We start from the raw sequence: 55,790 nt of genomic DNA, 5'->3' as shown, positions 1-55,790 counted from the left end.
AACTGCACGAACGAAAACCCGATCAAATCCCGTGCCTTCAGCCCCAGCACACCCAGCAACGGCAACATATAAAACGGGTTGATCAAGTTCGGCAGCGCCTCGGCGGCGTTGTAGATCTGCACCGCCCAGCCCAGGTGGTATTGCAGATCATTGGCCACTTGCATCACATACGGCGCTTCGATGATCCACTTGCCGCCACCTGAGGGGATGAAGAAGCCCAGCACTGCTGAGTAAACGCCCATCAGCAGGGCGTAGGTGTCGTGGGAGGCGATGGAGGTGAAGAACGTCGAGATATGGTGCGCCAGGGTCTGGCCGTCGCCGCCCTTGACCACCGTCATCAGTGCGGCGATCGAACCGTACAGCGGAAACTGGATCAGCACGCCGGTGGTGGTCGGCACCGCACGGGCCACGGCATCGAGGAAGCTGCGCGGGCGCCAGTGCAGCAGCGCGCCCACCATGATGAACAGGAAGTTATAGGTATTGAGCCCCGAGATGGCGCTGATCGCCGGCTTGGTCGAGAACTCATGGAACAGCCAGCCGGCCGCCAGCAACGCCAGCAGAATCGTCAGCAACGGGCTGTGTTCCAGCCATTCACCGGGGCGCGTCGGCGCCTGCGGCTTGGGCAGGTTGAAGGCCGGGTCAATGCCGCAGGCCTTGGCATCCCGGGCGCTGTTGGGGCCAGGCGCGGTGGCGTAGGCGATGATCAGCGACACTACGATCAGCGCCAGCAACAGCACGCCGGATTGCCACAAAAAAATAGTCTCGGTGAACGGGATCATCCCAGTGATCGACAGGATCGACGGCGGCAAGCTGGCCGGGTTGGCCTGCAACTGCGCGGCCGACGACGACAGCCCCAGCGCCCATACGGCCCCCAGGCCCAGGTACGCTGCAGCGCCAGCGGCACGGTAGTCCATGCGCAAATCCGTGCGCCGGGCCAATGCCCGCACCAGCAAACCGCCGAACACCAGGGACAGGCCCCAGTTAAGCAACGACGCCACCATGGAAATCAACGCCACCCAGGCCACAGCCGAACGGCCATTCTTGGGAATGCGCGCCAGGCGGTCGATCAACTTCACTGCCGGCGGTGAGCTGGCGACCACGTAACCGCCGATCACCACAAAGGCCATCTGCATGGTGAACGGGATCAGGCTCCAGAACCCATCGCCAAATGCCTTGGCCGCTTCGGCCGGCGCGGCGCCCATGCCCAGGGTCGCCACGGCGACGATGATCACGGCGAGGGCGGCAAACACCCAGGAGTCAGGAAACCAGCGCTCGGCGAAGTTGGAGCAACGCAGGGCAAATCGGGCATAGCGGCTGTCTTCGATAGCATCGGCCACGAGTCTTTCCTCTTGTAGTTATTATGGGGTTTGGCAGTTTTACGGCATGTTCCTCTACGGCCATTGATTTGGGAATGTTGTTATCTTCAACGATCAATGAGTAAAACAAATATATCTGTCACGATTGCCATCGATGGGCTCAGCTCATAACCTGCACGCCATTTTTTTGTTTGCCTGCCGAGCCTGCACATGACTGCCACCTTTTCCCCACGGGCGCAGCGTTTTTCCCGCTCCGACTACAAAACCCTGGGCCTGGCCGCCCTCGGCGGCGCCCTGGAAATCTACGACTTCATTATCTTCGTGTTCTTTGCGCTGACCCTCAGCCAACTGTTCTTCCCGCCGGAAATGCCCGAGTGGCTGCGCCTGTTGCAAAGCTTCGGCATTTTCGTGACCGGCTACCTCGCCCGTCCACTGGGCGGCATCCTGATGGCGCACTTTGCCGACCACCTGGGGCGCAAGCGCGTCTTCAGCCTGAGCATCCTGATGATGGCCTTGCCCTGCCTGTTGATCGGCGTCATGCCGACCTACGCGCAAATCGGCTATTTCGCCCCGCTGATCCTGCTGGCGTTGCGCGTGCTGCAAGGCGCAGCAGTGGGCGGCGAAGTGCCCAGCGCCTGGACTTTCGTCGCCGAGCACGCACCGCGTCACCATCGTGGCTATGCCTTGGGGTTTTTGCAGGCCGGCCTGACCTTCGGTTACCTGCTGGGGGCGCTGACCGCCACTTTGCTAGCGCAGGTCTTCACCCCCGCCGAAATCCTCGATTACGCCTGGCGCTTCCCCTTCCTGCTGGGCGGCGTATTCGGTGTGATCGGCGTATGGCTGCGCCGCTGGCTCAGTGAAACCCCGGTGTTCCTGGAGATGCAGGCGCGTCGCCAAGCCGCCGCCGAAATGCCCTTGCGCACCGTGCTGCGCGACCATCGCGCCGTGCTGCTGCCGGCGATGATCCTCACCTGCGTGCTGACATCTGCTGTGGTGGTGCTGGTGGTCATCACCCCGACCATGATGCAGAAAACCTTCGGCATGAGCCCCAGCCACACCTTCGCCCTCAGCGCCCTGGGCATCGTCTTCCTGAATATTGGCTGCGTGCTCGCCGGCCTGCTGGTGGACCGCATCGGCGCATGGCGCGCGGTATTGGTCTACAGCCTGTTGCTGCCGGTGGGCATTGCGCTGCTGTACGCCAGCCTGATCGCCGGCGGTGTGTGGCTCGGCGCGGCGTATGCCGTGGCGGGCCTGAGTTGCGGCGTGGTGGGCGCGGTGCCGTCGGTGATGGTCGGGCTGTTTCCGGCGCAGGTGCGGGTGTCGGGCATTTCCTTCACCTACAACATTGCCTATGCACTCTGGGCAAGTACTACACCGTTGTTGTTGATCGCGCTGATGCCGACCAGCCCGTGGATCTGCGTGGGGTATTGCGTGGTGATGGGGGCGGTGGGGGTGGCGAGTGTGGCGTTGTTTGGCAAACGCCACAGCCTGGCCGCCTGAGGATCAGGTCAGGAAGTGCCAGAGCAACAAAGTGCCCACCAACCCGACCACCGAAACAATCGTCTGCAACACCGACCACACCCAGATCGTCTGTTTCAACTGCAAGCCAAAGTACTCACGCACCATCCAGAACCCGGCGTCGTTGACGTGGCAGAAGAACACCGAGCCGGCGCCGATGGCCAGGGCGACCAATGAGCTTTGCGTCGCCGCCAACCCGGCCATCATCGGCGCGAGGATGCCGGCGGTCGTGGTGGTGGCGACGGTGGCCGAGCCGGTGGCCTGGCGCAGGGCCACGGCGATCAGCCAGGCCAGCAGCAGGTAGGGCATGTGCGCGCCTTCGGCGACTTTGCTGATGGTCTGGCTGACGCCGGCGTCCAGCAGGGTTTGCTTGAGGCCGCCGCCGGCGCCGATAGTCAGCAGTAGTACGGCGATGGGCGCCAGGGCTTTGCGCAGGGTGTTGCCGACGTCGGCGCGTGGCATGCCCGCCGCCCAACCCAGGCAGACGACCGCGGCGATTACGGCCAGGCCGAGGGCGACCAGCGGTTCACCGAGGAATTTCAAGGTCAGGGCGAGGGTGCTTTCCGGCGCCAACGCGACTTTAGCCAAGGTGCTGCCGAGCATCAGGATTACCGGCAACAGAATGATCAGCAGCGACACACCGAAGCTCGGCTGGCGCGGGGCCTTGGGCGGTGCGCTGAACAAGGCGCCGATATCGGCCGGCTCATCCACGTGCAGGCGCTTGGACAGCCAGTTGCCATACAGCGGCCCGGCCAGGATCACTGCCGGCACCGCCAGGCAAAAGCCCAGCAACATGGTCAGGCCCAGGTCGGCGTGCAATGCGCCTACGGCAATCAGCGGCCCAGGGTGAGGTGGCATCAAGGCATGCAAGGTGGTCATGCCCGCCAGTGCAGGGATGGCGATCTTCAGCAACGGCTGGTTCGAACGCTTGGCCATCACAAAGATGATCGGCACCATCATCACCAGGCCCACTTCGAAGAACAGCGGCAGGCCGATCACCATGGCGACCAACGCCATCACCCAGGGCAATGACTTGCCTTTGCCCAGCCCGAGCAACGTGGTGGCAATACGGTCGGCCGCGCCGGATTCGGCCATCAGCGCGCCGAGCATCGCACCCAGGGCAATGATGATCCCGGCTTCGCCGAGAATCGCCCCGGCGCCTTTACTGAACGCCTTTGCCACTTCTTCCGGCGGCAGGCCAGCGCCGACCCCGGCGATAAAGGTGCCGATCAAAATCGACAGGAAGGGCGGCAGTTTGGTCGCGCTGATTAGCACAATGATGCTGGCGATCGCCAACAGCACGCAGAGCATGAGGCGGGTGTCGTGAACCATCCACGCGGCAGTCGATAACTCCAAGACGGGACTCCTTATCGAGCAGGTTGGCTAATATGTTTCTTTTTGTTTCAGCCGGAAAAGCATACCTGATAGAGCTCCCCCAGCGCGTGCATGAACGATTTTGGTGCGCCCGAAGCTAACGACGCTCTGGCGCTCAGATGACAATTTTGCAAACCATGCCAGTGGAACTGGCCTATAGCTCTATGATCCGCCCCATCCCAACCCACGAGGACATTTCATGAGCGCAGGACACAGCCACGCCCAAGTACGCGCCGGCCACGAACGCAAGTTATGGATCGCCCTGGGGCTGACCGGCAGCTTCATGCTGGCCGAAGTCATCGGCGCTTTTATCACCGGCAGCCTGGCGCTGTTGTCGGACGCGGCGCACATGATGACCGACGCCCTGGCCCTGGCGATTTCCCTGGTGGCGATCCAGGTCGCCAAGCGCCCGGCAGACCGCAAGCGCACCTTTGGTTATGCGCGGTTCGAGATCCTGGCGGCCGCCTTCAATGCATTACTGCTGTTCGCCGTGGCGTTCTACATCTTGTACGAGGCTTACCAACGGCTGCAGGCGCCCGCCGAGATCCAGTCCACCGGCATGCTGGTGATTGCGCTGCTGGGGCTGGTGGTCAACCTGATCTCCATGCGCCTGCTCAGCGCTGCCAGTGGCGAGAGCCTTAACGTCAAGGGCGCCTACCTGGAAGTCTGGAGCGACATGCTGGGCTCCGTCGGCGTGATCATTGCCGCGCTGGTGATCATGTTCACTGGCTGGGGTTGGGTTGACTCCGTGGTCGCGGCCGCCATCGGCTTTTGGGTATTGCCGCGCACCTGGACGTTGCTTAAGGCGAGCATGAACATCCTGCTGCAAGGTGTGCCGGAGGGTGTGGACATCGAGCAGGTGGAGCAGGCCATCCGCAGCGTGCCGGGGGTCAGGGACGTGCACGACCTGCATATCTGGGCCCTCACCAGTGGCAAGAACGTGCTGAGTACGCATCTGGTCGCGGATGCGTCCCAAGGCAGCGAGCAACAGATCCTCAGCCAAGTGACGGAATTACTGCACGAACAATTCGATATTTCCCATGCCACGATCCAGGTCGAGGGCGAGGGTTTTCAACATGACGATCACGACGAAGTGCATGCCTGAGCCTGGCTAACGGATTTGTAATCTTTCGCCCACGGCCCTGATAAGTACCGAAAGCTACATTGCCCCCGCTGGGAAACCTCAGCGACTTCATGGGCGTGGAACTCTCGTTATGGCAATTTTCGTTAGAACACTGTTGGGGGCGGCGGCACTGGTAGTGTGGATATCCGCAAACGCCGCCCAGGCACAACCCCTCACCCTCGATGCAGCCTTGCAAACCGCCTTCGCCAACAACCCGGACCTGGCGGCCGCACAATGGGAAATCGACATCGCCCAAGGCGGCCGGCAACAGGCCGGCCTGATCCCCAACCCGGTGGCCTCCTGGGACGCCGAAGACACCCGCCGCAACAGCCGCACCACCAGCATCAAACTCAGCCAGACCCTTGAACTGGGCGGCAAGCGCGGTGCACGCATCGAGGTGGCCACCCGCGCCCAGGATGCCGCCGCGCTGACCCTGGAGCAGCGTCGCAACCAGTTGCGTGCCGAGATCATCGACAGCTACTACGGCGCCCTGCGCGCCCAGGAACGCCTTGACCTGGCGCAACGCTCCATGACGCTTGCCGAGCGCGGGCTAGTGGTCGCCAATGGGCGCGTCACCGCTGGCAAGTCGTCGCCGGTGGAAGCCACTCGCGCCCAGGTGCAGGTGTCGGAAATCCGTCTGGAATTGAACCGCGCACAGATTGGCCTCACTGACGCCTACCGTCGCCTCGCCACCAGTACCGGCAGCGCCGCCACCGACTTCCAGGCCGTCGCCACGCCAAGCACCTCGGTACCGGCGTTACCCGCCGCCGCGCCATTGCTGGCACGCCTTGAGCAAACTGCCGAATTGCGCCTGGCCGAACTCAGCATTGTGCAGAACGAAGCCAGCGTGGGCCTGGAAAAAGCCCAGCGCATTTCTGACCTGGACGTGTCGATCGGCAGCCAATACGACGCCAGTGTGCGCGAACGGGTGAACCTGGTGGGCGTGTCGATGCCGATCCCGCTGTTCAACCGCAACCAGGGCAACATCCTCGCGGCCACTCGACGCGCCGACCAGGCCCGCGACCTGCGCAACGCCGCCGAGCTGCGCCTGCGCACCGAAACCCGCCAGGCCCTGGACCTATGGCAAACGGCAAATACCGAAGTGCGCGCGTTCAACCAGCAGATCCTGCCCGCCGCACAAAGTGCGGTAGACAGCGCCACCCGTGGCTTCGAGATGGGCAAGTTCAACTTCCTCGACGTGCTCGACGCCCAGCGCACCTTGATCGCGGCCCGCACCCAATACCTTGCGGCCACCGCCCAGGCCACCGAGGCCTGGGTACGCATCGAACGCATTTACGGCGACCTCGCCCGCTTTTGATTTTTCCTGGAGTCTCCTGATGAACAAAAAACATGGCATGGCGCTCGCCGTCGCCCTGGGCCTGATGCTTTCCGGCTTCGCCCACGCCGAGGAAGAAGAAGGCAAGCTCGAACTCACCGAGCAGCAGATTCAAGCCGCCGGCATCCAGTTGGCCCAGGCGCAACCGCGTGCCATCAGCACCGTGCTGACGCTGCCGGGCGAAGTGCGTTTTGATGAAGACCGTACCTCCCATATCGTGCCCCGTGCGGCAGGCGTGGTGGAGGCGGTGAAGGTCAACCTGGGCCAGTCGGTGAAGAAGGGTGAGCTGTTGGCGGTGATCGCCAGCCAGCAGATTTCCGACCAGCGCAGCGAATTGGCCGCCAGCGAGCGCCGAGTCGAACTGGCGCGCACCACCTTCCAGCGCGAGCGTCAGTTGTGGCAGGACAAAATTTCTGCCGAACAGGATTACCTGCTGGCGCGGCAAACTCTGCAAGAAGCCGAAATCGCCCTGAACAATGCGCGGCAAAAAATGACTGCGCTCAGCGGCAGCGCGGTACTGGCCGGCGGCAATCGTTATGAACTGCGTGCGCCCTTCGCCGGTGTGGTGGTGGAAAAACACCTGGGGGTGGGCGAGGTGGTCAGTGAAACCAGCAATGCCTTTACCCTCTCGGATCTGTCCCAGGTGTGGGTCACCTTCGGCGTATTTCCCAAGGACTTGAACAAGGTTCGCGTGGGCAAACCGGTGAAAGTCAGCTCGACGGAAATGGGCACCGAAGTGCTGGGCACCGTGGCCTATGTGGGCAACTTGCTCGGTGAGCAGACGCGCACCGCCACCGTGCGCGTGACGGTCCCCAACCCCGATGACGCCTGGCGCCCGGGCTTGTTCGTGGCCGTGCAAGTGGCCACCGATACTTATCAGGCCAAGGTGGCCGTGCCGCAAACCGCTATCCAGACCGTCGAGGACAAACCCTCGGTGTTTGTGCGCACCGCGGACGGCTTTATCACCCGCCATCTTGAACTGGGCGTCAGTGAAAACGGCTACGTCGAAGTGCGCAAAGGCCTGGAGGCCGGCGCGCAGGTGGCGACGGCTGGCAGCTTCATCCTCAAGTCCGAACTGGGCAAAGGCTCGGCCGAACACGCCCATTGATCCTGCGAGTGATTCCCCATGTTTGAGCGCCTTATCCAATTCGCCATCGAGCAGCGCATCATCGTGTTGCTGGCGGTGCTGTTGATGGCCTGTGTCGGCATCGCCAGCTATCAGAAACTGCCCATCGACGCAGTGCCTGACATCACCAACGTACAGGTGCAGATCAACTCGGCGGCGGCCGGTTTTTCGCCGCTGGAAACCGAGCAGCGCGTCACCTTTCCCATCGAAACCGCCATGGCCGGCCTACCGGGCCTGCAGCAGACGCGATCGCTGTCGCGTTCCGGTTTGTCCCAGGTCACGGTGATTTTCAAGGACGGCACCGACCTGTTCTTCGCCCGCCAATTGGTCAACGAACGCCTGCAAGTGGCCCGTGAGCAATTGCCTGACGGCATCGAAACCGCGATGGGGCCGATTTCCACTGGCCTTGGGGAAATTTTCCTGTGGACCGTCGAAGCCGAGGACGGTGTGCGCAAAGAGGACGGTACGCCTTACACCCCCACCGACCTGCGGGTGATCCAGGACTGGATCATCAAACCGCAACTGCGCAACGTGCCAGGCGTGGCCGAGATCAATACCATCGGCGGCTTCGCCAAGGAATATCAGATTGCGCCAGACCCCAAGCGCCTGGCCGCTTACAACCTGACCCTCAACGATTTGGTCACGGCGCTGGAGCGCAACAACGCCAACGTCGGCGCCGGCTATATCGAGCGCAGCGGCGAACAGTTGTTGATCCGCGCGCCTGGCCAGGTGGCGTCTATCGACGACATCGCCAACATTGTCATCACCACCTCGGACGGCACACCGATCCGCGTGCGCAATGTGGCCCAGGTCGACATTGGTCGTGAGCTGCGTACCGGCGCCGCCACCGAAAATGGCCGTGAGGTGGTGCTGGGCACGGTGTTCATGTTGATCGGCGAGAACAGCCGCAGCGTGTCCCAGGCGGTGGCGAAAAAGCTTGAGGAGATCAACCGCTCGCTGCCCGAAGGCGTGGTGGCGGTCACTGTTTACGACCGCACCAACCTGGTGGAAAAAGCCATCGCCACGGTGAAGAAAAACCTTTTCGAAGGTGCGTTGCTGGTGGTGGCGGTGTTGTTTCTGTTTCTGGGCAACATCCGTGCGGCGCTGATCACGGCAATGGTGATTCCGCTGGCGATGCTGTTCACCTTCACCGGCATGTTCACCAACAAAGTCAGCGCCAACCTGATGAGCCTGGGCGCGCTGGACTTCGGCATTATCGTTGACGGTGCGGTGGTGATCGTCGAGAACGCCATCCGCCGTCTGGCCCACGCACAGCAGCGCCACGGCCGGTTGCTGACCCGCAGTGAACGCCTGCACGAAGTGTTCGCCGCGGCCAAGGAGGCACGACGCGCGCTGATCTTCGGGCAGTTGATCATCATGGTGGTGTACCTGCCGATCTTCGCTCTCACGGGCGTGGCCGGGAAGATGTTCCACCCCATGGCCTTCACCGTGGTGATTGCCTTGCTCGGCGCGATGATTCTGTCGGTGACCTTCGTACCGGCGGCGATTGCGTTGTTCGTCACCGGCAAGGTCAAGGAAGAAGAAAACTTCGTCATGCGCAGTGCGCGTCGGGTGTATGACCCGGTGCTCAACTGGGTGATGGTGCGTCGGCCCCTGGTGTTCGGCCTGGCCGCACTGACCATCGTCGTGTCGGGGTTGGTCGCCAGCCGCATGGGCAGTGAATTTATCCCCAGCCTCAGCGAAGGTGACTTTGCCCAACAGGCGCTGCGTGTGCCTGGCACCAGCCTGACCCAATCAGTGCAGATGCAGCAGCAACTGGAAAAAACCTTACTGGCCCAAGTGCCGGAAATCGAGCGGGTGTTTGCGCGCACCGGTACGGCGGAAATCGCCTCCGACCCGATGCCGCCGAATATTTCCGACAGCTACGTGATGCTCAAACCCAAGGACCAATGGCCGAACCCGAAGAAGTCCCGCGAGGCAATCATCGCCGATATCCAACGGGCCAGCGCGATTGTGCCGGGCAGCGTGTATGAGCTCTCGCAGCCGATCCAGTTGCGCTTCAACGAGCTGATTTCCGGAGTGCGCAGCGATGTGGCGGTGAAGGTGTTCGGCGATGATATGGCGGTGCTCAACCAGACTGCCGGGGAAATCGCCGAGACCTTGCAGAAGCTCAACGGCGCCTCGGAAGTGAAGGTGGAACAGACCTCCGGCCTGCCGGTGCTGACCATCAATATCGACCGCGACAAGGCCGCTCGCTTCGGCCTGAATGTGGGTGATGTGCAGGACACCATCGCCGTCGCTGTCGGTGGGCGCCAGGCCGGTACGCTGTACGAGGGTGATCGGCGTTTTGACATGGTGGTGCGCTTGTCCGACACGTTGCGCACCGATATCGACGGCTTGTCACGGCTGTTGATCCCGGTGCCGGCGCTGGCGAGTAGTACCTCGGGGCAGTTGGGCTTTATCGCCTTGTCCCAGGTTGCCAGCCTCGACCTGGTGCTGGGCCCCAACCAGATCAGCCGCGAGAACGGCAAGCGCCTGGTGATCGTCAGCGCCAACGTGCGCGGGCGCGATATCGGCTCGTTTGTCGAGGAGGCCGAAGCCGCCATCACTACCCAGGTGAAAGTCCCTGCCGGTTACTGGACCACCTGGGGCGGCCAGTTCGAACAGTTGAAGGAGGCTTCCGAACGCTTGCGCATCGTGGTGCCGGTAGCGTTGCTGTTGGTGTTCGGGTTGCTGTTCATGATGTTCAACAACCTCAAGGACGGCCTGCTGGTGTTTACCGGCATCCCCTTCGCGCTCACCGGCGGGATCATGGCCTTGTGGCTGCGTGATATTCCGCTGTCGATTTCGGCGGGTGTGGGCTTTATCGCCTTGTCGGGCGTGGCGGTGCTTAATGGCCTGGTGATGATCGCGTTCATCCGAAACCTGCGCGAGGAAGGCCGCTCGTTATCGGTGGCGATCCACGAAGGCGCGTTGACCCGCTTGCGCCCGGTACTGATGACCGCGCTGGTGGCGTCCCTCGGGTTTATCCCCATGGCACTCGCCACCGGCACCGGCGCCGAAGTGCAGCGTCCATTGGCGACGGTGGTGATTGGCGGGATTATTTCTTCGACTTTGCTGACCTTGCTGGTGCTGCCGGCGTTGTACCAATGGGCTCATCGCCGCGATGAAGAGACCGCCTGACAACCGTGAAAACGCCGCAATGTGCGGGCTTACCCTCTGTAGGAGCGAGCTTGCTCGCGAAAAACCCACAGGCGCCGCGTTTATTCAGGAAACACGCGTTATCGTTGACGTTTTTCGCGAGCAAGCTCGCTCCTACATTGGGCCTAGGCTGGCTTTGAAGGAAACACCAGGCTGAACCGCGTAAAACGCCCAAGCTGGCTGGTGACATGCGCATGGCCCTGATGCAAATGCATGATCGACTTCACAATGGCCAACCCCAACCCGGTGCCGCCCTCGGCGCGGGTACGACTGCTATCGGCGCGGTAGAAACGTTCGAACAGGTGCGGCAGGTGGTGCGCTTCAATGCCTCGCCCCGGGTTGCCCACCGACAGCGATACGCTCTGCTCGTAGGTCTCCACCAACAGCAACACGGTAGAGGCCTCGGGTGTGTGGCGAATGGCATTGGAGAGCAAGTTGGAAATCGCCCGCTGGATCATCAGTCGGTCGCCGGTCACCCAGGCATCGCCGCGCAGGCTCAGGGTGACGCCTTTATCTTCGGCGCTCAGGGCAAACAACTCCATCACGCGCTGGGCTTCCTGGGCCAGGGACACCTCGGTGAATGAGGCCCGCGCCGCCGGATGGCTGACCTGCGCCAGAAACAGCATGTCGCTGACAATTCGCGCCAGGCGTTCGAGTTCTTCGGTGTTGGATTCCAGCACCGCCTTGTATTCCTGCGGCGGGCGCTGGCGCGACAGGGTCAACTGGGCCTTGCCCATCAGGTTGGTCAAGGGCGCGCGCAGTTCGTGGGCCAGGTCATCGGAGAATTGCGAGAGTTGCTGCACACCGGCATCCAGGCGGTCGAGCATCACGTTGATGCCGTGGGCGAGTTCACCCAGTTCGTGGGGCAGGTTGTCCACAGACAAGCGATGGGTGAGGTCTTGGGTGGTGACTTTCGCCGCCACCTGGCTGAACTGCTTCAACGGCGCCAGGCCCCGTTGCACCAGCCACCAGGCGCCCATGCCAATCAGTATCAGCAGTAGCGGCAGCGCAATCAGCGTGGCGCGCAGGTAGGCACTGAGCAATGCCTGGTCGTCCATGCGGTCCAGGGACAGCAGCACCCGCACGCGTTCACCGTTGGCCAGGCGCATCAAGCTGGAGGCACTGAGTACCTGGTTGCCGTAGCTGTCGACCCAATTGAGGTAGCCCAGGGTTTCCCGTGGCTTGAAGTCGGTGAGCAGTGGTTCCTGGGGCTTGCTGCCGACGTTCAGCAGCACACTGTTATCGGGCGCGGTGCCGACGATGGTCAGGTGGAAATTGTCGTGGCCGATCACCAGGTCCATCAGCGAGTGCGGGCGGGCGCGGATGGCATGGGCGTCCAGGCCCAGGGCCAGGCTGTGCTGGATCTGTTCCATCTTGCTTTCCAGGTTTTTTCGCGCGAGTTTTTCCAGCTCATGGGTGAGGGCCAGGTAGGCCAGGGTCGCCAGCAGCAACACCAGGCCCGCGCCCATCAGGCTGACCGTCAGGCCCAGGCGCATCGACAGGCTGCCGGTCTTCATGGGCGCGCTTCCAGCACGTAGCCTACGCCGCGAATAGTGTGGATCAGCTTGACCTCGCTCTGGTCATCCACCTTGGCGCGCAGGCGGCTGATGGAGACTTCGACCACGTTGGTGTCGCAGTCGAAATTCATGTCCCAGACCAAGGAAATAATCTGTGTGCGGGTCAGCACTTCGCCGGCCTGGCGCATGAGCACTTGCAACAGCGCGAACTCCTTGGTGGTCAGGTCGATGCGCCGGGTGCCGCGATAAGCGCGGTGGCGGCGCGGGTCCAGTTCCAGGTCCGAGACGCGGAACACTTCCGGCTGTGGAATGTGCTCGCTGCGACGCATCAGGGTGCGCACGCGGGCCAGCAGTTCGGGAAACTCGAACGGCTTGACCAGATAATCGTCGGCGCCCATGTCCAGGCCCTTGATCTTGTCAGCCAGCCGGCCACGGGCGGTGAGCATCATCACGCGCTGGGTGCCGTTGCGGCGCAATTGTTCCAGTACTTGCCAGCCATCCTTGCCCGGCAGGTTCACGTCCAGAATCACCAGTTCATAGGCGTGTTGCCCGGCCAGGTGCAGGCCGTCGATACCATTGGCGGCGCAGTCGACCACGTAGCCACTTTCGTTCAGGCCCTGTTGCAGGTAGTCGGCGGTTTTCTGCTCGTCTTCAACCACAAGAATACGCATGGGGGTTACCTCTTGAATTAGGGGAGAGAAGGCGCCCATGTCCCTATGGCGGCGGGTTCGGAAGTGGGAAAAGTCTGAAGGCTAAAGTAGCTTTAGGGTCAACTGCGACCGTCGGTCGCATGTGTCGCAGGCAAAAAAAACGCCCCAAGCGGGGCGTTAAAAATTCATCTCTTTCCAAAGGAGCTACACAAAAGCTTCAGAGATGAATGTGCTCGGGTGAATAAGTTGAAGCGAGTATAGAAAGTTCCACTTAACGAGAAGCTGAGGCCAATATTACAATTTTGATAACTGGCTATTTGTGAACAGATGTTAGTTAATCGCGAGCGAATGTAAGGGCTACAGCACGATCAATGGGTATTCGGCAATCAGACGAACTTCTTCCAGGTCTGATTCAAACGCACTGGAGCGCACGGTGGCCTGGCGCAAGCGCAGGGAAAAATCCTTCAAACGCCCACTTTGCACCACGTATTTGGCCTCGATATCCCGTTCCCAGCGGCGTTGATCGGTCAAGGGGTTACCCGCTGCATCGCGGCGCATATACACGGCATTGGCGTTGCTATAGTCGGCGCCGGTGCCTTTGCCGTAGCGGGTCATGAACGACAAGCCGGGAATGCCGAACGCTTGCATGTCCAGGTCGTAGCGCACCATCCATGAGCGCTCCTTGGGCGCGTTGAAGTCGCTGTACTGGATCGAGTTATTGAGGAAGATCGAGTCTGATTGGCGCAGGTAGTCGAAGTCATCGTCGCCGTTGTTACGCTGGTGCGACACGGCCACGCTGTGGGCACCGACCTTGACCCCGAGCCTGGCGCTCCAGATGTTGTTGTCGAACTCGCCGAGCCGTTTCTGGCCTTCGTCCACGGCCTTGTAGTAGTTGAAGTCGCCGAACAATGACACGTCGTCGGTCAATGCGTAATTGGCATTGCTGCCGAAGTAGTACTGATCCCAGGCGTCCTTCAAGCGGCTGCTGTACAGGCTAAAGCCCAGATGGCTGTTGAGCTGGTAGTCACCGCCGAAGTAGGCGATCCAGGGCGAGTCGACCTTGCCTGCATAGAAGGTGGCAAAGCCTTTGTTCATGCCGCTTTCACTGGGCTGGCTCATGCCGCTCAGGCGCCCGCCTTGCAGGCTCAAGCCTTCCAGACTGGTGTTTTGCAGGGTGACGCCGCGAAAGCTCTCGGGCAACAGGCGAGAGTCGCCGTAGGCCACCACCGGGGTGAGTGGGAACACGTCGCCGGCCTTGATCACGGTGTCCAGCACGCGCAGTTTCGCCGCGCCGCCGATTTTGCTGTAGCTGTTTTCCGGTTGGTTGTCGCTGTTCACCGGCAGCACGCCGAACGAGCCTTTGCCGCCGCTGCGGCCGCTGCCCGAGTCAAGTGTGAGGCCGTACATGGCGAATGCGTCCAGGCCAAAACCCACGGTGCCCTGGGTAAAACCGGATTCGAATTTGCCGATGAAACCCTGGGCCCAGGCTTCGGAGTAACCATTGCCAGTGGGGCTGGACTGGCCTTTGCGGTCATCGCGGTTGAAGTAGAAGTTGCGTGCCAGCACGTTGATGCGGCTGCCCTCTATAAAACCCTCGGGCTTGTCCTCCACTGCCATGGCGGCCATGGGCAGTGCAGCCATCAGTGAAAAGGGAAGGGTGTAATGACGAATGCTCATGATGCGCTCCTCGGTGATGGCAGTTATCGGCTTCTTATAGAGGCGGGCGTTTTTATTGATCTGGCCCTGGCTGATAGTTGCAAATGGCGGATAACAACTGCATGGCTTGCACATTACAATTCTGGAAACTAACGACCATCTAACAAATAAGTAATGTTCTGGTGAACCTGCCGTCAGGGTGGGTTGGTTAATCTCGACACTGAACTTTTCAGTCGAGGAAACCGCGATGAACTTTTATAAAGCAGGTTTGGCTGTATTAACGGCTGTGTTGTCATTTGGCGCACTGGCCGAAGGGGGTGGGGACCGCACCTTTGCCCTGATGATGGAGCGCAATGAGAAAGCCATGGCCGCCTACGCCATCAAAAAAGGCAAGCCGGTGCCCGAAGTCCAGGCGTACCGCTATGGCATGGACCTGGACATTGCCAAGGTCGTCAACGTGACGCCGCCGATCCGCTCGTGCAACGCCGTGCCGTCGCGCATGACCTACGAAGACTCCAGCGGCAAGCTCAATACCCTGGAGTATCAGGTCATGGGCGTATGCCGTAACAATGGCGGTTGAAAATATAGTTCGGCCCAGGGCTCAAGTGCTCTTCAGAAAACCCCGGCAGCGCCGATGCAAGTGAGTACACCTACCTCACTTGCCTAACGGTGCCCCATGTTCAATACCCGCCTGAAGCAGGAGCTGACCGCTCTGCGCGAAGAATTGTCGAGCTTGCTCCAGGTGAAAGAGAGCCTGGAAAGCGAAATGCTCTGCCTGACACTGGACCCTGAAGGCCGTGTGGAGTGGGCCAATGCCAACTTCCTGCAGGAACTGGCTTATTCGCTGGGCGAGATTGTCGGGCGTGCTATCGAAGACCTGGTGCCGGCACATGTGCGCCAGGACGAGTTCCAACTGCGCTTCAAGCACGCGCTGGCCCGCGGCGAACACTTTGCCGGCGCCGTACGCCTGATGCGCGGCAATGGCAAGGAAGCCTGGTTGCGCTCAATCGTGCAGCCGGTGCGCAGTTCGGAGGGGCGCATCAAGCAGTTTTCGATTTTTTCCAGCGACCTTACCCGCACCATCGAGAGCTCGCGTGAACATGAAAACCTGATCACTGCACTGATGCGTTCCACCGCGTTGATCGAGTTCGACCTGGAGGGGCATGTACTCACTGCCAATGACCGCTTCCTCGGCGCCATGGGATACAGCCTGGCGCAGATCGAAGGCAAGCATCACCGTATGTTCTGTGAGCCACAGGAATACAACAGTGCCGAATACCAACAGTTCTGGAAGCGCCTGAACGCCGGTGAGTTCGTCGCCGCGCGCTTCAAACGTGTGGACAGCCACGGCCGCCTGGTGTGGTTGGAGGCCACCTACAACCCGGTGCTGGACGCCAATGAGCGGCTGTACAAAGTGGTCAAGTTCGCCACGGTCATTACCGACCAGGTCAACCGCGAGCAGGCAGTGGCCGAGGCCGCCAATATTGCCTACAGCACCTCTTTGCAAACCGACGACAGCGCCCAGCGCGGCACCACCGTGGTCACCCAGGCCGTGGACGTTATGCGCGACCTGGCCCAGCACATGCAACAGGCCGGTGAAGGCATCGAGGCGTTGAATGCCCAGTCCCAAGTGATCGGCAGCATCGTCAAGACCATCAGCGGCATTGCCGAGCAAACCAACCTGCTGGCGCTCAACGCCGCCATCGAAGCGGCGCGTGCCGGTGAGCAGGGGCGTGGCTTTGCGGTGGTGGCCGATGAAGTACGGCAATTGGCGTCACGTACCAGCAAAGCTACCGAGGAAATTGTCGGTGTGGTGCGCCAGAACCAGGACATGGCCCGCGACGCGGTGGCCTTGATGGCCGACGGTCGTGCGCAAGCCGAGCAGGGCCTGGCCCTGGCGGCGGAGGCGGGTACCGTGATCGTCGAAATTCAGGACGGTGCGCAAAAAGTAGTGAGTGCGGTCGGGCAGTTTGCCAATCAGCTGTCGAGCTGACCTGTCGGGCTTGTGCTTGAGGTATCGTAGGTCTTTTCTCGCTTGCAGAGCTGATCGACCATGAGCCCTACGTTCCGTCGCCCCGTCCCATTGTCCAAGGCTTACCGTTTGCTCAACCACGGGCCGACCGTGTTGGTGAGTGCAGCCCACAACGGCCAGCGCAATATCATGGCTGCTGCCTGGGCCATGCCGTTGGATTTCGAACCACCGAAAGTCGCGGTGGTGCTCGACAAGGCCACCTGGACCCGTCAGCTACTTGAAGGCGCCGGCACCTTCGTACTGCAAGTGCCTTGTGCCGCACAGGCTGATCTGGTGCAAACGGTGGGCAACACCCGCGGTGCTGAAACCGACAAATTCGCAGCCTACGGCCTGCACACTTTCAGCGGTGAGCACACCGAGGCGCCGATGCTGGAAGGCTGCGTGGCTTGGCTGGAATGCCGCCTGCTGCCCGAGCCGCATAATCAGCAGGCCTATGACCTGTTCCTGGGCGAAGTGGTCGCGGCCTATGCTGATGAGCGGGTATTCAGCGAGGGCCGCTGGCATTTTGAAGGGCATGATGAACTGCGCACGTTGCACCATGTGGCGGGCGGGAATTTCCTGGCCATTGGCCAACCGATTGTCGGGCGCCAGCTCTGACAGAGGCGCAAAGCCACGAAGATCAACTGTGGGAGCTGGCTTGCCTGCGATGGCATCACCTCGGTGTATCTGATGTACCGAGGTGTCTGCATCGCAGGCAAGCCAGCTCCCACAGTTTGAACGTATTCCAACCCAGTACTCAGCGTCCGAGCATTTTCACCCAACGCGATGGCGGCATGCCGTAGGTGCTGCGAAATTGGCGGGTCATGTGGCTTTGGTCGGTGAAGCCTGCGGTCATCGCCGCATCCACCAACGATTGGCCCTGGGCCAACAAGTGGCGCACCAGGTCCAGTCGGCGCATGGTCAGGTAGCGGTAGGGGCTGGTGCCGAATAACAAACGAAAATCCCGCGATAACGCCCACCGGTCGCGGCCGGCGTGGTCGGCAATTTCATCCAGGGTGATGCTGCGGCCCAGGGCGCTGTGGATGAATTCACGGGCGCGTTCGGCCGCGATGTAGTCGAAGGATTTACGGCGGATGATGGCCCCGGACGCAGCGCTCAGCGCGTGGGCCAGGTCGAACAGGGCGTCTTGCTCTTGCATCGGGTCAATCGGGCAATCCAGGCTTTGCAGCAACACTTCGCTGGCGCGGTGCAGCCGTGGGTCGGTGGACAAGCCGCCGGGGATAAACGGCAACGGCTGCCCACCGAGGATCTGCTGGATCAGCGCCGGCTCCACATAGATCATCCGGTACTTGAAGCCTTCATCGCTGCCGGCACGGCCGTCATGGGTTTCATCGGGGTGGATCACCATGGTGGTGCCGGGCAGGCTGTGGGTTGTGCCGCCGCGATAATGAAAACTCTGTACGCCGAACAACGTGCGCCCGATGGCGTACGTGTCATGGCGATGAGGGTCGAAGGCGAAGCCGGCAAAGTACGCCTCGATACGGTCCAGGCCACTGGCGTGGGGCGCGCGGTGCAGCCAGTCGAGGGAGTGGATGGGGTTGCCCATGGTGACTTGTCACAAAAGGAAGTGGAAACACGTTAACTGAGTCTGCACCGGTTGTCTGCCGGGGTCTTGTACGATTGTGCAGGTGTGGGGCAATGCACATCGGGTAGCGAATCGCTAACCACCCATGGTAAGAAGCCTTACTTTCAACAGTGAGGCCGGGTCATGAGCAAGGTGCGGGTAGGGATTATTTTTGGTGGCCGTTCGGCTGAGCACGAGGTCTCGCTGCAATCGGCGCGCAACATTGTCGATGCCCTTGAACGCTCACGCTTCGAGCCGGTTTTGATCGGTATCGACAAGGCCGGTCACTGGCACCTTAATGACACCTCGAACTTCCTGCTCAACCAGGAAAACCCGGCGCTCATCGCCCTCAACCAGTCCAACCGTGAATTGGCCGTGGTGCCCGGCAAGGCCAGCCAGCAAGTGGTGGAAACCTCCGGGCAGGGCATGCTGGAACACATCGACGTGATCTTCCCGATTGTCCACGGCACCCTCGGCGAAGACGGCTGCCTGCAAGGTTTGCTGCGTATGGCCGACTTGCCCTTCGTCGGCTCCGACGTGCTCGGCTCGGCGGTGTGCATGGACAAAGACATCAGCAAGCGCTTGCTGCGCGACGCGGGTATTGCGGTCACGCCGTTCATCACCCTTACGCGAGCTAATGCGGCGCGCACCTCGTTTGAAACGGCCGCTGGCAAGCTCGGTGTGCCGATGTTCGTCAAGCCCGCCAACCAGGGTTCGTCGGTGGGGGTAAGCAAAGTCGGCAGCGAAGCCGAGTACCGCGCTGCCGTTGAACTGGCGTTGGGGTTTGATGAGAAGGTGTTGGTGGAGTCCGCCGTCCAGGGCCGTGAGATCGAATGCGCCGTGCTGGGCAATGACGAGCCCATCGCCAGCGGTTGTGGCGAGATCGTGGTGAGCAGTGGTTTCTATTCCTACGACAGCAAATACATCGATGGCCAGGCTGCTCAGGTGGTGGTGCCGGCGGCGATCAGTCACGAAGCCAGCGAACGGATTCGCAGCCTGGCCATTGAGGCGTTTGAAGTGTTGGGCTGCGCCGGGTTGGCGCGGGTGGATGTGTTCCTGACGCAGGACGGCGAAGTGCTGATCAACGAGATCAACTCACTGCCCGGTTTTACCCGCATCAGCATGTACCCCAAGCTGTGGCAGGCGGCGGGCATGAGCTATAGCGAGTTGGTGAGTCGGTTGATTGAGTTGGCGTTGGAGCGGCATGCGGGGCGCAAGGGCTTGAAGATCAACCGCCAGTGATTGGCCCGAAGCAGTAACGCGATCAGGCGTTACTGAGTACTTCGCGAAAAACGTCCGGCCTTATGGCCGCAATATGCAGTAGCGAACGTGCTGCTCCGGAAGGTGCGCGACGCCCTTGCTCCCATTCTTGAAGGGTTCTTACTGACACGCCCAGAAGCTCGGCAAATTTGGGTTGTGAGAGCCCTGTCTTGCTTCTTGCTTCGGCAGCCTGAGTGACCTCAACGTGCTGCACGGCACCGTAACGTCCCGCTTTGACATCCTGAATGGCTGTGAGTAGTTCTTCGCCTATATTGCGTTTGGCGTCACGTTCCTTCAGTTCTTTATCAGTGAGTGGCATGGTTCATTTCCTTTGCGATTTTGTACAGGATATGTGCCGGAATATTCTCCGTGGCGCTCTTGCCATAAATCAGTAGCGCGACGACTGCTCCGCACTCCAGTTGTGTGGTGTAGATGACCCGCACTGATCCACTTTTACCCCGGCCCTCCATGCTCCAGCGTATCTTTCGGCAACCTCCCGAGCGCGGAATGACATTTCCAGCATCAGGATGGCTGGCGAGAAACGCCATGAAGATACCTTTTTCATCTTCAGTCCAATAGTCAGGCCATTGCCTGCTGAAGAGAGGGGATTCTATGAGAGTGAACACGCGAAATTCTACGTCTTTGACGTAGCCTCTGGCAAGAAAGGGCGGGCCAGAAAATCGCAGGTGAGATGGGGCTGCTCAAGAAGGTTTTTATCGCAAAAGATGACATGGCACTTTGAGTTCTGGCGCTCCGCGTAGGATTTAAGGCGTAAGGGTGCAGGTCTTTTTTATAAGCCTGTACGGATAGATCAACGTCTTAGTCACCCAACGCCTCACCTTCACGCCGAGGGTCAGCACCGCCACTGAGCGTCACCTTGCCGTGGGCATCCCGTGTGCGCACGATGGCCTGCACGCCGCTGGTCATCTCGATCTCGCTCAGGGCGTGGCCCTTGTCCTTGAGCACCTGTTTCAGCGCCGGGCTGAACAGCCCAGCTTCCAACTCGGTAGCACCATTGCGACTGCCGAAGTTAGGCAGGCTGATGGCCGCCTGCGGGTCGAGCTTCCAGTCGAGCATGGCCACCAGGGATTTACTCACGTACTCGATGATCTGCGAGCCGCCGGGGGAGCCGACGGTAGCCAGCAGTTCGCCTGTCTTGCGGTCGAACACCAGGGTCGGCGCCATGGCCGAGCGTGGGCGTTTACCCGGTTGTACGCGGTTGGCCACAGGCTGGCCGTTTTCTGCGGGGATGAACGAGAAGTCGGTCATCTGGTTGTTGAGCAAAAAGCCCTGGACCATCACGTGAGAGCCGAATGCCGCTTCAACCGTGGTGGTCATCGACACGGCGCCGCCCTGGTCGTCCACCGCCACTACCTGTGAGGTGGAGATGCGCAGCGGCGAGCGGTCTGGTGCGTACGCCACCTGAATACCGGCGGGTTGGCCGGGCTTGGCGATGCCCATGCTGCGCTCGCCGATCAGCGTGGCGCGTTGTGCCAGGTAACCTGGCGCGACGAGGCCGGCGACCGGGACGGGGGTGAAGTCTGCATCGGCCACGTACAGCGCGCGGTCGGCAAAGGCCAGGCGCCCGGCTTCGGCGAGCAGGTGCACGGCCTCGGGTGTCGGCTCAAGCCCGGCCGGCGAAACACTCTTGACCTGTGTCATGGGGGCGATGGCCAGGCGTGGGTCGCGGGTTTCCAGCGCCTGCAATGTCCCCAGGATCTGCGCCACGGCAATCCCGCCCGAGGACGGCGGTGGCATGCCGCAGACCTTCCATTGTTTGTAGTCGGTGCACAGCGGTGCGCGCTGCTTGGCGGCGTAGCCCTTGAGGTCGGCCTGGGACAGGCTGCCGGCATTGCGATGGCCCTGTACCTTGCGTGCGATTTCATCGGCAATCGGGCCTTGGTATAGCGCATCCGGCCCTTCCTTGGCGATGCGCTTGAACACCGCGGCCAGTGCCGGGTTTTTCAATCGTGTACCCGTGGCTTTTGGCGAGCCGTCGGCATTCAGGAAGTACGCCGCCATGTCGGGTGATTGCGCGATAAAGCGGTCAGCGGCGATCAAGCTATGCAAGCGTGGGGAAATGGCAAAGCCTTGCTCCGACAGGCGAATCGCCGGCTCGAACAGCTTGGCCCATTGCAGGTGGCCGCTCTTTTTGTGCGCCATCTCCAGGGCGCGCAGTACGCCCGGCGTACCCACCGAGCGCCCGCCAATCTGCGCATCCGTGAACGCCATCGGCGTACCGTCGGCCTTCAGGAACAGACGCTCTGTCGCCCCGGCCGGTGCTGTTTCACGGCCGTCATAAGCCTGCACCTGTTGTCCATCCCACAGCATGATGAATGCACCGCCGCCGATGCCGGACGACTGCGGTTCCACCAGAGTCAATACCGCTTGCATGGCAATCGCCGCATCAATGGCTGAGCCGCCTTGACGCAGCATTTCACGCCCGGCTTCAGCGGCCAATGGGTTGGCGGCGGCGGCCATATGGCGCTCGGCGTGGCGGGTGCTCAGGTCGGTGCGATAGCCCGAACCCAGCTCTGGCGCCGGAGGCTGTTCGTTGACGGGCGTATGGCAGGCTGCGAGGGCCAGGGTTGCGGCGATGACTGTCAGGCTGCGGCAGGAAATCAAAAACACGCGCTGAACTCCGTTCATGTTGAGAAGGTGCTGTGGTCCTTGGGCTACTGCGTTTTTTACAGGTAAATTGTGCCTTGCATGTACAGCACGGCCTTGCCGGAAATAATCACCCGGTCACCCTGGAGTTCACAGCGCAACTGGCCCTTACGCTGGCCGCCTTGTTCGGCGCTCAATTGCGACTTGCCCAGGCGCTCGGCCCAGAACGGTGCCAGCGAGGTGTGCGCCGAGCCGGTAACCGGGTCTTCATTGACGCCCACATTCGGGCCGAACCAGCGCGAGACAAAATCAAACCGCGTGCTCTTGGCGGTCACCGCAATACCGCGTTTAGGCAGGCCTTTGAGTCGCGCAAAGTCCGGTGCGAGGGTCGCTACCTGCGCTTCATCTTCCACCAGCACAATATAGTCGTCGGTGCCAAACACCTCGGCGGTTTCAAGCCCCAGGGCACTCAACATGCCGTGGGGCGGCTCGCAGCGTTCGGGTTTCTTTGCCGGAAAATCCATCGCCAGCTCATCGCCGTTGCGCGTTACCCGCAACTCGCCGCTACGGGTGGCAAAGCGAAGAACCTGCGGGGCGTCCGCCAATTTGTGGATCAATACCCACGCGGCTGCCAACGTGGCATGGCCGCACAGGTCCACCTCAACTTCCGGCGTGAGCCAGCGCAACTCATAGAACTCGCCACGGGGTACAAAGAACGCGGTTTCCGAAAGATTATTCTCGGCCGCGATCTGCTGCAGTTGCTCGTCGGGCAGCCACTCGGTGAGCGGGCACACTGCTGCCGGGTTGCCGCCGAAGGGATGGTGGCTGAAAGCGTCGACTTGGTAGATGTCCAGTTGCATCGGGGGCACTCCGTGTTCAGGGGAGGCTGGACACTAACAGTGGGGTAGGGGGGCGTCAAAATACAGTTAGGGAGTTTTTTGCGCGCATAAAAAAACGGCCTACCTTTCGGTAAGCCGTTTTTAGTACTTGGTGGCTACACAGGGACTTGAACCCCGGACCCCAGCATTATGAATGCTATGCTCTAACCAACTGAGCTATGTAGCCAAGTGGCGCGCATTATTCGCTTGGAACGGCAATGCGTCAAGCGTTTTTGTTGAATTTTTTTCTACGCTTTCAACTGTTTAAGCCAAAGCCCTAGTTTTGGCGACGGGCGGTGACGAATGCGTTGTGGATGAGGGGAGTGGAAGCGCTTGGCGTCTTCGAAGGTTTACTCGCAGGCCATGTCCGACAGTGTTGGGCAGATATCCCTGTCGCCCAACACATGACTGGCTAACTCAACTTACCGATGCAGTGGGGTGTGGGTGACGCGCTTGAGCTGTTCGCGGGCCCGTGACAGGCGCGAGCGCACGGTGCCGATAGGAATGTCCAGTACGTCGGCGGTGTCCTGGTAACTGCCGTCGGTTTCCAGCGAGGCGTACAGTGTTCTGCGCATCTCGGTCGGCAAGTGGTCAATCGCACTCAGGGTATTTTCCAAGCGCCGGTTGACTTCGAACTCCCAGTCCAGGCTGTGGTTTTCTTCATGGCCATGCCACAGCGACTCGTCGAATTCGCAATGTGCTGGCTTGGCATACAGGCGCCGGAAGTGATTGCGGATCAGGTTCTGCGCGATGCCGCACATCCAGGTACTGAGTGTCGCGGTACCACTGAAACGTTCGCGATTGCGCCAGGCCTCCAGGTAAGTCAATTGCAAAAGATCATCCGCGTCTTCCGGGTTCAGGACCCGTTTGTGAATGAAACGGCGAAGTTTTTTCTGTTGATCGTCTGTCAGATGGAGCATGAATTGAGGCGAACTGCCACCAAGGTGAACGAGGGCTTCAATAGGGATATTCATGATTTTTCCTTAAGGTAGACGCAGTCGAAATAGTTTCGGCGGTTACCTCTTTTGCACTGCCTGTGCCAAAGGAGAATCATTGTGTAACCATATGATTTATATAAATAAATACGTTATGGTCGTGGTGGTTTTGTGCAGTAATTTGCAAAAGGCACCAGGGACCTGTGCGGGTTTTTTCATCTTGTTGGATGAGTGAGTTTCAGTGGAACCATCTGGGCGGGCCTGACCACATATGGACACTCTCTTCCTGTACTGGCCTGCCCATGAAAGTCGAATCTACCAACGAAGTGCCAATGACCCCGCGGGTGGAACTCCCCACCGCTAGCCCGGCCGCCAAACCTGAGCCAGGCCAAGGTGTCGATGATCTTTCTCTGCACTTCAGTCAGGAGGTGGAATCCAGCAGTCGTACGTTGGATAAGCGTGTAATTGACGTGCGTGTGCCTCCTGTCCAGGTGCTCGCGCAGCTCTATGAGCAGTTGGGGCATCCGGCCCAGGAAAGCTTTGCCGCGGTAGTACGTCGAATCAGGCAGAAATTACTCACGCAACCCAGCATCGATACATTGCTGGAGCTCACTGGCGGTGATCCGGCGCGCACCTTCGTGGTACTCAAGGCGGTGTGCGGGCAGGCCGAGGCCGACGTGCGCAACTCCGAAGCCGACCTGGCGCGGGATGCAATTGCCAAGCTGGAGATCCGCTTCAAAGGGGAGATCCAGGCGGGCCTGAATATTGCCATGGCCTTGCATAAGAAGAGTGGCGATCCAGAAGAGCTCCAGGCGCTGCGCGCGCTCTATTACGCCAGTGTGGTGACACGGCAATCCCTGGCGACCATGATGCACGCGCTGCTCGGCATCTACAGTGACGACCGTTTTGCACATGGGTTGAAAATGATGTCCAGCGCCCTGACGGCCGACATTGCCGCCCATGTGTCCTCCGTCCCTACGGCAATGTTGCGCACCTTGCTGACAGGACTGGGCAAATGTGGCGCATTGAGCGGGGTGTTATGCAGCTGTCGTGAGCTGATTCAGAACCTTGCAATCGAAATGCATGCGGTAAGCCTGCTGCGACGCATGCTGGGTTATGCAGACACCGGCATCGTGACAAATGAAGTCATGCGCCTGGCTGAAGATATGGGGGCCAGCACATCAAAACTCGTGTCTCTCAATGCGCTTTATAAGCTGTTTCAAAAGTTGCCCGAGGCCTTGTGGCCGGATAGCAAATCACGCCAAGAGGCGCTGCACAATTTTCTGCTGGTGATGGACGAGCTTGCTCGCCTCGAACGCATACGCCCTGGTTTTCCTAATTCGACTATCCTGGCGTGAGCGTGCTGTCCACCCTCAACGGTGTACTGCTCAAGGTGGCGCAGCGTGCCGAGGTCTTGGGCGCGGTGGTGATCATGGCCATTGTGTTCATTTTCATCGTGCCGCTGCCTACCTGGCTGGTGGACATTCTGATTGCGCTGAATATCTGTATTGCCTGCCTGCTGATCATGCTGGCGCTTTACTTGCCCGGGCCTTTGGCGTTCTCTTCCTTCCCGTCGATTTTGTTGCTGACCACCATGTTCCGCCTGGCGTTGTCGATCGCAACGACGCGCTTGATCCTGCTCGAACAGGACGCCGGCGATATCGTTGAGGCCTTCGGTAATTTCGTAGTGGGCGGCAACCTGGCTGTTGGGATGGTGATCTTTCTGATCCTGACTCTGGTCAACTTTCTGGTGATCACCAAGGGCTCTGAGCGGGTTGCCGAAGTGGCGGCGCGCTTCAGCCTGGACGCAATGCCGGGCAAGCAGATGTCCATCGACAGTGACTTGCGTGCCGGCTTGATTGACGGCGTGCAAGCGCGGGACAAGCGTGAGCAGTTGTCCCGCGAGAGTCAGCTGTTCGGGGCCATGGATGGTGCCATGAAATTCGTCAAGGGGGATGCCATCGCGGGGTTGATCATCGTTGTGGTCAACCTGTTGGGCGGCTTCTCCACAGGTATGTTCCAGCACGGCTTGAGCGCCGCCGATTCAATGGCGCTGTATTCGGTGCTGACGATTGGCGATGGTCTGATTGCGCAGATACCGGCGCTGTTGATCTCTCTCACCGCCGGCATGATCATTACCCGCGTGGCGCCGGAAGGGCGCAAGGGCATCACGAACATGGGCGCCGAGATCGCACGCCAGATGACCAGTGAGCCCAAGAGCTGGATGATCGCCTCGGTGGCCATGCTGGTGTTTGCGATCGTGCCTGGTATGCCGACCCTGGTGTTTATTCTGCTGGCGATGATGACCGGCGCCTTGGGTTATTACCTCGACCGTCGGCGCCGACGTGAAGCGCAGCCAGAAGCCGAAGCCGTCGAAGCCGTGCGGCCTGAAGAAAATGGCAAAGAGGATCTGCGCGGGTTTGATCCGTCCCGGCCCTATCTGCTGCAATTTCCCTCGGCTTTGCGCGGTACGCCTGAGGTGACCGATCTTATTCACGGAATCCGTCAGGTTCGAAACTCCCTGGTTGCCAATATTGGCCTGACGTTGCCGCCGTTTGAAGTCGAGATCGATGACTCGCTGGACGATGATGAAATGCGCTTCTGCGTCCATGAGGTACCCATGGTCAAGGCGTCGGTGGTCCAGCACGTTGCCGTGGAGCGCAGCGCCCTGACGGTTGAGCCTGAGCATGGCGTACCGGGATTGGCCGAGCGCAATGAACAGGATTGGCTCTGGCTGCCACCCGACGACCCACTGCTCAATGACACGCAGTTGGAGCGCTTCACGGCGACGAGCCTGATCGTCGACCGCATGAAGAAGGCGATGATGCTCAGCGGGCCGCAGTTCCTGGGGATTCAAGAGAGCAAGTCGATCCTCAGTTGGCTTGAGAACAACCAACCCGAGCTGGTGCAGGAACTGCAACGCATCATGCCGATCTCGCGCTTTTCGGCGGTGCTGCAACGCCTGGCCAGCGAAGGGGTTCCGCTGCGCGCCGTGAGGTTGATTGTCGAATCGCTGATCGAATACGGCCAGCACGAACGCGAGCCGGAAGCACTGGCTGACTATGCGCGCATTGCCCTCAAGTCGCAGATCTACCACCAGTACAGCGAGGCCGATGGGCTGCATGCCTGGCTGTTGTCACCGCATACCGAAAACATCCTGCGCGAGGCGCTGCGCCAGACCCAGACCGGGGTGTTCTTTGCCCTCGACGGCGATAATAGCGCTGCGCTGGTCAACCTGCTCAACCAGGCCTTCAGCGCACGGGCAAAAATAAAAAGTGTGTTGTTGGTGGCGCAGGATTTGCGCAGCCCCTTGCGCACCTTGTTGCTTGAGGAGTTCAACCATGTGCCGGTGTTGTCTTTCGCCGAGCTGGGGAGCACTTCCAAGGTCAAGGTGCTGGGGCGTTTTGACCTTGGCCAGGATGAGTTGATGCACGGGACATTGGCATGAACACAGCGCTACTTGCAGAGTACGGGGGGACGTACTGATGTTCGAACTCCGAGTGTTGGATGGTTTGCATCAAGGGGCCGCGCTGCCTCTGTTTGGTGAGCAGTGGAGCCTTGGCGCCAACGCGGACGCTGATCTCTTGCTGGATGATCCCGGTATCGCCGAGCACCACGCGCGCCTGCTATTGCTCGAAGGGCGCTGGTCGGTGCAGGCTGAAGCGGGGCTGCTGAAAAACGGCGATGGGCAAATGTTGGCGCAGATCGGCGATCTGGCACTCAACACGCCGTTTATGATTGGCCCCGTCAGCTTGTGTGTCTGCCCTGCCGATCATCCTTGGCGGCAGGCATCGGTGCTCAAGCCGCCCCGGCCGGCAACGGAGCCCTTGCCCCAGGCGCCATTGCCGCTGACGCTGTCTTCCATTCCCTTGTTGCAGCAAAAACGCTTGGTCAGCCTGGTTCTGCTATGCGCCGTGATCATCGCTGCGGTCGGCATTATCTTCAGCGGTGAGCGTGAGGCCCAGGCATCGCTGATGCCGGCGGTCATTCAGAAACCCGGGTTGGACTCACCCGTTGAGGTGCGTCAGCAACTCATGAAGATGCTCAACGAACGTGAATTGCTCCAGCGCGTCAGCTTGCAGATCGTCAATGGTCAGATTGCCCTCAATGGTGTTGTTTCCCAGGATGAAGTGGAACTGATTGCGCGCATGCTCGACCGTTTTGCCGAGCAATTCGACACTGTGGTGCCGGTGCTCAGTCGCGTACGGGTACGCGAAGGCAGGCTACCGTTCAAGATCTCGCAGATAGTGGGTGGCCCGAATGGCCACGTGGTGCTGGAGGAAGGAAGCCGCTTATTCGTGGGTGATGAAGTGGATGGCCTGCGCCTGGTTTTGATCGATAACAGCAAAGTGGTTTTTGACGGCGAGCAACGCTATGAGGTGGGCTGGTGAAGGGGTCGCTGCAGGAGCGTCTGGAGGCCTGGCAACTGAACCAGTCACAGGCGTTGAGCAGTTTCGCGCCGGTGACAATGCTCGGTCGTATCCAGCGCGTGAACGGCATGCTGCTGCAGTGCCGGTTGCCGCAGGCACGTATTGGTGACCTATGCAAAGTCGAAAAAGGGCCGGGCGACTACATGCTCGCCGAGATCATCGGGTTCGATCAGCGCGATGCGGTGCTCAGTGCCCTGGGCAACCTTGAAGGCGTGCGTGTAGGCGCCAGCGTCGAGCGGTTGGGGGTTCCGCATCAGGTCCGGGTCGGTGATGAGTTGTTGGGGCAGGTGCTGGATGGTTTTGGCCGCCCGATTGCGGGCGATGGTGTGAGCGCGTTCGTGGAAGCGGACACCCCTGGGGCGACCACAGTGTTATGCGAGGCGCCTCTTCCTACCGAACGGCCGCGGATCAACCGCGCACTGGCTACGGGGGTGCGCTCGATTGATGGCCTGATGACCCTGGGGGAGGGCCAGCGTGTCGGGCTGTTTGCCGGAGCCGGTTGTGGCAAGACCACCTTGTTGGCCGAAATCGCCCGTAACGTGGAGTGCGATGTGATCGTATTCGGTCTCATCGGGGAGCGGGGCCGGGAACTGCGCGAGTTTCTCGATCATGAACTGGATGAGCAGTTGCGTGCCAAGGCCGTGTTGGTGTGTGCAACCTCCGACCGCTCAAGCATGGAGCGCGCGCGTGCCGCGTTCACGGCAACTGCGCTGGCCGAAGGTTTCCGGCGCAAGGGCCAGCGGGTGCTGTTGCTGATCGACTCTCTGACCCGTTTTGCCAGGGCCCAACGTGAAATCGGCCTGGCTGCCGGTGAACCCTTGGGGCGCGGTGGTCTGCCGCCGTCGGTCTACAGTTTGCTGCCACGTCTGGTGGAGCGTGCCGGCTTGACCCGTGAAGGCGTGATCACGGCCATCTATACAGTGTTGATCGAACAGGACTCCATGAACGATCCGGTAGCGGATGAGGTGCGCTCTCTGCTCGACGGTCATATCGTCCTGTCGCGCAAGCTGGCCGAGCGCGGCCATTACCCGGCGGTCGATGTCCTGGCCAGCCTTTCGCGGATTCTAAGCAATGTTGCCGAGCCCGTGCATATCCGTGCCGGCACGGCGCTACGACGCTTGCTGTCGGCTTACCAGCAGATCGAGCTGATGCTCAAGTTGGGGGAGTATCAGCCCGGCAACGATGCACTCACCGACCTGGCTGTTGACAGTCGGCAGGCGGTAGATGGCTTTCTGCGCCAGGACTTGCGCGAACCTTCGCCGCTTGCCGCCACCATGGACCAATTGGCTGAGCTGACCGCCCATGTCCCATTCTGAAGTGTTACCGGCTGAAATCGATACCCTGCGACGTTTGCGCCGACACCGTGCAGACCGCGCCGAGCGTGCGCTGCGTGAGGCAAAAAGGGCGCAGCAAGCGCTGGTCGCGCATATCCGGGAGGCGCAGGAAATCCTCGAGCAAACCCGCCTGGAAGAGGCCCGGCAATGCGCGCAGCTGTTGAGTCAGCACCAGGGGCAGGTGGTGACGTTCAAGGCGCTGAAAAACTGGAGTGCCAAGGAGCGGCAATTATCGGCGGGTACCCGGCGTGAAGAAGGCCAATTGTTGCAACTCCAAGAGCAGCAGCAAGAGCGGGCTGCACGGGTCGGCCAGGCGCAGAAACACGTCACCTTGTGCTTGCGCCAGGTAGAAAAAATACAAGAGTTATCTGAGTTACTGAGGCAGGAGCCGATATGAAACAGGTTTCAGTTAGTCCGCCTGAACGTCAGCGTCCGCGCGAGTCTCGCGATGATCGTGCACCTGAATTCGGTGCCCTGGTGCCTTGGGAACAAGGGCGATTGTTCGCCCGGTTGTTTGACGATGGTGGCCAGGACAGCGGGGGGTATGGAGCGTCTCTGAACGGAATCAAAGCCTCGGGCGATGTCGCCATGATCGGGGCACTGACCGAGCAGTTGGCGCCGCGAATGCTCGTTGGTTCGCAATGGCCGTTGATGGCTGTTTTTCACCTGGGCCGCCTGGGGCGGATCAACGCCAGTATCCGCCGGGAGCAGGGGGGCTGGAATGTCGAGCTGCATGCAGAGCAAGACAATACGGTGCACTGGCTCAGTGGTGTACGCCAACAATGTGAGCAACGGTTGGCGCAGAGCCTGCGCCAGCCTGTCAGTTTGTATCTGGCAAAATCGACGTAGGCATGATGCTGCCACCTTTGATACTTCCCAGATTCAAAACCGATATTGCGGTTGCCCGGCAGCGCTTGGGGCAAGGGTTGTGTATGCCGTTCGAGGTCGCTGGGTCGAGTGGCGAGTTGAGAATGGAGCCTGGTACTGCTCCTGTGGGCATCCAGCCGCTCTGCTTCGAAACCGCCTGTGGCGTCTTGGCCTTCAGTGAGCCAGGACCACAGTTCAGCTTGATGGGTGAATGCCCCGTGACGCTCGAGCCGGCCGGGAATGATCCGGACGCCTGGTTCTGGGAGTTGTTCCAGCATCATCTGAGCCCTGAGGTGCAGGCGTTGTTTGGGTACCTGCGTTTGCTGCCAGGCGCTCGCCCCATGAACTTTGGTTGTCGACTCTGCGTGACGCTTGGGGCCTCTCGCGTGGCGGGCTATCTGTGGCTGTCTGTCGAGAGCTTTCTGGCGCTATGCAAGGCGGGGCCGTGGCGATCCAGGGCTGAGCCGATGCCGGCGCAGTTTCGGCTGGCGGTTGACGTAACGCTTGGGCACCTGCGGTTGCCCATGCACCAACTGCGCGGCTTGCGGGCTGGTGACGTGCTGGTGCTTGAGCGAGCCTTTTTCAGTGCGTCGGGAGCCGGCCACGTGCAGGTTGGCAAACAGCGCCTGGTGGGCTGGATCGACGCTGAGTCCGGGCCGATGCGCCTGACCCTTACTTCTATCGAGGATATGTTTGTGGATGAGGATTTTGCAACACAGCCCTACTCAGAGCATGAGGATGAAACAGCGGTGATGGATGTGTTCGGGCATGAACCATTCGACGAGCTGAGCATGGCGCTCAATGTACGGTGCGGTACGCTGAACCTGACCCTCGGCGAATTACGCAACCTTGCGCCCGGCGCGGTGTTGGGGGTTGCCGGCTATGCCCCCGGCACTGCCGGTCTCTATTACGGCGACCGCCCCCTCGGCCTGGGCCAGTTGGTTGAAGTGGACGGGCGGCTGGGGCTGCAGATGTCTCGCGTGATCTTTTCTCGATGAATAGTTTCCAGGGAATAGATCCGGTCGTCCTGGCAATATTTCTTGGGGCACTGTCGTTGATGCCCATGCTGTTGGTCGTCTGCACGGCGTTCCTGAAGATCGTGATTGTGCTGATGATCACCCGCAATGCCATCGGTGTGCAGCAGGTGCCTCCGGGCATGGCCATCAATGGTATTGCCCTGGCGGCAACCCTGTTCATCATGGCGCCTGTAGGTTATGAGATGGCCGAGATCGTCAAGGTGTCGCCCCTGGACCTGACCAGCGTAGGCGCACTCCAACAGACGGGAATGGAGGCGATCAAACCATTGCGCACCTTCATGCTGCGCAACAGTGACCCGGATATTCTTACCCACCTGTTGGAAAATGCCATGCGCATGTGGCCGGCGCAGATGGCGCAGGAGGTCCAACGTGAGGACCTGATCCTGCTGGCGCCGGCCTTTGTGCTGTCACAGTTGCAGGCGGGGTTCGAAATCGGCTTTCTGATCTATATCCCTTTCATCGTGATTGACCTGATTGTTTCCAATCTCCTCTTGGCTTTGGGTATGCAAATGGTCTCGCCCATGACCATTTCCCTGCCGCTCAAATTGCTCTTGTTCGTGATGGTCTCCGGGTGGTCGCGGTTGCTCGACAGCCTGTTCTTTTCCTATCTCTGAGTGACCTATGGAACCCATCGTACTGTTCAAGCAGGGCATGTTGCTGGTAGTCATGCTGACGGCGCCGCCGCTGATCGTGGCGGTGGTGGTGGGGGTCATGACCTCCCTGGTGCAGGCGCTGATGCAGGTACAGGACCAGACGTTGCCCTTCGGTATCAAGCTGGTGGCAGTGGGGATCACCCTGATCATGACCGGTCGCTGGATCGGTGTGGAGTTGATCCAGTTGATGAACTTGACCTTTGACATGATCGGTCGATCGGCCCTGCACTGAGGTCTGCCTGTGCTGTTATATCTTGAGTATTTGCCCACCCTGCTGGTCGCCATGGCGCGTATCTACCCCTGCGCTTTCCTCGTGGCGGCATTCTGTTTTCAACATATACGCGGCATGCTGCGGCACACCATTGTGGTGGTCATGGCACTGCTGCCTGCACCTGCCATTCATGTCATGCTGGAGGGCCAGGAACACTCGGCGCTGATGCTCGGAGGGCTGGTCCTCAAAGAGTTGGCCCTGGGGTTATTGCTGGGCGTGTTGCTGTCGATGCCGTTCTGGCTGTTCGAGTCGGTCGGGGCGTTGCTGGATAACCAGCGGGGCGCTTTGGCCGGTGGTCAGCTCAACCCCTCGCTTGGGCCAGACGCGACGCCGGCCGGGCATCTGTTCAAACAATTGGCGATTTTTTTGCTGATGGCCAGTATGGGCCTCGGGGCGTTGACGCAGGTGATCTGGGACAGCTATCTGCTCTGGCCACCGACGGTGTGGTTTCCACTGCCCGCTGCCGATGGGTTCGATGTATTTGTCGGCCTGCTTGGCGATACCTTCACGCACATGATGCTCTACGCTGCCCCCTTTATTGCAGTGCTGCTGTTGCTGGAGTTCGGCATCGCGCTGCTGGGGGTCTACAGTCAGCAATTGCAAGTGAGTACGCTGGCGCCGCCCCTCAAGAGCCTGGCGGGTATCGGTGTGCTGTTGTTGTATTTTGCGTTGCTGCAGGACCTGATCGTCGGGCGCATGGGCTTGCTTAAAGACCTCAAGCACTCCCTGGGCGTGTTTTTCAAGGTCTCGCTGTCATGAGTGATTCGGGGGAAAAGAAGCACCCCGCATCAGCCAAGAAGCTGCGTGATCAGCGTAAGAAAGGCCAAGTCGCCCAAAGCCAGGATGTGGGTAAGCTACTGGTGCTGACAGCCATCAGCGAAATCGCCTTGTTCACCGCCGAGAGCAGCCTGCAACGTTTCCAGCAGTTGATGCTGCTGCCGATCACGCGTCTGTCCTTGCCTTTCCCGCAGGCGCTGGAAGAAGTGATGGTCGAAGGTTTGATGTTGTTTTTCTCCTTCGCCCTGTTGATGGCCGCGGTGGCGATTATCACGAAGCTGGTCAGCAGTTGGATGCAGTTCGGGATTCTGTTCGCGCCGGACGCCTTGAAGCTCGACTTCAATCGTCTCAACCCGCTCAGCCAACTCAAGCAAATGTTTTCTGCCCAGTCGGTAATGAACCTGTTGATGAGCATCGTCAAGGCAACACTGCTGGGCCTGATCCTGTACGTGGTGATCTGGCCTTCCCTGGGGGCGTTGATCAATATGGCCACCAGCGATCTGCAAAGCTACCTCCTGGGATTGATCGCCCTGTTCCGCTATCTGCTGCATGCCTGTCTCGGGTTATTGCTGGTGCTGGCGCTTATCGACCTGGCGATGCAGAAATACTTCTTTGCCAAGCGCATGCGCATGACCCAGGTCGAGGTCATGAAAGAGTACAAGGACATGGAGGGCGATCCCCACGTGAAGGGGCAGCGCCGCGCCCTGGCGCAGCAATTGGCCCAGGAGGAGCCGAAGGTCAAGCTGCCCAAGCTGGAGGAGTCCGATATGCTGGTGGTCAACCCGACGCACTTTGCCGTGGCCTTGTATTACCGCCCCGGCAAAACGCCGCTGCCCCTGCTGGTGAGCAAAGGGACTGATGATGACGCCCGTGCGTTGATCGCTCGCGCCAAAGCGGCTGATGTACCGGTGATCCAGTGCGTGTGGCTGGCCCGTACGCTGTATACGAACAAGCTGGGGGCGACAATTCCTCGTGAAACCCTGCAGGCCGTGGCATTGATCTACCGCACCCTGCGCGAGCTTGATGATGAGGCCAAGCGTGAAACTCTGGAGTTGCCGGAGCTTGATCTGCGTTGATCAGCGCCGGGTACGCGCATCCAGGGTTTCAAGGTTGGCCAACGACAACATTCGGCTGAGGAGCCTGTCGAGCAGGTTGGGCTGTGGGGGCAGTGCATGCCAGATCACCAGCGCGTCCTGTGCGTCAATGTAGATAAAGCAGCCATCGAATGCCACGGCCTGCTCGAAACGCCGCTCCAGCGCGTTCTGCAATTGTGAGGCTTGCAGCGCCTCGCGAGCCACGTGCAGGGCCAGACCCTGACGGGTTCCGGCTTGCATGTTGCTGGCTGTTACCCCCGGGCCAAGCGTCAGGTGGGCGGCAGAGCCGCCCACCAGGCTGTCGAGGAAGACCTGGCGTTCATCGGCCGGGGTTCCCTGGGCGCTCATCGTTCCAGCGACACCGTCTGATAGTCCGGACGTTCTCCGGCGGGGCCGGGTTCGACGCGCGTTTGTGAAGGCCACCAAATCACCAGCTTGTCCTTGGACGATTGCGGACGTGAGCAGGAGTCGCCCTTGCAGGTGGGCGTACAACCGGCGACGAGCAGCGCCGCGCCGATCAGGGTGACGTACAGCGAGCGATGTTTCATGGCTTGGCCTTTTGAGTTGGAGTGATCAGGGAGGGACGGGGCACGCTGATGTGTTCATCCTTGACCACCGGGCGCATGGCGATAAACACTTCTGCTTCCTCGCCCGGCTTGAGCCAGGCGCGGGGCCAGACACTCACGGCCAGGGTTTGCGAAGTGCTGCATTCCTTTTCGTCGATGCGCACATTGCGATTGAACTGGTTGCGCAGCACCACCACGGCTACGTTGTACTGCGGGCCGGCGTACCACTGGCTGCGCTCGGTGTTCAGCGCCAGCAAGTTGCGGGTACTGCACAAGGTGTTCAGCCCCAGGGGCATCGGCGCTACCTTGAAGGCTTTGGGCACTTGCCCGGTGACCAGGTGCGCCAGGGTACTGATAATGTCGCTGCGCTTGATCACTGGCTGGTGAGGGTCGTAGCGCCTGGCCAGGGGGGTGAGAGCGGCTTGCAATTCGACCTGGTCTGCCTGGGGCAGGTAGCGTGACGGGTCGGTCTGGTCGCCGATAACGCGTGGCGTGAGGATAAATAGCCGTTCGCGCCGATTGTTCTGTCGTTCAGTGGAGGAAAACAACGCCTTGCCCAACAGCGGAATATCCCCCAGCAGGGGTACTTTGCTGTGCTTGTCGGTGCTTTCGGTGACATGGAAACCACCGACCACGAGCGAACGTTTTTCGGCCATGATGGCTTGGGTGCTGACTTTGCCTCGGCGTACATCGAAGCTGCCGGGAGTAGGGTTGGCCTCTTCGAAGTTACCGTCCTCGATATCTACCAACAGCTGAATCTGATGGCCACCACGGCTCGTGATGACGCGGGGCACGACCTGGAAGCTGGTACCCACGGTGATCGGTAAAATCGTAGCGTTCTGCCGACCGCGAGTCAGGTATTGGGTCCGGTTGAAATCAATTACCGCTGGCTGGTTTTCCAGTGTCAGGACTGACGGATTGGACACCATGGTTGCCAGGCCCTTGGCTTCCAGCGCGCGTATCTCCGCGTCGAAACGACCGCGGTTTTCAATTGTCAGCTGAGCGTTGCCGGAAATCATGTTGGCTGCGCCACTGAAGCGACTGTTCTGAAAGCCCCATCTCACCCCGAATTCGCGCAGTTGCGTGCGCTCGATGTCGAGGATGATGGCATCGATTTCCACCAGTTTGCGTGCCACGTCGAGCTGGGTGATCAGTTCGCGATACATTGCCTGCCGTTCCGGCACGTCATAAATCAGGATGGCGTTATTGCGCAAGTCGGCTTCGACGCGGATACGGGCAGGGCTGAGGGGGACCCGCCGGGTGATTGACATGCCCGTATCGGTCGAGTCGTTCAACCCGGTTGTCGGCGTGGAGCCGAGCATTTGCCCCAGCAACGGGTTGCTCAAGCGTGGCACCACCGGTGTGATGAACGGGGGCTGGGTGATGGAGCGTTGAGACTGCGCCGAAGACGATGAGGGTGAGCGCGGTTCCAAGAGCCCTCTTAGCATGGTGGCTACACCGGGGATGATGATTTTTTCGTTGCGATATTCCATTTGGCGATCCGCCGCGCTGGCGAATTTCAGTGGATAGCTCAGCACGCTCTGTTTTTCATCCGTAGAACGGCGCTGGCTGCTGAAGCGCTTGATCTGTTCGATATAAACCTTCGGGCCGGAGACCAGCACAACACCGTCTTCCGGCAACTCGCCCCAGCCGAAACGACTGTCGAGCAAGCCTATATCGGTCAGCGCTTGTTTGAGGTCCGCGATGGTCTCGGAGGAGACTTCCAGGCGCGCGGATTCTTGCTGGTCCAGGGTGCTGATATAGAGGGTGTTGTTATACATATACCATTGGAAACGGTGTTCGACCCCCAACCGGTCGAGCAATGATTGCGGCGTATTTGCGCGTATCTTGCCGTTGACGTTACCTTCGAGCAGGCCCTCGACCTGGAGCTGAGTACCAAATGTCTGGGCAAAATCCTCCAGCACTTCGCGCACTGGCTTGTGCTGGGCTTCATAAGCGTAGGCCGTGTTCTTCCACTCAGGAGGTATTGCGGCCAGCGCGCTATCCAGTGGTAGCAGCCACCCAGGCAGCATAATGAGCCAACACCAGGCGGCGCGGGGAGTAAAAGCAGGTACGTGAGGGCGCAAGCGTTTGTGCTTGTCGTTTTTATCAGGCATGGGAAAGTCTCTGGTTAGTACGGTGTCGAGCGCAGCGACGTGGATATGAATGTGCGTACAGGCCGCGCCTGGCGCGCGACGACGGCGCGCCAGGTGTCGCGTTGGTTGAGGAGGGACTCGAGACACTTCGCCAGTGCTTCGCCGTGCCCCCTCTCCACGCATTGAATAAGCCAAAGCGCACCGGTGGTCGGCGCCAATGCAACTGCACCGTGAAAATAGCTCAGGCTAGGGCCTCCCAAGCGCATCCAGGTGCGCAACTGGGCTTTGTGGTCACCCGCCTGGGTCAACTGGACCTTTACCAGCAGTCTGTTCGAAACGCGTTGAAAGATGATTTCGTCGTCGCTCTCAAACAAGGTGAGCTGCTCTTCGTGGCCATTCAGCCAACCGGCAAGGAGTGCTTGCAACTTATTGCACGCCATCCAGCGCTGTTTTGAGCAGTGTATGTCTGGAGCGCGTGTGTTCGTTGAACGCGATGACAGAGAGCTTCTGTTGTTTCATGAGGTTGCTGAAGTAATCGATATCTGCATCGAGCGCTTCCGGATCTTTATAGGCCGTATTCACCCGCTTGATATCAGCCTGAACTTGCCTCAATAGATGGTTTTTCAGGTTTCCGTGAAAGTCCATGATTTTTACTCCAGATGTGTCTGAACTGTGTGGCGGGTTGATTGCCACCAGTTCCATCGGAAGAAATTTTTTTAAAGATATCGCCTGCCTCTACCGCTATGTTCCTACACGTTTGTAAACAATATTTCTCGCATCGAGGCCCAGTCGATCCGAAAATCGCCTTCATCTGTTTCCAGTAACAGCGATTGAGGTTTGACCTGGTCATCGGGGCGAAGCTTCCAAGGTGTAGAGCCCAGCTGGACCAAGGCTTGGGCTATCTGCTCATGCTCGAGCGGGTTGCAAACCAGGGTGGCCTTCATAGGTGGAATTTGCGTCGTTACCAACTGTTTGACCAATGCCGAAAGGCGCTTTGGGGGAGGCACTTCCTCCAACAGGCAGTGGAAGGCTCGGTTGGCGATGGATGTTGCGTAGTGTTCGAGGTTGTCACACATCGCCTTGCGTTGGCGCTCCCACGCACTGAGTTGCGCGTGGGCGCGTGACCAGAAGTCGAGGCGGGCCTGCTCAAGCATTTCTTCACGATGCTCAACCGCCTGGCGCAGCAGCTCTTCAGCTTGGGCCCGTGCGCTATCTAGCAACTGCGCGGACTGAAAGCAATCGGCGAGCATCTCCCGGGTAATCAGTACTTTTGGCTGCCCGGAAGCGCCGTCGTGCAATTCGATTTTGCGTTGGGTCAACATAGACAATGCTCTGGTGTGTTGCCGTTAACGACGAGTTGTTTCACTACCCGTTGCGTCGATACGCCAGACAATCGCCTGCCACAGCGTATTGAGCCGGCCATGCGCATCGTCAAATGGCAGGTGTGTGGTTTCAAGTGCCTGCACCCGGTCAGGCGGCAAGCGCAGACGAAGGCGTTGCCAGACAGCAGGCTCGACCCAGGCCCTCAGCAATTGCATTGGATCATCCTCCGGCTGCAACAGGGCGTCAGGGTGTAGCGCCTTGGCAAGGCGCTCACACCACTTGCGGTGTTCATCGCACAAGGGGCTGTCGAGGTTGGGATGGCACGTAAGCTCCAGCAGTGCTATCGCCAGATCGAACTGCTCCCGTGAAGCCAGGGCCAAACCAAGCACCGTTGCACAGGGAGGGGGAGGCAGGCATGGCTCGATGCCCAACGCTGCGCACGCCAGCGCGGGTTGGCTGCGGCACAAGGCGGGTACTGCGTGGTAGGCGTGAGCGCTGGTCGCGTCCGGGTGCGAAAACTGCCACGGACTGGCCCACCATTGGGCCCAGGCCAGATGATCACTCATTCGCTAGAGGCGCTGGGGCGACAGGTTCCTGCCTGGATCGTTGGCTTCGTATGCGCCAGAACAGCGCCAAGGCGAGTGTCAGTATCGCGCCGATAACCAGAGCGCTCATAGCGGTACGCCAAAAACCGATGTCTTCCTCAGGGATCAGGAACGGACCGAAGTAGCTCAGGCGTTGTTGTTCCTGGTAAGCCGTTGCCGGTACAAAAACCACCGTGAGCTTCTGCGCGTTATCTAGTGCAGTGGTCATGCCAGGAATACTACTGGATACCATCCTGCGTACGCGCGCGCGGATGCTGTCGGGCTCCAGTCGTGGGTCATGTTTGATGAACACTGAGGCGGAGGCGGGTTGGACGGGCTCACCGGGAGCCACGCGTTCGGGCAGCACCACGTGCACACGAGCGACGATGACCCCATCGATGTTTGACAGGGTCGCCTCCAACTCCTGGGACAGGGCATAGATATACCGGGCACGCTCTTCCAGTGGCGTAGAGATGACGCCCTCCTTGCGGAAGGTGTCCCCCATCGTGGCACGGGCGACCTTGGGCAATCCGACCGCTTCCAGTGTGCGAACGGCGCGGCTGATATCGGCTGCATTGACACGCACCACGACGCCGTCCTTGGCAGGCACTTTTTGTGCGCGTATGTGTTTGTCAGCCAGTTCCGCGATGACCTCATTGGCATCCTGCTCGGAGAGTTGGCGATGCAGTTCGACACTTTCGCCGCAGCCGCCCAGCATCAGCGCCAGCGAGAAAACTAATCCGACGGATAGAAAACGAGTCATTTTTTCCTACTGCAGGTTGCTGATTTTTTCTAGGCATTGCGCGCCCTTGCCGACGCACTTCACCAGGGTTTGGGTCAGTAGAATGGAGTCTGAAAGATTGGGGGTGTAGTTGAGCCGATTTTTTTCTTTGAACTCATTGTTGAAGTCCTTGAGACCTCGACTCATACCACTTTTAGCCTTGTCCAAATACTGCAAAGCGTCGGTCAGTGCGTTCGCGGATGGCGTGGCGGTAACCCGTTGCATCGAGGGGGCCAATAACGCGCTGAAAAAGCTCGCATCTTCGCTGTGGTGCGTAGGTTGGGTAGGGGACCTGTGGGCTGTAAGGCCGTTTTGATATTCGCGTAATACGTCGACTTCTTCTATTTGCATATGGACCTCTAAGGGGAAACCCGCCCTTTGATGACCAAGGGCGGTGAAGCTATTTAACGCAGCGCGTCGTTGTTCTTTTTCTGCTCACTGATCCTGAACGCCTCATTGCTTTCTTTCATGGATTCGCGAAGCAGTTGCTTCCTTTCTGCCTTAAGGTCTGCGTTTTCGCCACCGGTGACCGGGGGGTGGTAGCTTTGCGGGTTGATGCCAGAAATACTCATAGTGATGCTCCGCTATCTAAGAAATGACATTTGAGCCTTGATGCGTAGTTGCAATAGTGTTGCTGCCGATAGGCACTAAATATATCAGGCTCATCCTTGTGTGGTTCAGGCTCGAATATGGTTCCCGCTTTTACTTAAAGGGTGTGTCTGAAGGTGTCTTCGGTGTGGGCTGAGCAGCGGGCTACTGTATATCTAGTTGTTTCATTCGGTAGTAAAGCGTTCTCTTTGCCATGCCCAACTCTACAGCCACCTCGTCCACACAGTAGGTATGACGCCGCAGCGACTCTTCAATCAGAGCTTTCTCGATTTGTTGCAGGCGTTCTTTCAGGTTGGTGGGTTGGTTTGTAGCGTTCGAGGGCGAGCTTGATAATGGCGCCAGACCCAGCACGAAACGTTTGGCAGTCGAGCGCAGTTCACGCACATTCCCCAGCCATGGATGGCACAGCAACTGTTGGACTAGCTCACTGCAAGGGTTTGGGGCGAGACGCTTATAGTGCTCGGCTTCCTCTTGAATCATACTCAGGAACAACGGGACGATTCGGTCACGGCGATTGCGCAGCGCAGGCAGATTGATATTTACGACGTTCAGGCGGAAATACAGGTCGCGCCTGAACTTTCCCTGCTCGACCATCTCATGCAGGGATTGTTGCGCAGAGGCGATGACTCGCATGTCCACCGGGATAAACCGGGTTGAGCCCAGGCGCTCGACGCCACGTGACTCCAGCACACGTAGCAGTTTGGCCTGCATGGAAAGCGGCATGCTGTCGATTTCATCCAGATACAAGGTGCCCAGGTGTGCGGTTTCGATAAAACCCGCACGTGATTGCACTGCTCCTGTATAGGCGCCGCTGTTGACGCCGAACAGTTGGCTCTCTGCGAGGCTTTCCGGGATGGCGGCGCAGTTCACTGCGACAAAATGACCTCGTCGCCTCGACAAACGATGGATTCGTTGGGCCAGGGTATCCTTGCCAGTACCCGTCTCCCCCAACAACAAAATATCGATATCGAGCGCTGCGGTACTCTTGAGCGTACGTTCGATATCCAAGGTTTCAACAGAAGGGAAGTATGTCTCATTTGTTGTCTTGTAAGAGGCTGACATAGTCAGGGTGCTCCACTATCGCTATCACTTCACTGTTGATAGAACGCTGTTGGCGTGCGGTCAGTAGAGCGCAAATAATCAAAAATGTCATCGTGCTTATTAGTATGAAAATACGGCGCGAGAGCGTGTCAAATATTAACTATGTCAGGGCGCTGTATTGTTCAAGTGCATTCTTGATGGTTGTTGAATCTTTAGTGTAGGAGAAGACTTAAGGCTTGAAGGATTCATCGTTTAAATCGATCAAGGGTTATGAGTGATTAAGTTTTCTATGTGTGGGGCTTTTAGTTGGGTGGCAGGTAGAAACAGGAGGCAATAAAAAACCGACGCAATGCGTCGGTTTTTTTGTATCGGGCAGAGGTTCAGCTAACGCTTACACGTTGAAACGGAAGTGCATCACATCGCCATCTTTGACAATGTAATCCTTACCTTCCAGGCGCCACTTACCGGCTTCCTTGGCACCGGCTTCACCCTTGAACTGGATGAAGTCGTTGTAAGCGATCACCTCAGCGCGGATAAAGCCTTTCTCAAAGTCGGTGTGGATCACGCCAGCCGCCTGTGGCGCGGTAGCACCGACCTTGACGGTCCAGGCGCGGACTTCTTCGACACCGGCGGTGAAGTAGGTCTGCAGGTTGAGCATTTCGTAGCCGGCGCGGATCACGCGGTTCAGGCCCGGCTCTTCCAGGCCCAGGGCCTCGAGGAACATGTCTTTTTCTTCGCCGTCATCGAGCTCGGCGATTTCCGCTTCGATCTTGTTACACACCGGAACAACGATGGCGCCTTCTTCGTCGGCAATGGCCTTGACCACGTCGAGCAGCGGGTTGTTCTCAAAGCCGTCTTCGGCAACGTTGGCGATGTACATCACAGGCTTGGTGGTCAGCAGGTGGAAGCCCTTGATCACGGCCTTCTCATCGGCCCCCATATTCTTCATCAGGCTGCGCGCCGGTTTGCCTTCGGTAAAGTGCGCGATCAACTGCTCCAGCAGGCCCTTCTGGACCACTGCATCCTTGTCGCCGCCCTTGGCGTTACGCGCGACTTTCTGCAGTTGCTTTTCGCAGCTGTCGAGGTCGGCGAAGATCAGTTCCAGGTCGATGATCTCGATGTCGCGCTTGGGGTCTACGCTGTTGGAGACGTGAATCACATTCTCGTCTTCAAAGCAGCGGACCACGTGGGCGATAGCATCGGTTTCGCGGATGTTGGCCAGGAACTTGTTGCCCAGGCCTTCACCTTTCGAGGCGCCGGCGACGAGGCCCGCGATGTCGACGAACTCCATGGTGGTCGGCAGGATGCGCTTGGGATTGACGATGGCCGCCAGTGCGTCAAGACGCGGGTCCGGCATTGGTACGATGCCGCTGTTGGGTTCGATGGTGCAGAAGGGGAAGTTCTCCGCCGCAATACCGGACTTGGTCAGGGCGTTGAACAGGGTGGACTTGCCGACGTTGGGCAGGCCGACGATGCCGCAATTGAATCCCATGGTGTTTCCCCTCGGATAAGAGTCAAGCCTTCTGGCTGTGCAGGTTTTTCATCGCACGGTTCCATTCACCGGCGAAGATATCCGGCAGCACGCCGAGGGCAAAATCGATGCTGGCATCGAGTTTTTCCTGTTCGGCGCGTGGCGCACGACCCAGGACGAAATTTGAAACCATACTGGCAACGCCTGGGTGGCCAATGCCGAGCCGCAGACGGTAAAAATTATTCTGATTGCCCAACTGCGCGATGATGTCACGCAGGCCATTGTGCCCACCATGCCCGCCGCCGAGCTTGAGCTTGGCTACGCCGGGTGGCAGGTCCAGTTCGTCATGGGCCACCAGGATTTCTTCGGGTTTGATCCGGAAGAAGCCCGCAAGCGCCGCGACAGCCTGGCCGCTGCGGTTCATGTAGGTGGTGGGAATCAACAGACGAACATCCTGACCCTGATGCGAGAAGCGCCCGGTCAGGCCAAAATATTTGCGATCGACCACCAGATTGATGCCTTGGGCGTGGGCGATACGCTCAACAAAAAGGGCCCCCGCGTTATGCCGGGTCTGTTCGTATTCGGCGCCTGGATTTCCCAGGCCAACGATCAGTTTAATGGCAGTCACGACAGGGGCCCTTCCTTTGGAGTTGTGGATAACATCGCCGTACCCAGATGCGGCGAAAGTGGACGACACTACATCATTTACTCAAGAGTAAACGCCGCGTTATCGCCCGCTTTCTCGCTACGTTTCGGTCCGCGATGTTTCCTCAAGCTCCGGCAATACAGAGTGAATTACTCTGCAGCGCCTTCTTCAGCTTCTTCTGGAGCAACGCGTGGAGCGTGAACGTTGGCAACAGCTTTGTCATCACCGTGAGCCAGTGCAACAAACTCAACGCCTTTAGGGGCCTTGAGGTCGGACAGGTGAACGATGGCGCCGATTTCCAGAGCCGACAGGTCGACTTCGATGAACTCAGGCAGGTCTTTCGGCAGGCAGGTCACTTCGATTTCGTTCAGGACGTGAGAGATCTCGCCGCCTTTCTTGACCGGAGCTTCTTCACCCACAAAGTGCACAGGCACGATGGCGGTCAGTTTCTGGCCAGCTACAACGCGAACGAAGTCAGCGTGCATGATGAACTGCTTGGAAGGGTGACGCTGCATTGCTTTAACGATGACGTTCTGCTTGGCGCCGTCGACGTTCAGCTCGATAACGTGGCTGTAGGCAGCTTCGTTTTCGAACAGCTTGGCGATTTCCTTGGCCAGGATGGTCACGGATTCAGCAGGCTTGTTACCACCGTAGACAACGGCTGGGATGTTGGCGGCGTGACGCAGGCGGCGGCTCGCACCTTTCCCCAGGTCAGTACGCGCTTGGGCGTTCAGAGTAAATTCGTTCATGTTGTATCTCCAAAATAGCCATCATCGAGGGGCGTTTGCGACCAGCGCCGAACTCGATATGGGCAAAAAAGCCCCGCCCCAGCGGAATGCTGGGGCGGGGCGCTTTTCGTCAGTGAGGTGATCCGTTGGTTTGACCCTTAACGGAACATCGCGCTGATCGATTCTTCATTGCTGATGCGGCGAACCGCTTCGGCAACGACCGGTGCAATATCCAGTTGGCGGATACGTGCACAGGCTTGAGCTGCGGCGGACAACGGGATGGTGTTGGTCACCACCAGTTCGTCCAGCACGGAGTTCTCGATGTTCTCGATCGCTCGGCCCGACAGCACAGGGTGTGTGCAGTAGGCGAAGACTTTTGCTGCACCGTGCTCTTTCAAGGCTTTCGCCGCGTGGCACAGGGTGCCGGCGGTGTCGACCATGTCATCAACCAGAATACAGGTGCGCCCTTCGACATCACCGATGATATGCATCACTTCAGAGTGATTGGCTTTCTCACGGCGTTTGTCGATGATCCCGAGGTCCACGCCCAGGGATTTGGCAACAGCCCGTGCACGCACGACGCCACCAATGTCCGGGGACACGATCATCAGGTTTTCAAAGCGCTGGTCTTCGATGTCATCCACCAGGACGGGGGAGCCGTAGATGTTATCTACTGGAATATCGAAGAACCCCTGGATTTGGTCAGCGTGCAGGTCAACCGTGAGCACACGGTCGATACCTACCACGGTCAGCATGTCAGCAACGACTTTCGCGCTGATAGCTACACGTGCGGAGCGCGGACGGCGATCCTGACGGGCATAACCAAAGTAAGGGATTACAGCTGTGATTCGAGTCGCTGAGGAGCGGCGGAAGGCATCAGCCATCACGACGAGTTCCATCAGGTTATCGTTGGTCGGAGCGCAGGTCGGCTGAATAATGAAGACGTCTTTACCGCGGACATTTTCATTGATCTCGGCTGTAATTTCGCCGTCGGAGAATTTACCGACAGAGATGTCACCGAGAGGGATATGCAGCTGACGTACGACACGTCGAGCCAGATCGGGGTTGGCATTCCCCGTAAAGACCATCATCTTGGACACGCGCAGTACCTAGAGGCTGAGGGTAACCTGGATGAGTATTAGAAAATGGCAGGGGCGGCTGGATTCGAACCAACGCATGGCAGGATCAAAACCTGCTGCCTTACCGCTTGGCGACGCCCCTGTATCTGTTGCAACGAGTGCCTAACACTCGGTTCCTTTTAGAGCAGACTTTGCAGCTTGCGATGCAACATCGAAACGTTGCTTCCTTTTGCTACAAACCCTGTAAGGGTCTCTGTAAGAAGGGCCGAGACTTTATCAGCTTCAGCTTTGCTTGGGAAGCCCCCAAACACACAACTTCCAGTTCCGGTTAATTTTGCTTCGGTAAATTTACCTAACAAATTCAAAGCGTTACGTACCTCTGGATAACGCCTTGCTACAACCGGTAAGCAGTCATTTCGACTGTTTCCCTTGGGAACGGGGCGCACTTTAATGGGAGAAGAGTTACGTGTCAACAACGGATCTGAAAAAATTTCTGCTGTACTTACAGATACTTGCGGCACCAGCACGACATACCAAGGTTCTTCGGGCTCTACAGGGGTGAGTTTTTCCCCGACGCCTTCAGCAAATGCGGCGTGCCCCCGCACGAAAACCGGGACGTCGGCGCCCAGCGTGAGGCCCAGCGCAGCAAGGCGGTCGTGGTTCCAGCCCAGTTGCCATAAATGATTGAGGCCCAACAAAGTGGTCGCGGCATTGGAGCTGCCGCCACCGATACCTCCGCCCATGGGCAGAATTTTGTCGATCCAGATATCGATGCCGAGTCTGCAGCCAGATTGTTCCTGAAGTTTTTTTGCCGCCCGCACAATCAGATTGCTGTCGTGGGGCACGCCGTCGAATTCGGTGTGCAACTGGACCACGCCATCGTCGCGCACGGCAAAGGTGAGTTCATCACCGTAGTCGAGAAACTGAAACAGCGTCTGCAGCTCGTGGTAGCCATCTTCACGGCGACCGAGGATGTGCAGCATCAGGTTGAGCTTGGCCGGGGAGGGCAGGGTCAATTTTTGTGCGGACACGTTATTGCCCCAGTTTGCGCGGTTGCCAGTCCTTGATCACCAGCGTGACATCAAGGTCGGTGCCATGCAGCTTGATACGTTCGGGCAGCCAATAGCCGCTTTGCTCCACGTAGCTCAAATATTCGACCTGCCAGCCATCCTGCTCCAGGGTGGCGAGGCGGCTGTCGCCATTGAGGCTCAGACGGCTCTTGCTGTCAGGCGCCGGCAAGCCGCGCACCCACCAGACCAGATGCGAGACGGGCAACTTCCAGCCAATCTGCTGCTCCAGCAGTTCTTCCGGGGAGGTTGCCTCGTAGCGGCCTTGGTTGGCCACTTCCAGGCTCACTTGCCCTGGCCTGCCAGTCAGGCGGGCCGCGCCACGGCCCAGGGGGCCCGAGAGGCGAATGTCGTAATAGTCCTGGCGCTGCAGCCAGAACAGCGTGCCGCTGCCAGAGTCTTTCGGCGCACGCACCCCGACCTTGCCCTCGATCTGCCAGCCATCAATGCTGCTGAGCTGGTCCTTGTGTTGTTTCCATTGTGCCGGGTTGCCCTGGCCTTCAACGGATTCACGGCTGCCGATGCCCGCGCAACCGGCGAGCAGGGCGATGAGGCTGAAAACGATAACGTGGCGCAAGAACATAAGCTTAAAGGGTCTCGGATCCGGTCAGGCGCTTGATGGTGCTGCGCAGGATGGGGCTGTCGGGTTGTTCCTTCAGGAATTTTTCCCAGATTTGTCGGGCTTCGCGCTGCTTGCCATTGGCCCAGAGCACTTCGCCCAAGTGTGCGGCAACTTCCTGGTCCGGGAAACGCTCCAGGGCCTGGCGCAGCAAGCGCTCGGCCTCCTCGAGGTTGCCCAGGCGGTAATTCACCCAGCCCAGACTGTCGAGCACGGCAGGGTCTTCCGGGTTGAGCGCATGGGCTTGTTCGATCAGCGCCTTGGCTTCGGCGTAGCGCGTGGTGCGGTCGGACAAGGTGTAGCCCAGGGCGTTAAGTGCCATGGCGTTGTCCGGGTCGCGCTTGATGATCAGCCGCAGGTCTTTTTCCAACTGCGACAGGTCATTGCGTTTTTCTGCCTGCATGGCGCGGGTGTACAGCAGGTTCAAATCGTCGGGGTATTGCAGCAACGCCTGTTGCAACAGTTTCCATGCGCGTTCGCCCTGTTTGTTGGCCGATAAGGTCTCGGCCTGGATCAGGTACAGCTGGATGGCGTAATCCGGCTCGGCATCGCGGGCCGCGGCCAGGCGTTTTTCCGCTTCGTCGGTGCGGCCGTTGCTCATCAGGATATCGGCCTGGCGCAATTGCGCTGGCAGATAATCATTGCCGGGGCCGACCTGGGCGTATTCAAGCAGGGCCGCCTGGGGGTTGTTGCGCTCTTCAGCGATGCGGCCCAGGTTCAGGTGCGCCGAGTCCACGTGGCTGTCACGTTCGATCAGCTCTTGCAGGTAGCCCTTGGCCTCGTCCCATGCCTTGGCTTCCAGGCACACCAATGCCAGGGAATAACGCAGTTCGTCGTCGTCCGGGTATTGCTGGACCAGGTTGGCGAACTGCACTTTGGCGTCTTCCATACGGTCCTGCTCAACCAGCATACGTGCATAGGTCAGGAGCAGGCGCTTGTCGCCGGGGTATTTCTTGATGCTTTTTTCCAGCAGCGGAATCGCTTCCTTGCCGCGGTTAAGGCTTTGCAGCAGGCGTGCACGCAACAGGATGGGCGCGATTTCACCTTCTTCCGGCGGGTTCTGCTCCAGCAGCTTGAGCGCGGCGTCGGCTTCATCGTCCTGTTGCAGCAGCAGGGCCTTGCCGAAAATCAACTGGCTGTTCTTCGGGTGCTTTTGCAGCAGGCGATCGAAACTCTTCATCAGGCCGTTGCGCGTGTCCTGGTCGGTGTCGGCGGCCGACAGCGCAAGAAAGTCAAAATGTGTGTCGCCTTTGCCCTGCAGGACCTTCTCCATATAAACCATGGAGTCGTCATAGCGCCCGGCACGCGCCAGTTGCACGGCTGCGGCGCGCTGGGCTTCCAGATCATCCGGGGCATTTTTGGCCCAGATCAGCGAGGTGTCTAGCGCTGCCTGGTCGGCGCCCAGGTATTCGGCGATGCGAAACGCTCGCTCGGAAATCCCGGGGTCCTGGGTGTTGATGGCCTGGGTTACGTAATTATCCAGCGCAATATCAAAGCGATTGCGCTGGCCGGCCAGTTCAGCGGTCAGCAGGCTGTAGATCGTTTCTTCACTGAACGAGGAATAAACCTTGGGTTTTTCAGGGGCGGGAGTGCTGTCTTCCACCGGCGACGTAGCGTCCGGCGACACGGGTGCCATGGCCTGGCAGCCGCTGAGGAAGACAAAAGCGAGGAGCAACGCGGAAGATCTATTCATATAGGAAGAGGACGACTAACCTGCGGTCGGATCATCATGACACAAGCCTTCGGCCAAACATAACCGGGGCACTCGGAATACGACTATTGCTGCCTTTTGCCTTTCCTTTGTGGGAGCGAGCTTGCTGGCGAAAAACCTGAGAGCGCCGCTGGGCGCCCGGCTTGCCGCGTTATCGTTGACGATTTTCGCGAGCAAGCTCGCTCCTGCAAAAGTGCATTGATAGGCATAAGGTATAGGGACAATAGACGACGGTGGTTGTTCTGAATCTTTCGAAGTAGGACAATTGTCGGCTTCCCGACATCATCAGCGATATTGAATGGCCTTCCTCGCACTCGGTATTAACCACAAGACTGCCTCCGTAGACGTGCGCGAGCGCGTGGCGTTTACGCCAGAGCAGTTGGTTGAGGCCTTGCAGCAGCTCTGCCGACTTACCGACAGCCGCGAAGCTGCGATCCTTTCGACCTGCAATCGCAGCGAGCTCTATATAGAGCAGGAACATCTCTCGGCGGATGTGGTGCTGCGCTGGCTGGCCGATTATCACCATTTGAGCCTCGATGACCTGCGTGCCAGCGCTTATGTGCATGAAGAGGATGCGGCAGTTCGTCACATGATGCGCGTGGCGGCCGGTCTCGACTCGCTGGTGTTGGGTGAACCGCAGATTCTCGGCCAGATGAAGTCTGCCTACGCCGTGGCGCGTGAGGCCGGCACCGTCGGCCCATTGCTGGGCCGCCTGTTCCAGGCCACCTTTAATTCCGCCAAGCAAGTGCGTACCGATACGGCCATCGGCGAAAACCCGGTGTCCGTGGCCTTTGCCGCAGTGAGCCTGGCCAAGCAGATTTTCAGCGACTTGCAGCGCAGCCAGGCCCTGCTGATCGGCGCTGGTGAAACCATCACTCTGGTGGCCCGTCACCTGCACGATCTTGGCGTGAAGCGCATCGTGGTCGCCAACCGCACCCTGGAGCGCGCCAGCATTCTGGCCGAGCAGTTCGGTGCCCATGCGGTGCTGCTGTCGGACATTCCCGCTGAACTGGTGCGCAGTGATATCGTCATCAGTTCTACCGCCAGCCAATTGCCGATTCTGGGCAAGGGCGCGGTCGAGAGCGCGTTGAAGCTGCGCAAGCACAAGCCGATCTTCATGGTAGATATCGCCGTTCCACGGGATATCGAGCCCGAAGTCGGCGAGTTGGACGACGTTTACCTTTATAGCGTCGATGATCTGCATGAAGTGGTCGCTGAAAACCTCAAGAGTCGTCAGGGTGCCGCCCAGGCCGCCGAGGAAATGGTCAGCACCGGCGCCGAAGATTTCATGGTGCGCCTGCGTGAGCTGGCGGCAGTGGATGTGCTCAAGGCGTATCGTCAGCAGGGTGAACGCCTGCGTGATGAAGAGTTGCTCAAGGCCCAGCGCATGCTGGCCAACGGCAGCGGCGCCGAGGAAGTGCTGATGCAATTGGCCCGTGGCCTGACCAACAAACTGCTCCACGCTCCTAGCGTCCAGTTGAAAAAGCTTACCGCCGAAGGCCGCCTCGATGCGCTGGCCATGGCCCAGGAACTCTTTGCCCTCGGTGAGGGCGCGTCAGACAGCTCTTCGGATAAAAAACCGCAATGAAAGCGTCACTGCTCAATAAACTGGACGTGCTCCAGGACCGTTTCGAAGAACTGACCGCCTTGCTCGGCGATGGCGAGGTCATTTCCGATCAAACCAAATTCCGTGCTTATTCCAAGGAATACGCCGAAGTTGAGCCCATTGTGGCCACTTATAAACACCTGCTGAAAGTCCAGGCCGACCTCGAAGGCGCCCAGGCCCTGCTCAAGGACAGCGACCCGGACATGCGCGAAATGGCCGTGGAAGAAGTCCGCGAAGCCAAGGAAAAACTCGCTGAGCTTGAGGGTGACCTGCAACGCATGTTGCTGCCCAAGGACCCTAACGACGGACGCAACGTTTTCCTCGAAATCCGCGCTGGTACCGGTGGCGACGAGGCGGCGATTTTTTCCGGTGATCTGTTCCGCATGTATTCGCGCTATGCCGAGCGTCGCGGCTGGCGCGTGGAGATCCTCTCCGAGAACGAGGGCGAGCACGGCGGTTATAAAGAAGTCATCGCCCGGGTTGAAGGTGACAATGTCTACGGCAAGCTGAAGTTCGAGTCCGGTGCGCACCGCGTACAGCGGGTGCCTGCGACGGAATCCCAGGGCCGCATCCACACCTCGGCGTGCACCGTCGCCGTGTTGCCTGAGCCGGACGAACAGGAAGCCATCGAGATCAACCCGGCGGATTTGCGTGTCGACACTTACCGCTCATCCGGCGCGGGTGGCCAGCACGTTAACAAGACCGACTCGGCGATCCGTATCACACACTTGCCGTCGGGCATTGTGGTGGAGTGCCAGGAAGAACGTTCCCAGCACAAGAACCGTGCGCGGGCCATGTCCTGGTTGTCGGCCAAGTTGAACGACCAGCAGACCAGCGCCGCGGCCAACGCAATTGCCAGCGAACGCAAGCTGCTGGTGGGCTCCGGCGACCGCTCCGAGCGTATCCGTACCTACAACTTTGCCCAGGGCCGCGTCACGGACCATCGGGTCAACCTCACCCTGTATTCCCTCGACGAAATTCTCGCCGGGGGCGTGGATGCGGTGATCGAGCCGTTGCTCGCCGAATACCAGGCCGACCAACTGGCGGCGATAGGTGACTAAATGACCATCATCGCCAGCCTGCTGCGCGCCGCTGACCTGCCCGACTCGCCGACGGCGCGCCTGGACGTGGAGTTGCTGCTGGCCGCTGCCCTGGGCAAATCACGCAGCTATCTGCATACCTGGCCGGAAAAGATCGTCAGCAGCGAAGACGCGCTGACCTTTTCCGGCTACCTGCAGCGCCGCCGCAGCGGCGAGCCGGTGGCCTATATCCTCGGCCAGCAAGGCTTCTGGAAACTCGACCTGGAAGTGGCACCGCACACTTTGATCCCCCGCCCGGAAACTGAGTTGCTGGTGGAAGCTGCCCTGGAATTGCTGCCCGCCACGCCCGCCCAGGTCCTGGACCTGGGCACCGGTAGCGGCGCCATCGCCTTGGCCTTGGCCAGCGAACGTCCGGCCTGGCAGGTCACGGCGGTCGACCGTGTGCTGGAGGCCGTGGCCCTGGCCGAGCGCAATCGTCAACGCCTGCACCTCACTAACGCCACGGTGCTCAACAGCCACTGGTTCAGCGCCCTGCAAGGCCAGCGCTTCGACCTGATCATCAGCAACCCGCCCTACATTGCCGACAATGACCCGCACCTGGTGGCCGGCGATGTGCGCTTCGAACCGGCCAGTGCGCTGGTGGCGGGGCACGATGGCCTGGACGATTTGCGCCTGATCATTGCAAAGTCTCCTGCTCACCTGAACGACGGCGGCTGGCTGTTGCTCGAACACGGTTACGACCAGGCCCAGGCCGTGCGCGACTTGTTGCTGAACCAGGGCTTTGACGGCGTACACAGCCGCATCGACCTTGGCGGTCACGAACGCATCACCTTGGGGCGCCGCCCGTGCTGACCGACCAGGAGCTGTTGCGCTATAGCCGGCAGATTCTGTTGCAGCATGTCGACATTGATGGCCAATTACGCCTGAAACAGAGCCGCGCGTTGATCGTCGGCCTGGGTGGCCTGGGCGCTCCGGTGGCGCTTTACTTGGCCGCTGCTGGGGTGGGCGAATTGCACCTGGCTGATTTCGATACGGTCGATTTGACCAACCTGCAACGCCAGATCATCCATGACACTAACAGCGTGGGGCAGACCAAGGTCGATTCGGCCATGGGGCGCCTGAGAGCGATCAACCCTGAAGTCGCCCTGGTCGCCCATCGTGCTGCGCTGGATGCCGACTCGCTGGCTGCTGCGGTCAACGCAGTGGATCTGGTGCTCGATTGCAGCGATAACTTCTCTACCCGCGAGGCGGTCAACGTAGCCTGCGTTGCCGCCGGCAAACCGTTGGTCAGTGGCGCGGCCATTCGCCTTGAGGGGCAATTGTCGGTATTCGACCCTCGTCGCGCTGACAGTCCCTGCTACCACTGTTTGTATGGGCACGGCAGCGACACTGAACTGACCTGCAGCGAAGCCGGCGTTGTCGGGCCGTTGGTCGGTGTGGTTGGCAGCCTGCAAGCGCTGGAAGCCTTGAAGCTGCTGGCCGGTTTTGGTGAGTCGTTGGTAGGACGCCTGTTGTTGATCGATGCGCTGACCACGCGTTTTCGCGAGTTGCGCGTCAAGCGTGACCCAGGCTGCAGCGTCTGCGGGGCAAAGCATGGTTAAGGGCGCGCCTGTTGGTGTGTTCGATTCCGGTATCGGCGGCTTGACGGTGCTGGAAGAAATCCAGCAGTTGTTGCCCCACGAGTCACTGCTGTACGTGGCGGACTGCGGGCACATTCCCTATGGTGAGAAAACGCCGGCGTTCATTCTTGAACGTTCTCGCTCGGTCGCTGAGTTTTTCCGCGAGCGGGGCGCCAAGGCCTTTGTGATTGCCTGCAACACGGCGACGGTCGCCGCGGTGGCCGATTTGCGCCAGGACTACCCCGACTGGCCGCTGGTAGGCATGGAGCCTGCGGTCAAACCTGCTGCCGCGGCCACGCGCAGTGGTGTGGTGGGTGTGCTCGCCACTACGGGCACACTGCAAAGCGCCAAGTTCGCCGCCTTGCTCGACCGTTTTGCCACCGATGTGCGGGTGATTACCCAGCCGTGCCCGGGCCTGGTGGAGCTGATTGAAGCCGGCGACCTCAACAGCCCCGCCTTGCACTCCCTGCTGCAAGGCTATATTGAGCCGCTGCTTAGCGCCGGTTGCGACACCATCATCCTGGGTTGCACTCATTATCCCTTCCTCAAGCCACTCCTGGCGCAGATGCTGCCCCCCAGCATCATCCTCATTGATACCGGCGCCGCCGTGGCGCGCCAGCTCAAGCGCTTGCTGGGTGAGCGCGACCTGCTGGCCATTGGCGAACCTGAACCTGCACAGTTCTGGACCAGCGGCGATCTGTGTCACCTAAGAATCATCCTACCGACACTTTGGAAACATCCTGGAGTTGTGCGAAGCTTTGGCTCGTGAAAATTTCGCGAAATCAGCCTGAAAAAAGCTGAACTTCTGGCTATGCGTCGGCTTCTATAGCCCGTTAGCCTGTACACAACCCAATTATTCCGTTTGCAAAGGATGTTTCACATGAAGCGCTTGTTCTGTTTGGCTGCGATTGCGGCCGCTATGTTGGGACACTCTGTTTCAGCCCAGGCCGCCGGCCTGGAGTTCGGCTTGGGGAGCACCAGCGATTCGACGCTGACCTACCGCCTGGGCCTGACCTCCGATTGGGACAAGAGCTGGATGCAGAGCAATGTCGGCCGACTGACCGGCTACTGGAGCGGCGCGTATACCTATTGGGAAGGGGATGATCGTGCGGGCGCCAGCAGCCTGTCGTTCTCGCCGGTGTTTGTGTATGAGTTTGCCGGCGAGTCGGTCAAACCCTACATCGAAGCCGGTATCGGCGTGGCGTTGTTCTCTCGCACTCGGCTGGAAGACAACAACATCGGCCAGTCCTTCCAGTTCGAAGACCGCCTGGGTTTCGGCCTGCGGTTCAACGGCGGGCATGAAGTGGGCATTCGTGCCACGCATTATTCCAACGCCGGCATTAGCAGCAATAACGATGGTGTAGAGAGTTACTCGCTGCACTACACCATGCCGCTGTAATGCACTGTAGGAGCGAGCTTGCTCGCGAAGAACCTCAACGATAACGCAGCGAATCAGGTTTAACGCGGCGTTCTCAGGTTTTCGCGAGCAAGCTCGCTCCTACAGAATCAGCGGTAGGCCGTGGTAATGCCTTCACGCTCTTCAAGGCATTCCGGCGCACCCATCTCGAACTCCCGGCAAATCAACGGCCGAAGCTCATAGATCGTGCACATCATCGTGTCGCGGTCCAGCGCTGCGCACCAGCCGTCGTCCAGGCGCAGCATCACCTCACCCCCCCAATCGTCGGTATCGATAAAGCGTTGTGGCACGCCGGTGTCGGTGATCAGCATGACTTCCAGCTGGCAGCAACAAGCCGCGCACGTCGAGCACGTGACGGGTTCGGTGATTTGAATGTGAGGGATGTTGGTCATAGGCGCGCAGTGTAAGGCAAGTGCGTCAGATGCGTATGAATGCTCGGACGGGCGTCAGTGTTCCAGCCTCTGCGCAACCCAGTGTAACAGCGGAAAGAGCATGGCCCATAACAGCGCCAGGCCGATCAGTGTTGGGGCGGTGCCGTACGCAAAACTCACGCCTGCCAATTGACTGCCGGCGTAATAAGACAACGGCCCGCCCACCGCGCCTAGCAGGCTGGCGAGCCACCAGGGCCGTGCGCTCCAGGCCAGGCAATGGCGCAAGGTGGTGGCCAGCAAGGCCCATAACAGTATCAGCCACAGCGGAATCAGTGCCCCCGGCGTATTGAACTCAAACACGCCGAGCCCACGCAGTGCCGTATCGACCAGTGTTCCCAGCACCGTCACGGCCAGAATCACTTGCCCCTCTCTTGCCCAAGAACTTATCCACAGCAAGTGTGCGCCCAGTACCGCGACGCCGATCAGCAACCAACGGCTATCGCCGCCGAGTACGCAGGCAAACCAGCCGCACTGAAACAGCACGGCGTTGGCCAGGGATTTAAGCACTGAAACGCCCGAGCAGCGGCGGATTGATGGCCGCCGGTTTGGCCAGCAGCAACTGCGCGGTGCCGATGGTGCGCTCCATAAAGCCACCTTCGCAGTAGCACAGGTAAAACTCCCACAGGCGCAGGAAGTATTCGTCATAACCGAGTTCCGCAAGACGGCCATGGGCGCGGCGAAAGTTTTCATGCCACAGGCGCAGGGTGCGGGCGTAGTGCAGGCCGAAGTCTTCCATGTGCAGCAGGTTCATGTCGGTGTCACGGCTGACGATCTGCAGCATGTTTTGTACACAGGGCAGCGCGCCACCAGGGAAGATGTAGCGCTGGATAAAGTCGACG

At 59.7% G+C, this 55,790-nt stretch carries 58 protein-coding genes, 2 tRNA genes and 1 pseudogene (2 of these 61 running past the window's edge); 27 read left to right on the top strand and 34 right to left on the bottom strand.

The genetic code is table 11. From position 1 onward, the window contains the following. A protein-coding gene (locus GIV26_RS01375) for a short-chain fatty acid transporter (RefSeq protein WP_003188294.1) crosses the window boundary here: on the bottom strand, positions 1-1,337 show its 5' portion. 82 nt of this gene lie to the left of the window's left edge; only the first 1,337 of its 1,419 coding nucleotides appear in the window; the start codon lies at positions 1,335-1,337; its stop codon lies beyond the left edge, outside the window. A gap of 189 nt (positions 1,338-1,526) precedes the next feature. On the opposite strand from GIV26_RS01375, the gene GIV26_RS01370 reads away from it, so the two are divergent. After that, positions 1,527-2,816 carry an MFS transporter gene (locus tag GIV26_RS01370; RefSeq protein WP_054897172.1) on the top strand — a complete coding sequence of 430 codons (1,290 nt, stop codon included), beginning with the start codon at positions 1,527-1,529 and terminating at the stop codon, positions 2,814-2,816. A gap of 3 nt (positions 2,817-2,819) precedes the next feature. Here GIV26_RS01370 and GIV26_RS01365 read toward each other — a convergent pair whose 3' ends face one another. After that, positions 2,820-4,190: a GntT/GntP/DsdX family permease gene (locus GIV26_RS01365; RefSeq protein ID WP_054921773.1), complete on the bottom strand. Its 1,371-nt coding sequence runs from the start codon at positions 4,188-4,190 to the stop codon at positions 2,820-2,822. Between the two features lie 217 nt (positions 4,191-4,407). Here GIV26_RS01365 and GIV26_RS01360 point away from each other — a divergent pair, with 217 nt between their 5' ends. The 4 genes from GIV26_RS01360 (at position 4,408) to GIV26_RS01345 (ending at position 10,937) form a co-directional block, all read left to right on the top strand. Next, positions 4,408-5,313 (top strand): cation diffusion facilitator family transporter, encoded by a 906-nt coding sequence (locus GIV26_RS01360; RefSeq protein ID WP_186526984.1) that lies wholly within the window; start codon positions 4,408-4,410, stop codon positions 5,311-5,313. Between the two features lie 109 nt (positions 5,314-5,422). Next, positions 5,423-6,649, top strand: coding sequence for a TolC family protein (locus GIV26_RS01355; protein ID WP_236279341.1), 1,227 nt, complete (start codon positions 5,423-5,425; stop codon positions 6,647-6,649). A gap of 19 nt (positions 6,650-6,668) precedes the next feature. Continuing rightward, positions 6,669-7,775, top strand: a complete 1,107-nt coding sequence (locus GIV26_RS01350) for an efflux RND transporter periplasmic adaptor subunit (protein ID WP_096144137.1) — start codon at positions 6,669-6,671, stop codon at positions 7,773-7,775. Positions 7,776-7,793: 18 nt separating this feature from the next. Then, positions 7,794-10,937 (top strand): CusA/CzcA family heavy metal efflux RND transporter, encoded by a 3,144-nt coding sequence (locus GIV26_RS01345; protein WP_236279340.1) that lies wholly within the window; start codon positions 7,794-7,796, stop codon positions 10,935-10,937. Positions 10,938-11,080: 143 nt separating this feature from the next. Here the strand turns inward: GIV26_RS01345 and GIV26_RS01340 are convergent, their stop codons facing one another. The 3 genes from GIV26_RS01340 to GIV26_RS01330 form a co-directional block, all read right to left on the bottom strand. Further along, positions 11,081-12,472 (bottom strand): heavy metal sensor histidine kinase, encoded by a 1,392-nt coding sequence (locus GIV26_RS01340; RefSeq protein ID WP_054897166.1) that lies wholly within the window; start codon positions 12,470-12,472, stop codon positions 11,081-11,083. Next, positions 12,469-13,143: a heavy metal response regulator transcription factor gene (locus tag GIV26_RS01335; RefSeq protein ID WP_060764123.1), complete on the bottom strand. Its 675-nt coding sequence runs from the start codon at positions 13,141-13,143 to the stop codon at positions 12,469-12,471. Before GIV26_RS01335 ends, GIV26_RS01340 begins: the two co-directional genes overlap by 4 nt. Before the next feature lie 336 nt (positions 13,144-13,479). Continuing rightward, complete coding sequence (locus tag GIV26_RS01330; RefSeq protein WP_236279339.1) at positions 13,480-14,799, bottom strand: OprD family porin; 1,320 nt, start codon at positions 14,797-14,799, stop codon at positions 13,480-13,482. A 226-nt stretch (positions 14,800-15,025) separates the two neighbouring features. On the opposite strand from GIV26_RS01330, the gene GIV26_RS01325 reads away from it, so the two are divergent. From GIV26_RS01325 to GIV26_RS01315, 4 genes and pseudogenes are all read left to right on the top strand, one after another. After that, positions 15,026-15,358, top strand: coding sequence for a DUF2790 domain-containing protein (locus tag GIV26_RS01325; protein WP_014716799.1), 333 nt, complete (start codon positions 15,026-15,028; stop codon positions 15,356-15,358). Positions 15,359-15,454: 96 nt separating this feature from the next. Then, positions 15,455-16,231, top strand: a pseudogene (locus GIV26_RS27290) (PAS domain-containing protein); the annotation flags it as partial. A gap of 108 nt (positions 16,232-16,339) precedes the next feature. Then, the gene (locus GIV26_RS27285; protein WP_370712620.1) at positions 16,340-16,771 is read left to right on the top strand and encodes a methyl-accepting chemotaxis protein; all 432 of its coding nucleotides are present in this window, start codon (positions 16,340-16,342) and stop codon (positions 16,769-16,771) included. Between the two features lie 60 nt (positions 16,772-16,831). Further along, entirely contained in the window at positions 16,832-17,407 is a 576-nt protein-coding gene (locus GIV26_RS01315) for a flavin reductase family protein (protein WP_034128112.1), read from the top strand. Positions 17,408-17,546: 139 nt separating this feature from the next. On the opposite strand, the gene GIV26_RS01310 is transcribed toward GIV26_RS01315, so the two are convergent. Next, complete coding sequence (locus GIV26_RS01310) at positions 17,547-18,356, bottom strand: AraC family transcriptional regulator (RefSeq protein WP_034128111.1); 810 nt, start codon at positions 18,354-18,356, stop codon at positions 17,547-17,549. Between the two features lie 162 nt (positions 18,357-18,518). Here GIV26_RS01310 and ddlA point away from each other — a divergent pair, with 162 nt between their 5' ends. Further along, the gene (gene ddlA, locus GIV26_RS01305) at positions 18,519-19,616 is read left to right on the top strand and encodes a D-alanine--D-alanine ligase (protein WP_236279338.1); all 1,098 of its coding nucleotides are present in this window, start codon (positions 18,519-18,521) and stop codon (positions 19,614-19,616) included. Between the two features lie 22 nt (positions 19,617-19,638). Here the strand turns inward: ddlA and GIV26_RS01300 are convergent, their stop codons facing one another. From GIV26_RS01300 to GIV26_RS01275, 6 genes are all read right to left on the bottom strand, one after another. Then, positions 19,639-19,953 (bottom strand): helix-turn-helix domain-containing protein, encoded by a 315-nt coding sequence (locus tag GIV26_RS01300; protein WP_019817027.1) that lies wholly within the window; start codon positions 19,951-19,953, stop codon positions 19,639-19,641. After that, positions 19,940-20,260 carry a hypothetical protein gene (locus GIV26_RS01295; protein ID WP_019817026.1) on the bottom strand — a complete coding sequence of 107 codons (321 nt, stop codon included), beginning with the start codon at positions 20,258-20,260 and terminating at the stop codon, positions 19,940-19,942. The genes GIV26_RS01300 and GIV26_RS01295 overlap by 14 nt, the downstream gene beginning before the upstream one ends. 193 nt (positions 20,261-20,453) lie before the next feature. Next, complete coding sequence (ggt, locus tag GIV26_RS01290) at positions 20,454-22,283, bottom strand: gamma-glutamyltransferase (protein ID WP_236279337.1); 1,830 nt, start codon at positions 22,281-22,283, stop codon at positions 20,454-20,456. A 38-nt stretch (positions 22,284-22,321) separates the two neighbouring features. Beyond that, positions 22,322-23,101: a PhzF family phenazine biosynthesis protein gene (locus tag GIV26_RS01285; RefSeq protein WP_054921791.1), complete on the bottom strand. Its 780-nt coding sequence runs from the start codon at positions 23,099-23,101 to the stop codon at positions 22,322-22,324. Between the two features lie 128 nt (positions 23,102-23,229). Next, positions 23,230-23,306, bottom strand: a tRNA-Met gene (locus GIV26_RS01280). 235 nt (positions 23,307-23,541) lie between these two features. After that, a complete protein-coding gene (locus tag GIV26_RS01275) occupies positions 23,542-24,093 on the bottom strand; it encodes an RNA polymerase sigma factor (RefSeq protein ID WP_034128106.1) in 552 nt (183 codons plus the stop codon). 263 nt (positions 24,094-24,356) lie between these two features. On the opposite strand from GIV26_RS01275, the gene GIV26_RS01270 reads away from it, so the two are divergent. From GIV26_RS01270 to sctU, 11 genes are read left to right on the top strand one after another with little or no spacing between them, the layout of a single operon-like run. Beyond that, positions 24,357-25,412, top strand: coding sequence for a TyeA family type III secretion system gatekeeper subunit (locus GIV26_RS01270; RefSeq protein WP_054921795.1), 1,056 nt, complete (start codon positions 24,357-24,359; stop codon positions 25,410-25,412). After that, a complete protein-coding gene (sctV, locus tag GIV26_RS01265) occupies positions 25,409-27,502 on the top strand; it encodes a type III secretion system export apparatus subunit SctV (protein ID WP_072446975.1) in 2,094 nt (697 codons plus the stop codon). Before GIV26_RS01270 ends, sctV begins: the two co-directional genes overlap by 4 nt. A 37-nt stretch (positions 27,503-27,539) precedes the next feature. Further along, on the top strand, positions 27,540-28,445 hold the full coding sequence (locus tag GIV26_RS01260) for an FHA domain-containing protein (protein ID WP_181125408.1): 906 nt from the start codon (positions 27,540-27,542) through the stop codon (positions 28,443-28,445). Continuing rightward, a complete protein-coding gene (locus GIV26_RS01255; RefSeq protein ID WP_034128102.1) occupies positions 28,442-29,800 on the top strand; it encodes a FliI/YscN family ATPase in 1,359 nt (452 codons plus the stop codon). The genes GIV26_RS01260 and GIV26_RS01255 overlap by 4 nt, the downstream gene beginning before the upstream one ends. Continuing rightward, positions 29,787-30,215, top strand: coding sequence for a type III secretion system stalk subunit SctO (gene sctO / locus GIV26_RS01250; RefSeq protein ID WP_054921802.1), 429 nt, complete (start codon positions 29,787-29,789; stop codon positions 30,213-30,215). Before GIV26_RS01255 ends, sctO begins: the two co-directional genes overlap by 14 nt. Further along, positions 30,212-30,667, top strand: a complete 456-nt coding sequence (locus tag GIV26_RS01245) for a type III secretion system HrpP C-terminal domain-containing protein (RefSeq protein WP_054921804.1) — start codon at positions 30,212-30,214, stop codon at positions 30,665-30,667. The genes sctO and GIV26_RS01245 overlap by 4 nt, the downstream gene beginning before the upstream one ends. 2 nt (positions 30,668-30,669) lie before the next feature. Continuing rightward, entirely contained in the window at positions 30,670-31,683 is a 1,014-nt protein-coding gene (locus tag GIV26_RS01240) for a FliM/FliN family flagellar motor switch protein (RefSeq protein ID WP_236279336.1), read from the top strand. Next, positions 31,680-32,336: a type III secretion system export apparatus subunit SctR gene (sctR, locus tag GIV26_RS01235; protein WP_034128098.1), complete on the top strand. Its 657-nt coding sequence runs from the start codon at positions 31,680-31,682 to the stop codon at positions 32,334-32,336. The genes GIV26_RS01240 and sctR overlap by 4 nt, the downstream gene beginning before the upstream one ends. Positions 32,337-32,343: 7 nt before the next feature. Then, on the top strand, positions 32,344-32,607 hold the full coding sequence (sctS, locus tag GIV26_RS01230) for a type III secretion system export apparatus subunit SctS (protein ID WP_034128097.1): 264 nt from the start codon (positions 32,344-32,346) through the stop codon (positions 32,605-32,607). A 9-nt stretch (positions 32,608-32,616) separates the two neighbouring features. Further along, on the top strand, positions 32,617-33,405 hold the full coding sequence (sctT, locus tag GIV26_RS01225) for a type III secretion system export apparatus subunit SctT (protein ID WP_034128096.1): 789 nt from the start codon (positions 32,617-32,619) through the stop codon (positions 33,403-33,405). Next, positions 33,402-34,499 (top strand): type III secretion system export apparatus subunit SctU, encoded by a 1,098-nt coding sequence (gene sctU / locus GIV26_RS01220; protein ID WP_034128095.1) that lies wholly within the window; start codon positions 33,402-33,404, stop codon positions 34,497-34,499. The genes sctT and sctU overlap by 4 nt, the downstream gene beginning before the upstream one ends. On the opposite strand, the gene GIV26_RS01215 is transcribed toward sctU, so the two are convergent. The 19 genes from GIV26_RS01215 to GIV26_RS01125 all read right to left on the bottom strand — a co-directional run bounded on the left by GIV26_RS01215 (position 34,500) and on the right by GIV26_RS01125 (position 48,820). Further along, positions 34,500-34,865, bottom strand: a complete 366-nt coding sequence (locus GIV26_RS01215) for a hypothetical protein (protein ID WP_034128094.1) — start codon at positions 34,863-34,865, stop codon at positions 34,500-34,502. Then, positions 34,862-35,065 (bottom strand): HrpT family type III secretion system protein, encoded by a 204-nt coding sequence (gene hrpT, locus GIV26_RS01210; RefSeq protein WP_054897139.1) that lies wholly within the window; start codon positions 35,063-35,065, stop codon positions 34,862-34,864. The genes GIV26_RS01215 and hrpT overlap by 4 nt, the downstream gene beginning before the upstream one ends. Beyond that, positions 35,062-37,200, bottom strand: coding sequence for a type III secretion system outer membrane ring subunit SctC (sctC, locus tag GIV26_RS01205; protein WP_054921807.1), 2,139 nt, complete (start codon positions 37,198-37,200; stop codon positions 35,062-35,064). Before sctC ends, hrpT begins: the two co-directional genes overlap by 4 nt. A gap of 14 nt (positions 37,201-37,214) precedes the next feature. Further along, positions 37,215-37,604, bottom strand: a complete 390-nt coding sequence (locus GIV26_RS01200) for a type III secretion system chaperone (RefSeq protein ID WP_034128091.1) — start codon at positions 37,602-37,604, stop codon at positions 37,215-37,217. Between the two features lies 1 nt (position 37,605). Then, positions 37,606-37,824, bottom strand: a complete 219-nt coding sequence (locus tag GIV26_RS01195) for a hypothetical protein (protein WP_034128090.1) — start codon at positions 37,822-37,824, stop codon at positions 37,606-37,608. A 104-nt stretch (positions 37,825-37,928) separates the two neighbouring features. Beyond that, on the bottom strand, positions 37,929-38,501 hold the full coding sequence (gene sctL, locus GIV26_RS01190; protein ID WP_034128089.1) for a type III secretion system stator protein SctL: 573 nt from the start codon (positions 38,499-38,501) through the stop codon (positions 37,929-37,931). A 24-nt stretch (positions 38,502-38,525) separates the two neighbouring features. Next, positions 38,526-38,891, bottom strand: coding sequence for a type III secretion protein (locus GIV26_RS01185; RefSeq protein WP_374935844.1), 366 nt, complete (start codon positions 38,889-38,891; stop codon positions 38,526-38,528). Between the two features lie 169 nt (positions 38,892-39,060). Continuing rightward, a complete protein-coding gene (gene sctJ / locus GIV26_RS01180) occupies positions 39,061-39,849 on the bottom strand; it encodes a type III secretion system inner membrane ring lipoprotein SctJ (RefSeq protein ID WP_060764129.1) in 789 nt (262 codons plus the stop codon). A 6-nt stretch (positions 39,850-39,855) separates the two neighbouring features. Further along, positions 39,856-40,218 carry a hypothetical protein gene (locus GIV26_RS01175; RefSeq protein WP_057977397.1) on the bottom strand — a complete coding sequence of 121 codons (363 nt, stop codon included), beginning with the start codon at positions 40,216-40,218 and terminating at the stop codon, positions 39,856-39,858. 53 nt (positions 40,219-40,271) lie between these two features. Beyond that, the gene (locus GIV26_RS01170; protein WP_034128085.1) at positions 40,272-40,439 is read right to left on the bottom strand and encodes a hypothetical protein; all 168 of its coding nucleotides are present in this window, start codon (positions 40,437-40,439) and stop codon (positions 40,272-40,274) included. A 181-nt stretch (positions 40,440-40,620) separates the two neighbouring features. Then, positions 40,621-41,538: a sigma 54-interacting transcriptional regulator gene (locus tag GIV26_RS01165; RefSeq protein WP_236279335.1), complete on the bottom strand. Its 918-nt coding sequence runs from the start codon at positions 41,536-41,538 to the stop codon at positions 40,621-40,623. 370 nt (positions 41,539-41,908) lie between these two features. After that, on the bottom strand, positions 41,909-43,009 hold the full coding sequence (gene ychF / locus GIV26_RS01160; protein ID WP_014716830.1) for a redox-regulated ATPase YchF: 1,101 nt from the start codon (positions 43,007-43,009) through the stop codon (positions 41,909-41,911). Between the two features lie 22 nt (positions 43,010-43,031). After that, positions 43,032-43,616: an aminoacyl-tRNA hydrolase gene (pth, locus tag GIV26_RS01155; protein WP_054921813.1), complete on the bottom strand. Its 585-nt coding sequence runs from the start codon at positions 43,614-43,616 to the stop codon at positions 43,032-43,034. Positions 43,617-43,783: 167 nt separating this feature from the next. Then, positions 43,784-44,383: a 50S ribosomal protein L25/general stress protein Ctc gene (locus GIV26_RS01150; RefSeq protein WP_003188351.1), complete on the bottom strand. Its 600-nt coding sequence runs from the start codon at positions 44,381-44,383 to the stop codon at positions 43,784-43,786. A gap of 137 nt (positions 44,384-44,520) precedes the next feature. Next, entirely contained in the window at positions 44,521-45,462 is a 942-nt protein-coding gene (locus tag GIV26_RS01145; RefSeq protein WP_003171603.1) for a ribose-phosphate pyrophosphokinase, read from the bottom strand. 46 nt (positions 45,463-45,508) lie between these two features. Continuing rightward, a tRNA-Gln gene (locus GIV26_RS01140) sits at positions 45,509-45,583 on the bottom strand. Positions 45,584-45,620: 37 nt separating this feature from the next. Beyond that, positions 45,621-46,424 (bottom strand): 4-(cytidine 5'-diphospho)-2-C-methyl-D-erythritol kinase, encoded by an 804-nt coding sequence (ispE, locus tag GIV26_RS01135; RefSeq protein WP_232103882.1) that lies wholly within the window; start codon positions 46,422-46,424, stop codon positions 45,621-45,623. Between the two features lie 49 nt (positions 46,425-46,473). Continuing rightward, entirely contained in the window at positions 46,474-47,091 is a 618-nt protein-coding gene (gene lolB, locus GIV26_RS01130; RefSeq protein ID WP_236279334.1) for a lipoprotein insertase outer membrane protein LolB, read from the bottom strand. A gap of 4 nt (positions 47,092-47,095) precedes the next feature. Then, the gene (locus GIV26_RS01125; protein WP_236279333.1) at positions 47,096-48,820 is read right to left on the bottom strand and encodes a tetratricopeptide repeat protein; all 1,725 of its coding nucleotides are present in this window, start codon (positions 48,818-48,820) and stop codon (positions 47,096-47,098) included. 316 nt (positions 48,821-49,136) lie between these two features. On the opposite strand from GIV26_RS01125, the gene hemA reads away from it, so the two are divergent. The 6 genes from hemA to GIV26_RS01090 all read left to right on the top strand — a co-directional run bounded on the left by hemA (position 49,137) and on the right by GIV26_RS01090 (position 54,502). After that, positions 49,137-50,426 carry a glutamyl-tRNA reductase gene (hemA, locus tag GIV26_RS01115; protein WP_003188356.1) on the top strand — a complete coding sequence of 430 codons (1,290 nt, stop codon included), beginning with the start codon at positions 49,137-49,139 and terminating at the stop codon, positions 50,424-50,426. Continuing rightward, a complete protein-coding gene (gene prfA / locus GIV26_RS01110) occupies positions 50,423-51,505 on the top strand; it encodes a peptide chain release factor 1 (RefSeq protein WP_054896862.1) in 1,083 nt (360 codons plus the stop codon). Before hemA ends, prfA begins: the two co-directional genes overlap by 4 nt. Next, a complete protein-coding gene (gene prmC, locus GIV26_RS01105; RefSeq protein ID WP_096144155.1) occupies positions 51,506-52,336 on the top strand; it encodes a peptide chain release factor N(5)-glutamine methyltransferase in 831 nt (276 codons plus the stop codon). After that, entirely contained in the window at positions 52,330-53,085 is a 756-nt protein-coding gene (locus tag GIV26_RS01100) for a molybdopterin-synthase adenylyltransferase MoeB (protein ID WP_034128079.1), read from the top strand. The genes prmC and GIV26_RS01100 overlap by 7 nt, the downstream gene beginning before the upstream one ends. Beyond that, complete coding sequence (gene murI / locus GIV26_RS01095; RefSeq protein WP_236279332.1) at positions 53,078-53,872, top strand: glutamate racemase; 795 nt, start codon at positions 53,078-53,080, stop codon at positions 53,870-53,872. Before GIV26_RS01100 ends, murI begins: the two co-directional genes overlap by 8 nt. A 111-nt stretch (positions 53,873-53,983) precedes the next feature. After that, positions 53,984-54,502 carry an acyloxyacyl hydrolase gene (locus tag GIV26_RS01090; RefSeq protein WP_014716838.1) on the top strand — a complete coding sequence of 173 codons (519 nt, stop codon included), beginning with the start codon at positions 53,984-53,986 and terminating at the stop codon, positions 54,500-54,502. Positions 54,503-54,609: 107 nt separating this feature from the next. On the opposite strand, the gene GIV26_RS01085 is transcribed toward GIV26_RS01090, so the two are convergent. The 3 genes in view from GIV26_RS01085 to GIV26_RS01075 are tightly spaced (at most 54 nt apart) and all read right to left on the bottom strand, a layout consistent with a single transcriptional unit that may run on beyond the window. After that, positions 54,610-54,912 carry a YkgJ family cysteine cluster protein gene (locus tag GIV26_RS01085; protein WP_003188364.1) on the bottom strand — a complete coding sequence of 101 codons (303 nt, stop codon included), beginning with the start codon at positions 54,910-54,912 and terminating at the stop codon, positions 54,610-54,612. 54 nt (positions 54,913-54,966) lie between these two features. Continuing rightward, on the bottom strand, positions 54,967-55,458 hold the full coding sequence (locus GIV26_RS01080; RefSeq protein WP_236279331.1) for a DUF2878 domain-containing protein: 492 nt from the start codon (positions 55,456-55,458) through the stop codon (positions 54,967-54,969). Continuing rightward, on the bottom strand, positions 55,451-55,790 hold the end of the coding sequence (locus GIV26_RS01075) for an SAM-dependent methyltransferase (protein WP_236279330.1). The gene runs 932 nt beyond the window's last position; only the last 340 of its 1,272 coding nucleotides appear in the window; the start codon falls outside the window, past its right edge; its stop codon occupies positions 55,451-55,453. The genes GIV26_RS01080 and GIV26_RS01075 overlap by 8 nt, the downstream gene beginning before the upstream one ends.

Origin of the sequence: Pseudomonas sp. PA-1-3F (assembly GCF_021609665.1) — a bacterium.
GTDB classification, from domain to species: Bacteria; Pseudomonadota; Gammaproteobacteria; order Pseudomonadales; family Pseudomonadaceae; genus Aquipseudomonas; species Aquipseudomonas paracarnis.
Note: the sequence above shows the minus strand (reverse complement) of the source record. Positions and strands in the feature narration are given on the sequence as shown.

Excerpts from the sequence above, each read along its gene's own strand:
- GIV26_RS01340 (WP_054897166.1), bottom strand. The coding sequence starts at position 12,472 with ATGAAGACCGGCAGCCTGTCGATGCGCCTGGGCCTGACGGTCAGCCTG.
- ggt (WP_236279337.1), bottom strand. The coding sequence starts at position 22,283 with ATGAACGGAGTTCAGCGCGTGTTTTTGATTTCCTGCCGCAGCCTGACA.
- ispE (WP_232103882.1), bottom strand. The coding sequence starts at position 46,424 with ATGCTGCACATCCTCGGTCGCCGTGAAGATGGCTACCACGAGCTGCAG.
- GIV26_RS27285 (WP_370712620.1), top strand. The coding sequence starts at position 16,340 with ATGCGCGACCTGGCCCAGCACATGCAACAGGCCGGTGAAGGCATCGAG.
- GIV26_RS01125 (WP_236279333.1), bottom strand. The coding sequence starts at position 48,820 with ATGAATAGATCTTCCGCGTTGCTCCTCGCTTTTGTCTTCCTCAGCGGC.
- sctL (WP_034128089.1), bottom strand. The coding sequence starts at position 38,501 with ATGTTGACCCAACGCAAAATCGAATTGCACGACGGCGCTTCCGGGCAG.
- GIV26_RS01165 (WP_236279335.1), bottom strand. The coding sequence starts at position 41,538 with ATGTCAGCCTCTTACAAGACAACAAATGAGACATACTTCCCTTCTGTT.
- GIV26_RS01275 (WP_034128106.1), bottom strand. The coding sequence starts at position 24,093 with ATGAATATCCCTATTGAAGCCCTCGTTCACCTTGGTGGCAGTTCGCCT.
- prfA (WP_054896862.1), top strand. The coding sequence starts at position 50,423 with ATGAAAGCGTCACTGCTCAATAAACTGGACGTGCTCCAGGACCGTTTC.
- GIV26_RS01090 (WP_014716838.1), top strand. The coding sequence starts at position 53,984 with ATGAAGCGCTTGTTCTGTTTGGCTGCGATTGCGGCCGCTATGTTGGGA.
- lolB (WP_236279334.1), bottom strand. The coding sequence starts at position 47,091 with ATGTTCTTGCGCCACGTTATCGTTTTCAGCCTCATCGCCCTGCTCGCC.
- hemA (WP_003188356.1), top strand. The coding sequence starts at position 49,137 with ATGGCCTTCCTCGCACTCGGTATTAACCACAAGACTGCCTCCGTAGAC.
- sctR (WP_034128098.1), top strand. The coding sequence starts at position 31,680 with ATGAATAGTTTCCAGGGAATAGATCCGGTCGTCCTGGCAATATTTCTT.
- prmC (WP_096144155.1), top strand. The coding sequence starts at position 51,506 with ATGACCATCATCGCCAGCCTGCTGCGCGCCGCTGACCTGCCCGACTCG.
- sctO (WP_054921802.1), top strand. The coding sequence starts at position 29,787 with ATGTCCCATTCTGAAGTGTTACCGGCTGAAATCGATACCCTGCGACGT.
- GIV26_RS01335 (WP_060764123.1), bottom strand. The coding sequence starts at position 13,143 with ATGCGTATTCTTGTGGTTGAAGACGAGCAGAAAACCGCCGACTACCTG.
- GIV26_RS01355 (WP_236279341.1), top strand. The coding sequence starts at position 5,423 with ATGGCAATTTTCGTTAGAACACTGTTGGGGGCGGCGGCACTGGTAGTG.
- GIV26_RS01350 (WP_096144137.1), top strand. The coding sequence starts at position 6,669 with ATGAACAAAAAACATGGCATGGCGCTCGCCGTCGCCCTGGGCCTGATG.
- sctC (WP_054921807.1), bottom strand. The coding sequence starts at position 37,200 with ATGCCTGATAAAAACGACAAGCACAAACGCTTGCGCCCTCACGTACCT.
- GIV26_RS01310 (WP_034128111.1), bottom strand. The coding sequence starts at position 18,356 with ATGGGCAACCCCATCCACTCCCTCGACTGGCTGCACCGCGCGCCCCAC.
- GIV26_RS01195 (WP_034128090.1), bottom strand. The coding sequence starts at position 37,824 with ATGGACTTTCACGGAAACCTGAAAAACCATCTATTGAGGCAAGTTCAG.
- GIV26_RS01240 (WP_236279336.1), top strand. The coding sequence starts at position 30,670 with ATGATGCTGCCACCTTTGATACTTCCCAGATTCAAAACCGATATTGCG.
- GIV26_RS01345 (WP_236279340.1), top strand. The coding sequence starts at position 7,794 with ATGTTTGAGCGCCTTATCCAATTCGCCATCGAGCAGCGCATCATCGTG.
- GIV26_RS01170 (WP_034128085.1), bottom strand. The coding sequence starts at position 40,439 with ATGAGTATTTCTGGCATCAACCCGCAAAGCTACCACCCCCCGGTCACC.
- sctS (WP_034128097.1), top strand. The coding sequence starts at position 32,344 with ATGGAACCCATCGTACTGTTCAAGCAGGGCATGTTGCTGGTAGTCATG.
- ddlA (WP_236279338.1), top strand. The coding sequence starts at position 18,519 with ATGAGCAAGGTGCGGGTAGGGATTATTTTTGGTGGCCGTTCGGCTGAG.
- GIV26_RS01215 (WP_034128094.1), bottom strand. The coding sequence starts at position 34,865 with ATGAGCGCCCAGGGAACCCCGGCCGATGAACGCCAGGTCTTCCTCGAC.
- hrpT (WP_054897139.1), bottom strand. The coding sequence starts at position 35,065 with ATGAAACATCGCTCGCTGTACGTCACCCTGATCGGCGCGGCGCTGCTC.
- GIV26_RS01330 (WP_236279339.1), bottom strand. The coding sequence starts at position 14,799 with ATGAGCATTCGTCATTACACCCTTCCCTTTTCACTGATGGCTGCACTG.
- sctJ (WP_060764129.1), bottom strand. The coding sequence starts at position 39,849 with ATGACTCGTTTTCTATCCGTCGGATTAGTTTTCTCGCTGGCGCTGATG.
- ychF (WP_014716830.1), bottom strand. The coding sequence starts at position 43,009 with ATGGGATTCAATTGCGGCATCGTCGGCCTGCCCAACGTCGGCAAGTCC.
- GIV26_RS01300 (WP_019817027.1), bottom strand. The coding sequence starts at position 19,953 with ATGCCACTCACTGATAAAGAACTGAAGGAACGTGACGCCAAACGCAAT.
- murI (WP_236279332.1), top strand. The coding sequence starts at position 53,078 with ATGGTTAAGGGCGCGCCTGTTGGTGTGTTCGATTCCGGTATCGGCGGC.
- GIV26_RS01285 (WP_054921791.1), bottom strand. The coding sequence starts at position 23,101 with ATGCAACTGGACATCTACCAAGTCGACGCTTTCAGCCACCATCCCTTC.
- sctU (WP_034128095.1), top strand. The coding sequence starts at position 33,402 with ATGAGTGATTCGGGGGAAAAGAAGCACCCCGCATCAGCCAAGAAGCTG.
- GIV26_RS01150 (WP_003188351.1), bottom strand. The coding sequence starts at position 44,383 with ATGAACGAATTTACTCTGAACGCCCAAGCGCGTACTGACCTGGGGAAA.
- GIV26_RS01175 (WP_057977397.1), bottom strand. The coding sequence starts at position 40,218 with ATGCAAATAGAAGAAGTCGACGTATTACGCGAATATCAAAACGGCCTT.
- GIV26_RS01245 (WP_054921804.1), top strand. The coding sequence starts at position 30,212 with ATGAAACAGGTTTCAGTTAGTCCGCCTGAACGTCAGCGTCCGCGCGAG.
- GIV26_RS01370 (WP_054897172.1), top strand. The coding sequence starts at position 1,527 with ATGACTGCCACCTTTTCCCCACGGGCGCAGCGTTTTTCCCGCTCCGAC.
- GIV26_RS01360 (WP_186526984.1), top strand. The coding sequence starts at position 4,408 with ATGAGCGCAGGACACAGCCACGCCCAAGTACGCGCCGGCCACGAACGC.
- GIV26_RS01270 (WP_054921795.1), top strand. The coding sequence starts at position 24,357 with ATGAAAGTCGAATCTACCAACGAAGTGCCAATGACCCCGCGGGTGGAA.
- GIV26_RS01260 (WP_181125408.1), top strand. The coding sequence starts at position 27,540 with ATGTTCGAACTCCGAGTGTTGGATGGTTTGCATCAAGGGGCCGCGCTG.
- GIV26_RS01315 (WP_034128112.1), top strand. The coding sequence starts at position 16,832 with ATGAGCCCTACGTTCCGTCGCCCCGTCCCATTGTCCAAGGCTTACCGT.
- GIV26_RS01085 (WP_003188364.1), bottom strand. The coding sequence starts at position 54,912 with ATGACCAACATCCCTCACATTCAAATCACCGAACCCGTCACGTGCTCG.
- GIV26_RS01325 (WP_014716799.1), top strand. The coding sequence starts at position 15,026 with ATGAACTTTTATAAAGCAGGTTTGGCTGTATTAACGGCTGTGTTGTCA.